Source organism: Paenibacillus sp. LjRoot56, assembly GCF_964253335.1.
In the GTDB taxonomy this organism is placed as follows: domain Bacteria; phylum Bacillota; class Bacilli; order Paenibacillales; family NBRC-103111; genus Paenibacillus_E; species Paenibacillus_E allorhizoplanae.
In genome coordinates this window covers 1,268,775-1,326,445 of the sequence record NZ_CAXURV020000002.1, presented here as the reverse complement: position 1 = coordinate 1,326,445, position 57,671 = coordinate 1,268,775, and the positions used below count along the sequence as shown (strand labels likewise).

The 57,671-nt window shown below is 41.4% G+C and carries 60 protein-coding genes (2 of these 60 cut by a window edge); 1 reads left to right on the top strand and 59 read right to left on the bottom strand.

All coding sequences use genetic code 11. The features are described 5' to 3' along the window. The 56 genes from ACSQ8O_RS18445 to ACSQ8O_RS18170 form a co-directional block, all read right to left on the bottom strand. A protein-coding gene (locus tag ACSQ8O_RS18445) for a PolC-type DNA polymerase III (protein WP_436242806.1) crosses the window boundary here: on the bottom strand, positions 1–4,066 show its 5' portion. It extends 245 nt beyond the left edge of the window; 4,066 of the gene's 4,311 nt are visible here — the first part of the coding sequence; its start codon is at positions 4,064–4,066; the stop codon falls past the left edge of the window. 66 nt (positions 4,067–4,132) lie between these two features. After that, on the bottom strand, positions 4,133–5,581 hold the full coding sequence (gene proS / locus ACSQ8O_RS18440; RefSeq protein WP_236287153.1) for a proline--tRNA ligase: 1,449 nt from the start codon (positions 5,579–5,581) through the stop codon (positions 4,133–4,135). A gap of 21 nt (positions 5,582–5,602) precedes the next feature. Then, positions 5,603–6,862: an RIP metalloprotease RseP gene (gene rseP / locus ACSQ8O_RS18435; protein WP_436242805.1), complete on the bottom strand. Its 1,260-nt coding sequence runs from the start codon at positions 6,860–6,862 to the stop codon at positions 5,603–5,605. Positions 6,863–7,135: 273 nt separating this feature from the next. Continuing rightward, positions 7,136–8,281 (bottom strand): 1-deoxy-D-xylulose-5-phosphate reductoisomerase, encoded by a 1,146-nt coding sequence (locus ACSQ8O_RS18430; RefSeq protein WP_436242804.1) that lies wholly within the window; start codon positions 8,279–8,281, stop codon positions 7,136–7,138. A gap of 23 nt (positions 8,282–8,304) precedes the next feature. Then, positions 8,305–9,099 carry a phosphatidate cytidylyltransferase gene (locus ACSQ8O_RS18425; RefSeq protein ID WP_056625020.1) on the bottom strand — a complete coding sequence of 265 codons (795 nt, stop codon included), beginning with the start codon at positions 9,097–9,099 and terminating at the stop codon, positions 8,305–8,307. Between the two features lie 75 nt (positions 9,100–9,174). Further along, the gene (locus ACSQ8O_RS18420) at positions 9,175–9,948 is read right to left on the bottom strand and encodes an isoprenyl transferase (RefSeq protein WP_436242803.1); all 774 of its coding nucleotides are present in this window, start codon (positions 9,946–9,948) and stop codon (positions 9,175–9,177) included. A 68-nt stretch (positions 9,949–10,016) separates the two neighbouring features. Beyond that, a complete protein-coding gene (gene frr, locus ACSQ8O_RS18415) occupies positions 10,017–10,571 on the bottom strand; it encodes a ribosome recycling factor (protein WP_056625017.1) in 555 nt (184 codons plus the stop codon). Positions 10,572–10,574: 3 nt separating this feature from the next. Next, positions 10,575–11,300 carry a UMP kinase gene (pyrH, locus tag ACSQ8O_RS18410; RefSeq protein ID WP_056625013.1) on the bottom strand — a complete coding sequence of 242 codons (726 nt, stop codon included), beginning with the start codon at positions 11,298–11,300 and terminating at the stop codon, positions 10,575–10,577. A 91-nt stretch (positions 11,301–11,391) separates the two neighbouring features. Continuing rightward, positions 11,392–12,042 carry a translation elongation factor Ts gene (gene tsf / locus ACSQ8O_RS18405; protein WP_057315674.1) on the bottom strand — a complete coding sequence of 217 codons (651 nt, stop codon included), beginning with the start codon at positions 12,040–12,042 and terminating at the stop codon, positions 11,392–11,394. Between the two features lie 117 nt (positions 12,043–12,159). Then, positions 12,160–12,858 (bottom strand): 30S ribosomal protein S2, encoded by a 699-nt coding sequence (gene rpsB / locus ACSQ8O_RS18400; protein WP_056625008.1) that lies wholly within the window; start codon positions 12,856–12,858, stop codon positions 12,160–12,162. A 248-nt stretch (positions 12,859–13,106) separates the two neighbouring features. Next, on the bottom strand, positions 13,107–13,628 hold the full coding sequence (locus ACSQ8O_RS18395; RefSeq protein ID WP_436242802.1) for a hypothetical protein: 522 nt from the start codon (positions 13,626–13,628) through the stop codon (positions 13,107–13,109). Further along, positions 13,621–14,202, bottom strand: coding sequence for a hypothetical protein (locus ACSQ8O_RS18390; RefSeq protein ID WP_436242801.1), 582 nt, complete (start codon positions 14,200–14,202; stop codon positions 13,621–13,623). The genes ACSQ8O_RS18395 and ACSQ8O_RS18390 overlap by 8 nt, the downstream gene beginning before the upstream one ends. A gap of 25 nt (positions 14,203–14,227) precedes the next feature. After that, complete coding sequence (locus ACSQ8O_RS18385; RefSeq protein ID WP_436242800.1) at positions 14,228–14,548, bottom strand: hypothetical protein; 321 nt, start codon at positions 14,546–14,548, stop codon at positions 14,228–14,230. Positions 14,549–14,567: 19 nt separating this feature from the next. Then, positions 14,568–15,983, bottom strand: coding sequence for a DUF342 domain-containing protein (locus tag ACSQ8O_RS18380; protein WP_436242799.1), 1,416 nt, complete (start codon positions 15,981–15,983; stop codon positions 14,568–14,570). A gap of 28 nt (positions 15,984–16,011) precedes the next feature. Beyond that, a complete protein-coding gene (locus ACSQ8O_RS18375) occupies positions 16,012–16,800 on the bottom strand; it encodes a FliA/WhiG family RNA polymerase sigma factor (RefSeq protein ID WP_436242798.1) in 789 nt (262 codons plus the stop codon). 19 nt (positions 16,801–16,819) lie between these two features. Next, on the bottom strand, positions 16,820–17,251 hold the full coding sequence (locus ACSQ8O_RS18370) for a hypothetical protein (RefSeq protein WP_436242797.1): 432 nt from the start codon (positions 17,249–17,251) through the stop codon (positions 16,820–16,822). Beyond that, a complete protein-coding gene (locus tag ACSQ8O_RS18365) occupies positions 17,251–17,745 on the bottom strand; it encodes a chemotaxis protein CheD (RefSeq protein WP_171635822.1) in 495 nt (164 codons plus the stop codon). Before ACSQ8O_RS18365 ends, ACSQ8O_RS18370 begins: the two co-directional genes overlap by 1 nt. Next, positions 17,742–18,362 (bottom strand): chemotaxis protein CheC, encoded by a 621-nt coding sequence (locus tag ACSQ8O_RS18360; protein ID WP_056624989.1) that lies wholly within the window; start codon positions 18,360–18,362, stop codon positions 17,742–17,744. The genes ACSQ8O_RS18365 and ACSQ8O_RS18360 overlap by 4 nt, the downstream gene beginning before the upstream one ends. A gap of 3 nt (positions 18,363–18,365) precedes the next feature. Continuing rightward, a complete protein-coding gene (locus ACSQ8O_RS18355) occupies positions 18,366–18,827 on the bottom strand; it encodes a chemotaxis protein CheW (protein WP_056624986.1) in 462 nt (153 codons plus the stop codon). A 27-nt stretch (positions 18,828–18,854) separates the two neighbouring features. Then, positions 18,855–20,927 carry a chemotaxis protein CheW gene (locus tag ACSQ8O_RS18350; protein ID WP_436242796.1) on the bottom strand — a complete coding sequence of 691 codons (2,073 nt, stop codon included), beginning with the start codon at positions 20,925–20,927 and terminating at the stop codon, positions 18,855–18,857. A 44-nt stretch (positions 20,928–20,971) separates the two neighbouring features. After that, complete coding sequence (locus ACSQ8O_RS18345; RefSeq protein ID WP_436242963.1) at positions 20,972–22,054, bottom strand: protein-glutamate methylesterase/protein-glutamine glutaminase; 1,083 nt, start codon at positions 22,052–22,054, stop codon at positions 20,972–20,974. A gap of 89 nt (positions 22,055–22,143) precedes the next feature. Continuing rightward, positions 22,144–23,013: a MinD/ParA family protein gene (locus tag ACSQ8O_RS18340; protein ID WP_436242795.1), complete on the bottom strand. Its 870-nt coding sequence runs from the start codon at positions 23,011–23,013 to the stop codon at positions 22,144–22,146. Next, positions 23,010–24,314 carry a flagellar biosynthesis protein FlhF gene (gene flhF / locus ACSQ8O_RS18335; RefSeq protein WP_436242794.1) on the bottom strand — a complete coding sequence of 435 codons (1,305 nt, stop codon included), beginning with the start codon at positions 24,312–24,314 and terminating at the stop codon, positions 23,010–23,012. The genes ACSQ8O_RS18340 and flhF overlap by 4 nt, the downstream gene beginning before the upstream one ends. After that, positions 24,311–26,344: a flagellar biosynthesis protein FlhA gene (flhA, locus tag ACSQ8O_RS18330; protein ID WP_056624971.1), complete on the bottom strand. Its 2,034-nt coding sequence runs from the start codon at positions 26,342–26,344 to the stop codon at positions 24,311–24,313. The genes flhF and flhA overlap by 4 nt, the downstream gene beginning before the upstream one ends. 21 nt (positions 26,345–26,365) lie before the next feature. Further along, positions 26,366–27,460 (bottom strand): flagellar biosynthesis protein FlhB, encoded by a 1,095-nt coding sequence (gene flhB / locus ACSQ8O_RS18325; protein WP_436242793.1) that lies wholly within the window; start codon positions 27,458–27,460, stop codon positions 26,366–26,368. 10 nt (positions 27,461–27,470) lie between these two features. After that, on the bottom strand, positions 27,471–28,271 hold the full coding sequence (gene fliR, locus ACSQ8O_RS18320; protein WP_436242792.1) for a flagellar biosynthetic protein FliR: 801 nt from the start codon (positions 28,269–28,271) through the stop codon (positions 27,471–27,473). Positions 28,272–28,283: 12 nt separating this feature from the next. Further along, entirely contained in the window at positions 28,284–28,553 is a 270-nt protein-coding gene (fliQ, locus tag ACSQ8O_RS18315; RefSeq protein ID WP_028558285.1) for a flagellar biosynthesis protein FliQ, read from the bottom strand. A 27-nt stretch (positions 28,554–28,580) separates the two neighbouring features. Beyond that, positions 28,581–29,354 carry a flagellar type III secretion system pore protein FliP gene (gene fliP / locus ACSQ8O_RS18310; RefSeq protein ID WP_173108382.1) on the bottom strand — a complete coding sequence of 258 codons (774 nt, stop codon included), beginning with the start codon at positions 29,352–29,354 and terminating at the stop codon, positions 28,581–28,583. After that, on the bottom strand, positions 29,351–29,983 hold the full coding sequence (locus tag ACSQ8O_RS18305; RefSeq protein ID WP_436242791.1) for a flagellar biosynthetic protein FliO: 633 nt from the start codon (positions 29,981–29,983) through the stop codon (positions 29,351–29,353). Before ACSQ8O_RS18305 ends, fliP begins: the two co-directional genes overlap by 4 nt. Before the next feature lie 48 nt (positions 29,984–30,031). After that, positions 30,032–30,394 (bottom strand): response regulator, encoded by a 363-nt coding sequence (locus ACSQ8O_RS18300; protein WP_028558282.1) that lies wholly within the window; start codon positions 30,392–30,394, stop codon positions 30,032–30,034. 24 nt (positions 30,395–30,418) lie between these two features. Beyond that, on the bottom strand, positions 30,419–31,687 hold the full coding sequence (gene fliY, locus ACSQ8O_RS18295; protein WP_056625531.1) for a flagellar motor switch phosphatase FliY: 1,269 nt from the start codon (positions 31,685–31,687) through the stop codon (positions 30,419–30,421). Beyond that, on the bottom strand, positions 31,680–32,678 hold the full coding sequence (fliM, locus tag ACSQ8O_RS18290; RefSeq protein WP_056624958.1) for a flagellar motor switch protein FliM: 999 nt from the start codon (positions 32,676–32,678) through the stop codon (positions 31,680–31,682). The genes fliY and fliM overlap by 8 nt, the downstream gene beginning before the upstream one ends. A gap of 35 nt (positions 32,679–32,713) precedes the next feature. Further along, complete coding sequence (locus ACSQ8O_RS18285) at positions 32,714–33,199, bottom strand: flagellar basal body-associated FliL family protein (RefSeq protein ID WP_056624955.1); 486 nt, start codon at positions 33,197–33,199, stop codon at positions 32,714–32,716. Next, complete coding sequence (locus ACSQ8O_RS18280; RefSeq protein WP_436242790.1) at positions 33,200–33,421, bottom strand: flagellar FlbD family protein; 222 nt, start codon at positions 33,419–33,421, stop codon at positions 33,200–33,202. 63 nt (positions 33,422–33,484) lie between these two features. Further along, positions 33,485–34,306 carry a flagellar basal body rod protein FlgG gene (flgG, locus tag ACSQ8O_RS18275; protein ID WP_436242789.1) on the bottom strand — a complete coding sequence of 274 codons (822 nt, stop codon included), beginning with the start codon at positions 34,304–34,306 and terminating at the stop codon, positions 33,485–33,487. Between the two features lie 95 nt (positions 34,307–34,401). Beyond that, entirely contained in the window at positions 34,402–34,785 is a 384-nt protein-coding gene (locus tag ACSQ8O_RS18270; protein WP_436242788.1) for a TIGR02530 family flagellar biosynthesis protein, read from the bottom strand. After that, complete coding sequence (locus tag ACSQ8O_RS18265) at positions 34,782–35,225, bottom strand: flagellar hook capping FlgD N-terminal domain-containing protein (RefSeq protein ID WP_173108387.1); 444 nt, start codon at positions 35,223–35,225, stop codon at positions 34,782–34,784. Before ACSQ8O_RS18265 ends, ACSQ8O_RS18270 begins: the two co-directional genes overlap by 4 nt. 32 nt (positions 35,226–35,257) lie before the next feature. After that, positions 35,258–36,700 carry a flagellar hook-length control protein FliK gene (locus ACSQ8O_RS18260; RefSeq protein ID WP_436242787.1) on the bottom strand — a complete coding sequence of 481 codons (1,443 nt, stop codon included), beginning with the start codon at positions 36,698–36,700 and terminating at the stop codon, positions 35,258–35,260. Positions 36,701–36,734: 34 nt separating this feature from the next. Continuing rightward, on the bottom strand, positions 36,735–37,652 hold the full coding sequence (locus ACSQ8O_RS18255) for a MotE family protein (RefSeq protein WP_436242786.1): 918 nt from the start codon (positions 37,650–37,652) through the stop codon (positions 36,735–36,737). Positions 37,653–37,675: 23 nt separating this feature from the next. Further along, positions 37,676–38,119, bottom strand: coding sequence for a flagellar export protein FliJ (gene fliJ, locus ACSQ8O_RS18250; RefSeq protein WP_436242785.1), 444 nt, complete (start codon positions 38,117–38,119; stop codon positions 37,676–37,678). 9 nt (positions 38,120–38,128) lie between these two features. Then, positions 38,129–39,457 (bottom strand): flagellar protein export ATPase FliI, encoded by a 1,329-nt coding sequence (fliI, locus tag ACSQ8O_RS18245; RefSeq protein WP_056624929.1) that lies wholly within the window; start codon positions 39,455–39,457, stop codon positions 38,129–38,131. After that, the gene (locus ACSQ8O_RS18240) at positions 39,457–40,302 is read right to left on the bottom strand and encodes a FliH/SctL family protein (RefSeq protein WP_436242784.1); all 846 of its coding nucleotides are present in this window, start codon (positions 40,300–40,302) and stop codon (positions 39,457–39,459) included. Before ACSQ8O_RS18240 ends, fliI begins: the two co-directional genes overlap by 1 nt. Continuing rightward, entirely contained in the window at positions 40,274–41,290 is a 1,017-nt protein-coding gene (fliG, locus tag ACSQ8O_RS18235) for a flagellar motor switch protein FliG (protein WP_068662580.1), read from the bottom strand. The genes ACSQ8O_RS18240 and fliG overlap by 29 nt, the downstream gene beginning before the upstream one ends. Positions 41,291–41,302: 12 nt before the next feature. Then, positions 41,303–42,874 carry a flagellar basal-body MS-ring/collar protein FliF gene (gene fliF, locus ACSQ8O_RS18230; RefSeq protein WP_436242783.1) on the bottom strand — a complete coding sequence of 524 codons (1,572 nt, stop codon included), beginning with the start codon at positions 42,872–42,874 and terminating at the stop codon, positions 41,303–41,305. Positions 42,875–42,915: 41 nt separating this feature from the next. After that, positions 42,916–43,224 (bottom strand): flagellar hook-basal body complex protein FliE, encoded by a 309-nt coding sequence (fliE, locus tag ACSQ8O_RS18225; protein ID WP_056624917.1) that lies wholly within the window; start codon positions 43,222–43,224, stop codon positions 42,916–42,918. Positions 43,225–43,235: 11 nt separating this feature from the next. Further along, positions 43,236–43,685, bottom strand: a complete 450-nt coding sequence (gene flgC, locus ACSQ8O_RS18220) for a flagellar basal body rod protein FlgC (RefSeq protein ID WP_056624912.1) — start codon at positions 43,683–43,685, stop codon at positions 43,236–43,238. Between the two features lie 6 nt (positions 43,686–43,691). Then, positions 43,692–44,099, bottom strand: a complete 408-nt coding sequence (flgB, locus tag ACSQ8O_RS18215; protein ID WP_056624910.1) for a flagellar basal body rod protein FlgB — start codon at positions 44,097–44,099, stop codon at positions 43,692–43,694. Between the two features lie 225 nt (positions 44,100–44,324). Next, positions 44,325–45,110, bottom strand: a complete 786-nt coding sequence (gene codY, locus ACSQ8O_RS18210; RefSeq protein WP_056624907.1) for a GTP-sensing pleiotropic transcriptional regulator CodY — start codon at positions 45,108–45,110, stop codon at positions 44,325–44,327. A 36-nt stretch (positions 45,111–45,146) separates the two neighbouring features. Next, a complete protein-coding gene (gene hslU / locus ACSQ8O_RS18205; RefSeq protein ID WP_056624904.1) occupies positions 45,147–46,544 on the bottom strand; it encodes an ATP-dependent protease ATPase subunit HslU in 1,398 nt (465 codons plus the stop codon). Between the two features lie 87 nt (positions 46,545–46,631). Next, complete coding sequence (gene hslV, locus ACSQ8O_RS18200) at positions 46,632–47,186, bottom strand: ATP-dependent protease subunit HslV (RefSeq protein WP_436242782.1); 555 nt, start codon at positions 47,184–47,186, stop codon at positions 46,632–46,634. Between the two features lie 196 nt (positions 47,187–47,382). Beyond that, the gene (trmFO, locus tag ACSQ8O_RS18195) at positions 47,383–48,699 is read right to left on the bottom strand and encodes an FADH(2)-oxidizing methylenetetrahydrofolate--tRNA-(uracil(54)-C(5))-methyltransferase TrmFO (protein WP_056624898.1); all 1,317 of its coding nucleotides are present in this window, start codon (positions 48,697–48,699) and stop codon (positions 47,383–47,385) included. Between the two features lie 12 nt (positions 48,700–48,711). Beyond that, positions 48,712–50,820 (bottom strand): type I DNA topoisomerase, encoded by a 2,109-nt coding sequence (topA, locus tag ACSQ8O_RS18190; protein ID WP_436242781.1) that lies wholly within the window; start codon positions 50,818–50,820, stop codon positions 48,712–48,714. A 70-nt stretch (positions 50,821–50,890) separates the two neighbouring features. Continuing rightward, on the bottom strand, positions 50,891–51,982 hold the full coding sequence (gene dprA / locus ACSQ8O_RS18185; RefSeq protein ID WP_436242780.1) for a DNA-processing protein DprA: 1,092 nt from the start codon (positions 51,980–51,982) through the stop codon (positions 50,891–50,893). Positions 51,983–52,097: 115 nt separating this feature from the next. Continuing rightward, positions 52,098–53,030 (bottom strand): succinate--CoA ligase subunit alpha, encoded by a 933-nt coding sequence (sucD, locus tag ACSQ8O_RS18180; protein ID WP_056624890.1) that lies wholly within the window; start codon positions 53,028–53,030, stop codon positions 52,098–52,100. Between the two features lie 50 nt (positions 53,031–53,080). Then, complete coding sequence (sucC, locus tag ACSQ8O_RS18175; RefSeq protein ID WP_056624886.1) at positions 53,081–54,241, bottom strand: ADP-forming succinate--CoA ligase subunit beta; 1,161 nt, start codon at positions 54,239–54,241, stop codon at positions 53,081–53,083. A gap of 292 nt (positions 54,242–54,533) precedes the next feature. Continuing rightward, positions 54,534–54,791 carry a hypothetical protein gene (locus ACSQ8O_RS18170; protein ID WP_436242779.1) on the bottom strand — a complete coding sequence of 86 codons (258 nt, stop codon included), beginning with the start codon at positions 54,789–54,791 and terminating at the stop codon, positions 54,534–54,536. A 194-nt stretch (positions 54,792–54,985) separates the two neighbouring features. Between ACSQ8O_RS18170 and ACSQ8O_RS18165 the strand changes: the two genes are divergently transcribed. Next, entirely contained in the window at positions 54,986–56,557 is a 1,572-nt protein-coding gene (locus ACSQ8O_RS18165; protein ID WP_436242962.1) for a YifB family Mg chelatase-like AAA ATPase, read from the top strand. A gap of 68 nt (positions 56,558–56,625) precedes the next feature. Here the strand turns inward: ACSQ8O_RS18165 and ACSQ8O_RS18160 are convergent, their stop codons facing one another. The 3 genes in view from ACSQ8O_RS18160 to ACSQ8O_RS18150 are tightly spaced (each overlapping or abutting the next) and all read right to left on the bottom strand, a layout consistent with a single transcriptional unit that may run on beyond the window. Next, positions 56,626–57,003, bottom strand: coding sequence for a YraN family protein (locus ACSQ8O_RS18160; protein WP_436242778.1), 378 nt, complete (start codon positions 57,001–57,003; stop codon positions 56,626–56,628). Further along, positions 57,003–57,320, bottom strand: coding sequence for an EscU/YscU/HrcU family type III secretion system export apparatus switch protein (locus tag ACSQ8O_RS18155; RefSeq protein ID WP_436242777.1), 318 nt, complete (start codon positions 57,318–57,320; stop codon positions 57,003–57,005). The genes ACSQ8O_RS18160 and ACSQ8O_RS18155 overlap by 1 nt, the downstream gene beginning before the upstream one ends. After that, positions 57,317–57,671 carry the final stretch of a hypothetical protein gene (locus ACSQ8O_RS18150; protein ID WP_436242776.1) on the bottom strand. The gene runs 1,493 nt beyond the window's last position, so the window shows 355 of its 1,848 coding nt (coding positions 1,494–1,848); its start codon lies beyond the right edge, outside the window; the stop codon is at positions 57,317–57,319. The genes ACSQ8O_RS18155 and ACSQ8O_RS18150 overlap by 4 nt, the downstream gene beginning before the upstream one ends.

The window sequence follows — 57,671 nt, the reverse complement described above, 5'->3', positions numbered from 1 at the left end:
TATCAATCGGCTTGAAACTAAAGCCGCGTGACGTCATTTCCAGTGACATTTCAAGAATTGAAACCATGGCTTTCTCTTTCGGCAGTGCTTGGAAACCTTTTGCTTCAATCTCAATTAATACTTTGAGAATCGCATCATAGCCTTGGCAGAGCAATTCCAGATCAAAGTCCGCTGCACGTACACTAAAGTAAGTCGCATAGTAAGCGATCGGGTGATACACCTTGAAGTAAGCGGTACGAACAGCAGAGATAACGTAAGCAGCAGCATGCGCTTTTGGAAACATGTATTCAATCCGTTCGCAGGATTCAATATACCAAGCTGGCACATTACAGCGTTTCATTTCTTCTTTCCATTCGTCCGTGAGGCCTTTTCCTTTACGCACACTCTCCGTAATTTTAAATGCAAGACCTGCATCCATCCCCGCTTTATAGATCAAATAGAGCATGATATCATCCCGACAGCCAATAACCGTCTTAATGTTACAAATCCCTTTTTTGATCAGTTCTTGTGCATTACCTAACCAAACACCCGTTCCGTGTGACAACCCCGAAATTTGAAGTAAATCGGCGAAAGATGACGGTTGTGTTTCTTGAAGCATTTGACGAACGAATTTCGTCCCCATTTCGGGAACCCCATACGTTGCAACAGGCGAACGAATCTGATCTGGTCTAACGCCTAGCGCTTCCGTTGAATTGAAAATACTCATCGCTTTCGCATCATTCATTGGAATCGTTGTTGGATCGACGCCAGTCAAGTCCTGTAGCATCCTCATCATCGTCGGGTCGTCGTGTCCCAGAATATCTAGTTTAAGCAAGTTCGCATCGAAGGCATGGTAGTCAAAATGAGTCGTCATCCATTCCGAGTTTTTATCATCGGCAGGGAATTGAACCGGCGTGATATCATCGACCTCAATATAATCTGGCACAACGACAATACCGCCTGGATGCTGCCCTGTACTTCTTTTTACCCCAGTACAGCCTGAAGCTAATCGAGCAATTTCAGCCCCGCGCCATTTCTGGCCTTGTTCTTCTTCGTATTTCTTGACGAATCCGAAAGCCGTTTTCTCCGCAACAGTACCGATTGTCCCTGCCCGGAATACATTCTTAGGTCCAAAGATCTCCTTCGTGAAGTTATGCGCAACCGGCTGATAAACCCCTGAGAAGTTCAAATCGATATCGGGAACTTTGTCTCCTTTAAATCCTAAGAAAGTTTCGAACGGAATGTCATGCCCATCCCCTTTTAAATCCCCGCCGCAGGAAGGACATACTTTGTTCGGCAAATCGAAACCACTCGGAACACTACCGTCAAGGAACCATTCGCTGTGCCTGCAGGAAAGGCATATATAGTGAGGTGGCAATGGGTTAACTTCTGAAATTCCCAACATCATGGCAACGACAGAGGAACCAACGGATCCCCGAGAACCTACCAGGTAGCCATCCGCATTCGATTTCTTTACGAGACGTTCCGAAATCAAATAGTTGGCAGAGAATCCGAATTTAATGATCGGAACTAGCTCTTTCTCTAACCGAGCAATAATGACTTCGGGCAGCTCTTCCCCATACATACTTTTCGCCGTATCATAACAAGTCGTACGAATTTCTTCGTCTGCACCTTCGATAATAGGTGTGAATAGCTTGTCTGGGAAAAGCTCGATAGATTCAAACCGATCTGCAAGCTCATTCGTACTGCGAATGACAACTTCAATCGCCTTCTCTTCACCCAAAAACTTAAACTCTTCGAGCATCTCTTTCGTAGTACGGAAATGTGCGTCAGGCTTCTTCATTGCTTTCAGCGGACTAAAGCCTGTAATCCCATTGATCGTAATATCCCGACATACTTTCTCACGTGGATTCAGATAATGAACGTTCCCTGTCGCGATGACCGGCTTACCCGTTTTATAACCAATTTCACAAACACGCCGAACAGCATCCTCTAGATCTTCTTTAGAACCAACCAAGCCTTTTTCTACGAGATGCATATTATAGCTAACGGGTTGAATTTCGAGAATGTCATAAAACTCTGAAACTTGCTCAGCTTCTTCAATTGATTTGTTCAGTACAGCTTCGAAAAATTCACCCTTTTCACAACCAGAGGTGACCAAGAGTCCCTCTCTGTGCTCAACTAACACACTCTTGGGAATCGTCGCAGCTCGCTGCAAGTAAGTGGTATGAGACAGCGAAATCAGTTTAAATAGATTTTTCTTACCAACTGGGTTTAATGCGTATATACAGCAATGAAATGGACGTTGATTGGATAAATCTTTACCTACATAATCATTCAATTTCGCTAGGCTCGTTATCTGACGATCATTAGCCTCATTAATTAAATGATAGAGCACATAACCTAGCGCAATGGAGTCATCAATCGCACGGTGATGATTATCGAGACCTACTTTAAATTTATCAGACAACGTATTTAATCGATGATTTTTCATAGATGGGAAGAGAAATCTCGCAAGCTCTAATGTATCAACTACCGAATTTGTAACCTCAGGCAAGCCCATGCGCTTTAAATTCGTTTGAAGGAAGCCCATATCGAAACGCGCGTTATGCGCTACTAGCACGCAATCTCCAATAAACTCTATAAACTTAGGAAGTTCGTCCTCAATATCTGGAGCATCCTTCACCATGTCATCATTAATATTCGTTAACTGCTGGATGTTATAAGGAATTTTCTCGTGCGGATTAATGAATGTGGCGAAACGATCAATCTCTTTGCCATCTTGCATTTTCACGCCTGCAAGCTCAATAATTCGATTATTAATAACAGAAAGTCCTGTCGTCTCCACGTCGAAAATAACATAAGTCGCTTGCTTTAAATCGAGATCTCGACCATTCATAACGATAGGGACAGAATCATTCACGACATTCGCTTCAACGCCGTATATAACTTTGATGCCATGCTTTTTAGCAGCTTTCCCGGCGTCAGGGAAACATTGAATATTACTATGATCGGTAACAGCGATCGCTTTATGTCCCCATTTGGCCGCCATTTTCACATATTGATCTATCGGTGTCAGTGCGTCCATCGTACTCATGGTTGTGTGCAAATGAAACTCTACTCGCTTCTCAGCAGCGTCATCCATACGATCCCTTGGAGCCATCACTTCGTATAAATCATTTGGAATCATCACAAGCTCAGGAATTTGCATGAAACGATCATACTCAACTTTTCCTCTTGCTCTAATCCAAGTACCATTAGCAAGAAGACTCATGATCTTCACGTCGTCTTTGGTCTTCGCAAAAACCTTCATAGCTAATGAATCACTGAAATCCGTAATATTGAAAGTAAATAACGTATTACCATTTCTTAATTCTTTGACATCCAAGCCAAATACGGTACCTTGAACTGTAATTTTCTTCTCTTCTTCTTGGATATCCTTAAGTGGCGTAGGAACTTCTTTTATATCAATGCCCATGACTAGCTTTAGATCACCCTCTGGTAAAGAAGATTCTTCTTCCTCCATATCGATGGACATCATAATTTCTTGTGTATATGATTTTTCACCTTGTTCTCGTTGCTTTGCAAACTTCTCATATTCTGCAACGATTTCCGTAGTGTCACTTATTGCATACTTGACAGATAGTTCAGTTTGAAAAAAATTATGGAAAAAATTCCGAATAAACATATCGATATTCTTTTTCTTCGCTAATTCTAGACCTATAGCATCTAACATAATCAACGATAGGGCATTTCCTTGTACTTCGAACCTAGCTTTTGACATCCAACCATTGACAGAGGGAACTTCCCGCTGTAACCATTCCATAAATAAGCCCCAATACTCCTCAACGAGAGCAGCAGGTTCTGCTTGTTCATATTTCCAAATAAACCGAATTTTTGCGATCTGTGCAAACTTCTCTTGAATCATTTTACAAAATGAACGATAAATATTCAGAGGCACAAGGTCATTTTTCACCAAATAGAACGTCCAGTCACGATTTTTCCGACTAATCTCTACTTGATCAATGTAGCCCTCTGTAAAATATGACCGTACAACATCGGCTGGAATCTCGGCTTGCTGCATCAAAAGCTCAAAGCGATTCCGTTTATCAGCCAAATTACTCATGAACAGCCTCCCCATAAAACATACCAAGGGCAATGGAGTTAGACCTCCATATGCCCTTGATTGTAATTAATAGCTTCGACCAAAGACAACTGTATGCTTGGCAGGATCGCCACACACAAGACAAGTCGATTTGGTTTCGGATGGTGTGAACGGGATATTACGACTTGTTGCTCCTGTTTCTTCCTTCACTTGCGATTCACAAGCGTTAGATCCACACCAGCCAGCCAAGGCAAATCCGCGTTTCGTCTCCAAGAATGTCTTAAACTCATCGATCGTATCTACCGCAATATAATGCTCGTCACGGAATTGCTTCGCTTTATCATACATCTGCTGATGAATCTCAGCAAGTAAATTTTGAACTTCTTGCACAAAGTCAGACTGTTGAACAATTTTCTTTTCTCCACTAACACGAGAAACAAGAACGACTACGCCATTTTCCATGTCGCGAGGACCTAACTCTACGCGAATTGGAACGCCGCGCATCTCGTACTCGTTAAATTTCCAACCTGGGCTTTGATCAGCACGATCATCCACTTTAACGCGAACGCCAGCTTTCTTCAGATCCGCAAACAACTCGTCAACCCGCCCAATTACTTGTTCACGCGTTTTCGGTGGTCCAATTGGAATCATGATAACTTGCGTAGGAGCAACCTTCGGTGGTAACACTAATCCCCGATCATCCCCATGAACCATAATAAGTGCGCCAATTAAACGTGTACTAACTCCCCATGAAGTTGTATGTGCAAATTGGTGTTGATTTTCACGATCTAGGAATTTGATATCAAAGGCAACAGCGAAATTCGTTCCAAGGTAATGAGAAGTCCCGGCTTGAACAGCTTTGCCATCCTTCATCATGGCTTCGATTGAAAAAGTATCAATGGCACCAGCAAACTTCTCTGAAGGCGTTTTTTGACCTACAATTACTGGGATCGCTAGGAAATCTTCCGCAAATTGACGATAGACATCCAGCATTTGCATCGTTTCGCGGCGAGCATCTTGCTCATCTTCATGCGCAGTATGACCTTCCTGCCACAAAAACTCAGTTGTACGGAGGAACGGCAACGTGCGTTTCTCCCAACGAACTACGTTTGCCCATTGGTTGATTAACAAAGGTAGATCACGATAGGAGTTAATCCACTCGGCGTACATATGCCCGATCATCGTTTCAGATGTAGGACGGATAGCCAAACGCTCTTCTAACTTCTCTCCACCCGCCTCAGTAACCCAAGGAAGTTCTGGATTAAAGCCCTCGACATGTTCTTTTTCCTTTTGGAAAAAGCTTTCTGGGATAAACAATGGGAAGTACGCATTACGATGACCCGTTTCTTTAAACTTGCTATCCAACTCACGTTGAATATTTTCCCAGATTTCATAACCATCCGGTTTAAATACGATACACCCACGAACCGGGGAGTAGCTCATTAAATCTGCTTTCTTAATAACATCTATATACCATCGGGAGAAATCTTCTCCTTGTGGTGTAATTTCTTTAACAAATTGCTTATCGTTTGACATAAACCCTCCCACAGATTAGGACTACCCCTTAATCAATCGTAAAATATCATTGTATGTAACAGCTACCATCAACAGCATCAGAAGTGCAAATCCAACAAAATGAACCATACTCTCTCGGTTCGGGTCTATCGGTTTACCTCTCAATGCTTCTAAACCCATGAACAGCAGACGACTTCCGTCTAGCGCAGGGATAGGTAATAAATTAAAAATACCTAGATATAAACTTAATGTGGCAGCCCAAGAAATTAAGTATGTCAGTCCCATTTTAGCAAACTCAGCAGATACTTGAGCAGTTCTCACAGGCCCACCAAGATCATCTAATTTGAATTGAAGCATAACTAATTTTTGCAGACCAGTCACGATTCCAATGGTAGTACCTACTACCTGATCATAGGTTCCTGTAAATACTTCACCCAATGTTGCACTTCTCCGGTCACCGCTTATGACAACACCTAGCTTCCCAGCTCCTGCTTCCATTTCTGGTGTTACTTGAAGTGTAATTGGATTACCTGCGCGATCGATCACCCATGTCATTGGCTTCCCAGCAGAAGATTGTATCGAGGTAACTAGTTTCTCCCGATCATCCCCAATAGGCTGCTTATCAATGGACATAATGATGTCGCCTTTCTGAAGACCTGACTTCTCACCAGCTTTACCAGCAAGAACAGAATCCAGCTTCACATTCGTGAACACACCAGACATAATCACCACGATGAAGAACAAGACAATCGCCAAGATAAAATTCATTACTGGTCCCATAACGATAGCAATGGCACGCTTCCCTACGGATTTCGAGCCGAATTGACGATCATATGGAGCTATTTGGGTTTCTGTTCCCTTCGTCACCATCATGGCTTGTGGATCAATCGGGTAAGTCACTTTCTCACCGTCAACATCGAGGGATAAACGAAGTGCTCTCTCTAAATCAATTTGTTCCACGACACCCATGATGACGTTAGAACGACGATCTAATTGATCTAGATATAAAAATGTAACTTCGTTCTGTTTATTTAATTTAATTGCAACCGTCTGTCCAGGATTAACTTGAACGATTTCCGGGTCTTCACCTGCCATGCGAACGAATCCACCAATTGGTAAAATCCGTAACGTATATCGGGTCTCCCCTTTTTTATATGAAAAAATTTTGGGACCGAAGCCAATCGCAAATTCACGAACTAAAATACCTGCACGTTTTGCAAAGTAAAAATGACCCCATTCATGAATCGTAACAAGAACGAAAAACAGCAGAATAACCTTTAACCCAACTTCAATAGCCGACAAGTCGTATTTCCTCCTTCGGGTTTTCTTCAGAAAACTACCATATGTAGCAATGACCCGACGCTTACGGTAAATGTGTCTACCTTCTAAGCATCTACTTCAGATCAGCTGTTCTTGTTCTTAGATTACCACTATTGAACGGCTGAATACAAGCTATGCCCGTACAGGTCATTATACGAACTAAGTGAAATATATAGACTTTACTTTACAACCTTGGTGTCGGAAATTGAAAAGAAGAGCTGAGCCATGCAAGCTGACCTCATCTCTTCCTGACATTTAGAAACGGATAGACGCTGCAAACGATCTAGCCCATTGATCCTGTTCGTGAATAATCTCAATTGTAGGATTAGCATATGACTCATGTTTTTGCAATGAAGCTTCGATAATATCTTCAATTTGTAGAAATGAAATGTCACCCTTAAGGAAACGAGCCACCGCAATCTCATTAGCAGCATTATACACAGTAGGGGTAATTCCACCTTGTTTACCACTTTCAAATGCCATGCGTAAACAAGGAAATCGTGTATAATCCATCTCACGGAAATGAAGTTTACCGATTGCGGCTAAGTCTAATCTTGTTGTTGGCGTTGAAAAGCGATCTGGATACGTTAACGCATACTGTATGGGAACCCTCATATCTGGATTACCTAACTGAGCGATGACACTATGATCAACAAATTCAACGTAAGAGTGGATGACACTTTCCGGATGAAGCAACACTTTGATATCCTCATAAGCTAACCCGAAAAGCCAGTGTGCTTCCATTACTTCAAGACCTTTATTGACCATTGTCGCAGAATCAATCGTAATTTTGGCGCCCATCGACCAATTCGGATGCCTTAGTGCATCCTCCACGGTTACACCTACGAGTTGCTCACGCGTACGATCACGGAAAGAGCCACCTGAAGCCGTAATCGTGATTTGGGCAATTTGAGAACGCTTCTCACCATTTAAACATTGAAAAATTGCAGAGTGCTCGCTATCTATTGGTAATAAGGCAACACCTTTACGAGCTACAGCTTCAGTTACAATGTGACCCGCACTCACTAAGGTCTCCTTGTTGGCTAATCCAATATCTTTTCCTGCTTCAATTGCGGCTAAAGTTGGTCTTAATCCTTGACTCCCAACCAATGCGCTTACAAGCAAATCCGCATCTGTCGCAGCTGCGACCTCCAACAATCCGGCTTCACCATAAAGAACTTTAATGTTTGATGGTATTTGCCTAGCAACAGTTTCAGCTAATTCCTTCGTAGCAACAGAAACGAGCTTAGGTCGAAATTGGTTAGCCTGCTCAATGACAAGATCACTGTTGTACCCTGCTGATATCGCCTCGACCTGAAACTTTTCTGGCGAATGCTGTACAAGATCCAAGGTTTGAGTTCCAATGGATCCTGTCGATCCTAAGATGGCAATTTTCTTCATATGTTCAACCCCGCTCATGAGAATTAGTTAGGAATCAAATTGAGCAGATAGATAAAGGGGAAAACAATTAACCAACTATCCATCCGATCGAGTACACCACCATGACCTGGCAGCAAAGTTCCCGTGTCTTTAATTCCTTTAACACGCTTATAAGCGGATTGAATTAAATCACCAATTTGTCCTACTACTGCAATAACAAATCCTAATAAGAGTGATTTACCTACACTTAAGAGATCCGGTGCGTACAATGCAAAGCATACGGCCAATATCATCGCAATAACTACTCCGCCAAGTGCTCCTTCAATCGACTTCTTAGGGCTTATTTGTGGCCATAAAGGATGCTTACCTAACTTCGAACCGACAAAATATGCGCCTGCATCTGATGCCCATATACAAACGAACACCATGATCGTCCAAAACAATCCATTATCCGCCAAGCGAGCCTCGATCATATAGTTAAAGCCAAATCCAATGTAAACGACACCTAGTAATATCACAGATACTTGGTCAATCGTTATTTTGTTCTTGGATGCAACTGTTATGAAAAGCAACAAAAACATGGCAAACCAAATAACGGCTGTAAATGAAATGGTCCATGTTATACCTAACAACCCCCAAGGGATCGTTAAACATAAAAGTGCTATGAGGCCAGCAACAGCAGTGAGTTTAAAAGGCATATACCCATTCATTTGTAAGTACTCGCGATATCCGATAATTGAAACGAGTACGATTAATCCTGCATACCACAAATCACCAAGAACTAGAAGAGTAATAAATGCTAGACCCGCTATAACGCCTGTTATGATCCTTTGTTTCAAGTTGAATCCCCCTAGATGAACAACGTTTATCTCTAAGACTTCCTTTTTAGTGAAAAACGATTACACAATCAGATGTTAAATACCACCGTATCTTCTTGCGCGGCGCTGATATTCAGCAATGGCTTGCATAAATAAGTCCTCTGTGAATTCTGGCCAATAGGCATCTGTGAACCATAATTCCGAATAAGCTAATTGCCATAGTAAAAAGTTGCTCAATCGCAATTCTCCACTTGTACGAATCAACAAATCGGGGTCAGGTAAATCTGACGTTAACATATAGGATGAAAAGAGTGATTCATTCAACTCATCCGGGTTCAAGTTTCCGTTTTGCAGATCCTTCATCATATCTTGGACACCTGCAATGATTTCCTTACGTCCGCCGTAATTTAAAGCAAAATTCAAAATAAGACCCGTGTTATCTTTCGTACGCTCGATCGCACCTTCTATAGCTTTCAGCGTATAGTCAGGTAGACCATCTTTCCAACCCGTCATTCGAATACGCACATTGTTCTGAATTAATTCTTCAATTTCCAAAGGAAAAAACTCTTGAGGAAGCTTCATTAGAAACTCGACTTCTTCTTTGGGGCGTTTCCAATTTTCCGTTGAAAAAGCATACATGGTTAGTACTTTGACACCAATATCATTGGCTGCCATTGTAATCTTCTTTACATTTTTCATGCCCGAATGATGACCTGCTACGCGAGGCAAGCCTCTTTGTTTGGCCCATCGACCATTTCCATCCATAATTATCGCAACGTGCGCAGGTACTTTGTCCAGCTCTATATCCGCTGCTGTTGCATTTGCTGGCTTGCGTGTTGGATTTAACCATTTCTTAAATAGCTTGAGCACAGTTGTTCCTCCCAACTAGGGAAAGATGAAAAACCCCCAGCAAATGAATACCCGGGGGCATATCTATCTTATACTTCCATGATTTCTTTTTCTTTAGCAGCCAAAACTTTTTCAACTTCAGCTACGAATTTATCAGTAAATTTCTGAATGTCCTCTTGATGCTTACGGGATTCATCCTCAGAAATACCTGCTTTCTCAAGCTTTTTAATTTCGTCATTCGCATCACGGCGAATATTACGAATTGCAATTTTGGCTTCTTCGCCAAATTTCTTCGTCATTTTCACCAAGTCACTACGACGCTCTTCAGTTAATGCAGGAATAACAATACGAATAACGATTCCATCATTGGATGGAGTTAAACCCAAATCGGACTTCATAATTGCCTTCTCAATAGAAGACATAGAGCTCTTATCCCATGGTTGAATGAGAAGAGTACGTGAATCTGGTGTTGTCAAATTAGCTAATTGATTAACAGGCGTCATTGCGCCATAGTATTCCACTTGAATACGATCTAATAATGATGGTGTTGCACGTCCCGCACGAAGAGAAGTCAAATCTCTTCTTAGTGCTCCAATTGCTTTGTCCATCCGATCTTCTGCGTTCTTCTTCACTGATTGAGGCATGGTTTATACGCTCCCTTTAACTGTAGTCCCAATTTTATCGCCAAGGACCACTCGTTTGATATTCCCTTTTTCCGTGATATTAAATACAACCAACGGAATGTTGTTATCCATACAAAGGGAAGATGCAGTGGAGTCCATGACACCAAGGTTATTGCTTATAACTTCCATATAGGTTAACGTTTCGAATTTCTTCGCTGTTGGATCTTTGAATGGATCAGCTGAATAGACGCCATCCACTTTATTTTTGGCCATAAGAATAACTTCTGCTTCAATCTCTGCAGCTCTCAAGGCAGCCGTCGTATCCGTCGAGAAATAAGGATTACCTGTTCCCGCGGCGAAAATAACTACTCTACCCTTTTCAAGATGGCGCATAGCTCTCCTACGTATGTAAGGTTCAGCAACTTGCTGCATAGTAATGGAGGACTGGACTCTTGTTGGCACCTCTAGGTTTTCCAATGCATCCTGCAAAGCAAGTGAATTCATGACGGTTGCTAGCATCCCCATGTAATCCGCTGTCGCACGATCCATCCCTTTCTCACTACCCGCGATTCCGCGCCAGATATTCCCACCGCCAACGACGATAGCAACTTCAACATTTAACTCTACAACATCCTTCACTTGTTGAGCAATGGAAGTAATCACTTCTGAATCAATGCCATATCCCTGCTGTCCGGCTAAAGCTTCGCCGCTCAATTTAAGCACTATTCTTTTATAAAAAGGTTGACCCAACTTGTATGACCTCCGTTTCCATGCGTAACTCCATGTCTTTAAGGGCTAAAAAAGAAGGAACACCAAGTGTTCCATCTTTTTTGAATGCCTATTATAGTTTAACTTGGGACATAACTTCTTCCGCAAAGTTTTCTTGTTTTTTCTCAAGACCTTCACCAAGTCCGAAACGAACGAAACGACGAATGGAGATGTTCTCACCGATTGCAGCGATTTTCTCATTCAACAATTGGTCGATAGTTTTGTCTGGATCTTTAATGAATGCTTGCTCCATTAAGCAGAACTCTTCGTAGTATTTACCAATACGGCCTTCAACCATTTTGTCGATGATTTTCTCTGGTTTACCTTCGTTTAAAGCTTGGTTACGAAGAATTTCTTTTTCTTTTTCCAAAGCTTCTGTTGGAACTTCTTCACGACGAACATACGATGGGTTTGCTGCAGCGATGTGCATAGCAATGTCTCTGCAGAACGTTCTGAATTGCTCTGTTTTACCAACGAAGTCAGTTTCACAGTTGATCTCAACAAGAACGCCAACTTTACCACCAGCGTGGATGTAAGATTCTACAGCGCCTTCTGTAGCAATACGTCCAGCTTTATTAGCTGCTGCAGAAAGACCTTTCTCACGAAGAAGTTCTCCTGCTTTAGTGATATCGCCGTTTGCTTCTTCAAGTGCTTTCTTGCAATCTAACATACCTGCACCTGTTTTTTCACGTAACTCTTTTACTTGTGCTGCTGTAACTGCCATTAGAAGAAACCTCCTGTTAAATGTTTATTGTTTATATGTAACACTAGTTTATTCTTTAAAAAAAGGGTGGTGACAGGCTGTTACACCTTCCAACCACCCTTTTCACATTGCTATAATTTAAGCTGTTGTTTGCTCGCCTTGGTGTGCTTCGATAACTGCATCAGCAATTTTCGCTGTTAACAATTTAACTGCGCGAATCGCATCATCGTTACCTGGAATCACGTAATCAATCTCGTCTGGATCGCAGTTTGTATCAACGATACCAACGATTGGGATACCCAATTTACGAGCTTCTGCTACAGCAATACGCTCTTTGCGAGGATCGATAATGAAAAGTGCACTTGGCAAACCTTTCATGTTCTTGATTCCGCCTAGGAATTTCTCAAGACGCTCTTTCTCTTTGCGAAGAATGATAACTTCTTTCTTAGGAAGAACTTCGAAAGTGCCATCCTCTTCCCATCTTTCAAGAGTTTTCAAGCGATCGATACGTTTTTGAATTGTTTGGAAGTTAGTCAATGTACCACCCAACCAACGTTGGTTGATGAAGTACATGCCACAACGTTCTGCTTCTTCAGCAACGGAATCTTGGGCTTGTTTCTTAGTTCCTACGAAAAGAATTGTACCATTGTCTTCGGATACGGATTTAACAAAGTTATAAGCTTCCTCAACTTTTTTAACCGTTTTTTGAAGATCGATGATGTAAATACCGTTTCTTTCAGTAAAGATATACTTGTCCATTTTCGGGTTCCAACGACGTGTTTGGTGACCGAAATGTACGCCAGCTTCTAAAAGCTGTTTCATGGAGATAACTGCCATCCCCAATCCCTCCTCTAAATGGTTTATTTGGTATCCGCCGCCCCTCGCATCTTTGCATAAAACCTACCGAAGTAAGCACCATTATGCAAATTGACGGGCGTGAGTTTTTAACACCGTGAATAAATATACCACAACTGAAAACAAGGTGCAACCTTTTATCCTGAATGTCATTCTTCCCTTGAATTGGATAGTTTATGTATAAGCAAACAAAAAAAGATCTCTCTAAGAAGATCCTTTAGTCTGAAATTCTATTGCGAAGTAATAAGGTTCGTCACCACTGTCTGCGTGTCCATAAAACCTTCAAATACATGATAGCCAACTTGAATCTTCGTGTTTCCGCCTCGCTTATCGAGTTCGGTTACAAACGCCGTGCGATCTGTAATTACACCGGACTTCACAAGAAGCTCAGCAACTGCCGTTGCATCTAAATTAGGTTGGACATAGATGACGATCTTTGAAGATGTGACTGCCGCGGGAGCAGTCGCTTTAGGCGTTTCTTGCGGCTTCGTCGAAACTAGCTTATCAGCTTCCTCTTTGACTTTCTTCTGCACAGCAGCATCTAATTCGGCTTGGGTATACATTTTCACATTTTTCTCAAGTACTAAATAGTATTTAGAGGCCTCTTCCTTGAGCTTCTGAGGATCCATCTCCTCCAACGATATACCTGACTTGCTCGGGCTACTTGGACGAATCAGCATCACTTGAAGAAGAATAGCGCCAACAATAATACCTACCCCAATACCAGTAACTAAGGCTCTATTTTTAAACACGGGTCCTTTCCTCCTGTCTTGAAAGTTGAAGGATCAAACTGACCTCGCCTTTATTCATACTAAGCTTTTTGGCAATAGCCTCCACGCTTTTCCCTTGATCATGTAAAGTAAACAATTCAGAATATCTGCTCTTCATACTTAAACCCACATAGACTGGCTCCTCAGGAAGAAGATCAGGAGCAATCTCGATTACGTTTACAGAAGCAGGATTATCATGATTGGGTGTGTTCAGAGCACTAAGCATTTCCGCAGGAGAAAGAACTGGCGGTTGATTCACATGAAGAGTCGTAAGCTCTTTGGACAGCTCGTGCTTTTGACGCTCCAAGGTTTCCAATCGGCCAGCTAACTTAGCAAGCTCCACTTCATAATCTTGTTTTGTCTTTGAAAAGAGATCAAGCATCGCTTGATTTTGTTCATCCATCTCAGCGGCGAAATGTTCTATCGTATCTTCGATTTCCTGCACGACCGTAGCATTTGCGGATGAAGCCGTCGTTTGTTCCTTAGGTATAAATCTCGCATAAACAATCATTACAAGACCAAGAAGGATGACATAGAGCACCGGCTGCATAACCATAAAGTTCACCTTTTCCTATAGCAAGTTAGAGGGAGAAGTCAATATGATGACCTTTATAGGGATGGTCCGGTTGGTGTTCCGGATCCGTAGAAAGATTATTTAATTGCCCTCTTGTCTTACCTTTACCTATTTGCGTTTTTTTCTGTTCACGACGATCTAAGATATCAGCGCGTCCACTCTCTTCTAGTTTGCTTGTCCGTCCTCTATCACGTTCCGTTGATTGTATAGCTTGATTTTCTAGAATCGTTCCATCTTGCCGCGGCTTCTGCATCAATTGATTCTGCTTTATACCAGCCTCATCGTTCTTGTGTACAGCGAATTGTAAATCGATGGCTTTGAAACTCATCGTCTACTCCCTCCCACACTTACACATTTGCACTCATGACAATATCGCCTTCACTTAATCGGAAAGTCATTCGGTTCGTTGGATCTTTAATAAATTTCGTGTAACGACCGATGACAATTTTGGTACCACCATAAATCGTCGAAATGACTTGAACCTTTGCATTCTCAGAATCCTCTAGAGATTTCTCGATTTCCAAAATGCGTTCCTTGATCGATACTTGTTCATCCACCGACTGCTTCTTCGTATTATTAAGTTTGATACGCATGGCAAGCTTATCAGGACTGAGCTGACCCGCTGCAGCTAATTGATCCAACAAAGTAAGCGCTTTACTCGTCTTCTCCATATTCTCACTTAGTATTCTCAGTTGATTACGAAGTTGAATCATTTCATTACGTAATTCTGGCAAAACACCTACCTCAACAACAGTTGCAGTAGACATTGAATTCCCAATTGTTCGAGCCGTAACGCGTTCTCCAGCTTGAATGGTACCGCCTACGATTAAACCTTTTGCACCCACACAGTTGACACTTCTACCCGCTCTCACTGTCGAATGCATGATACTTTGGGAAACGTTTAGATCACCAGAAACTTCAATCGTGGCATCTTGGATGAAAGAACTCTTCACATTCTTACCAGCTTTGATCAAAGCTTTATTTTGCCCTACAATACCTGCCGAGATTTCAATCGATCCTTCTGCTTCAAGCTCCGCGGCTTCAACACCACCGGTCACACGAATGTCTCCAGCTGCTCGAATCTTGAACCCAGGTAGAACATTCCCTCTAACAACAACTGTACCGATGAAATCAATGTTACCAATATTATAATCGACATCCCCATTAATCTCGTACACAGGGAATACGTTTATTTTATCCCGATCCGTCCGGACTACCATGCCATCAATTGTTGCGTATAGCCCCATCTGCTCCGCATCAGTTACAACATTTTTACCTACTTTGAATCTAGCTTCTTTACCTGACTTTGAAAAGAGCGTTTCGCCAGTAACTGCACGACCAGGTGTACCGGCTGTAGCTAAAAAGCGCTGACCAATCAATTGCCCTTTTCTAACATTATGAATGGATACAACTTCTTTATAATTGACCCGGCCGTCTTCCAGCTCCAAAGGTTTTTTTTCGTTGTCATCGAAGTCAAAAGATAATTTAATATATCCATTTTGACCATCTACCTGTTTAGTTCCCGTGGCAATTAATGTCTTTTTAAGAGAAAATGATTTAGGATTAGCTGCAATTTCTGCAAGCACTACTTGATTTACTCCATGAATAATACGATTTTTTTGAACCAGGTCTAATAATTGCCCAATTGAGACTTTAAACGCATCTTCAGTATTACTGATAAGTAAATGAGCAGATAACTTGTCATCTGACACAGTAATACTTATGAAGAAATCCAAAGGCATGTTCCCTTCACTCACGGACATACCACCTTTCCATACTTTCAGAATAAGTTTAATTATCTTGAAAAAGTTGATTTTTAAATCGTCCGAGTACACCTTTAAGTCTTAAGATCGCTTTAGAATGCAATTGAGAAATGCGAGATGGTGATAAACACATGACCTCAGCAATTTCACTTAATGATAACTCTTCGAAATAAAATAGTGATACAACGGTTCTTTCTTTTTCTGTCAAACGATCTATTGCTTTCGCCAATGATTCTTTCAAATAAAACTCGTTTACTTGAGACTCTGGGTTCTTGGCTTTCTCATCTACGATAAGGGATAATCTAGTCTCTGACTCTTCTTCGCGTATAGGATCATCAATTGAACAAATCGTCGTAACAGAAATATCCTGTAACATTTGTTGAAAATCTTGCTCACTTATTTGTAAAAAAGTGCTTATCTCCGAATCTGTAACTGATCGTAGATATTGTTGTTCGAGCTTTTGATAAGCGTCTTCTACTTTTTTAGCTTTTTCTCTAACTGACCTTGGAACCCAATCCCCTTGACGTAAGCCATCAATGATTGACCCGCGAATTCTCCAAGAAGCATAGGTTTCAAATTGTAAACCCCTTGCATAATCAAACTTCTCAATAGCATCAATTAATCCCATAACTCCAAAGCTAGATAAGTCATCTTTGGATACACTTTTGGGAAGACCAATGGCTAACCTGCCTGAGACATACTCCACTAAGGGTAAGTAGTTCTCTATTAGAGCTTGTCTAGCCGCAATAATACCTTGTTCTTTCCACTGTTTCCATAAATCAATATTTGCAAGCTGAACTTGCTTTTGATCAATCATGATTAATGATACACCATCCTTAATCTTCAGACATTCGCCTCAAGGCACCCGCCAGTTGTTCAGGGTCCAAATTATTCTTGGTGACTAGCTTAGGTGGATTCAATGGTGAAAATTGCATATCATTAGATTGTGCATCTTTTGTCTGATTCGTGTGGTTCGACTTCATTAATTGACGTGTTTCTTCATCCTCATCGGGTGTGCTTAGATCTAAGTTCTGACCAACCGCGGATGAGGAGTTCTCGAGCATAGAATCCTCCAGTGAAGAAACAGGTCCAATTAATAACCCTAATACCCATCTAAATCCAAATGTGACAACGAATAAAATGAGAAAGCTATATCCTGCTTTAAGACAAGATGATAAAAATAGATTATTGCCTATCGATAAGGCAAACGTAAAAATTCCAGCTAACAAAGCTACGATGAGATTAATTCGAATAGTACCAATCATCATTAAATTTCCTTTACTCCTAATTGAACACTACGAATCTGGAGGATCCCTGTCGCACTAAAGAACTCAATCGTACGACCATAATTAGCTCCTGTATCCTCTGCCAGAATAGGAATCTTGTAACGATTCAACATTTCTTTACAAGATTCTACATTCCTCGGTCCAATTCTCATCGTATCATTATTTCCGGCAAATGCAAACATTTGAGCACCACCAGCTAGCTTGGCTTCAAGCTTACTTATATTGGCTCCTAGCTTTTCCATTCTCGAAATTAGCTCTGGAATAGCTGTATCTGCATACTTCGCTATGTTCAATGAACCTTCTCGCGCTATTTCAGATGAAGGCAGCATGACGTGAGCCATTCCTGCTACTTTTGATCGGCTGTCGTATAGGGTAACACCTACACATGAACCCAATCCTGTTGTCTTCAAAACTCCAATTTGATGAGCAACATTCAAGTCAGCCATACCTACTTTAATTAAGTTTTCTAGCGTCATGGAGAGACTACCCCTAATGCCGAAAAGATTTTACCAAACGATTCCGGATCAGGGATTAAGAAAAAGTGTCCTTGCACTTCATTCTCCCCTTCCAAGAATTTAGTATCAATGAGAAGAGCCTGGTCTCCCATTTGACCAAATTGCAATAAACCATAGCTTAAAATTGCACCAGCCATGTCGATCGCCAGCGCTGGAACCGTCGGCTGCATATTTAAATTCGTAAAATCAGCAAGCGAGGATAAATAAGAACCGGCAAGGATGTTTCCAATTTCATTCAGTGCTGATAATTCTAACTCTGAATATTCTTCTTGATCAGTAATGGATAAACCAACCAAATCATGGAGCATGTTTTTGGCAGCATCCAAGTCAAGAATGAAAAACATATTTCCCGGGGCATCCCCTTCTACACGTAAGAAGATGGCTAGTACGACGGTCTCAGCCCCGCCGACGCTTTCGCAAATTTCTTCGAAAGGCAACATTCTTACTTTTGGAACCAACATATCGATCGGCTTATCCAGTAAGGTAGAAAGCGCAGTCGCTGCATGCCCTGCACCAATATTACCTACTTCCTTAAGCACATCTAATTGAAAATCCTCTAATTGGCTAAAAACGTCCACAAGCTATTCCTCAAATCTTTCTAACTGTTGAATTTCACTGCGATTCAAAACTTGCTCTAGGTTTAGAAGAACTAATAATCGACTCTCGCCTACACGAGCGATTCCATCCAAGTATTTCGCTTTAATGCCACCAACTACTTCTGGCGGCGTATTAATATTATCTGTATCGACATCAATGACATCATTAGCCGAATCAACAATCAAACCTACTTCAAATTCAGCCGCAGAAACGATAATAATACGAGTTGCATCCGTACTAGCAACCTCTTCAAGGCCAAATCTAGCGCGTAGATCAATAATTGGGATAACGACACCACGCAAATTAATAACACCTTTAATAAATTCAGGTGCTTTAGGTACGCGTGTCATAGGTTGCATTCTTTCGATCGTTCTAACCTTTTCTACTTCTACACCATACTCTTCCGATCCAAGTGCGAAGACAATTACTTTCTTTTCTTCTCCCATTGTCAAATCCTCCTTAACGAATATGGTTTATTTAATCAATGCATTAGGATCAATGATCAAAGCAACTTGTCCATCCCCAAGGATGGTTGCTCCTGAAATTGCGAAAATCCCTGTTAAATATTTACCTAGTGTTTTTAACACGATTTCTTGTTGACCAATAAATTCGTCCACCATAAGTGCTACTTGCTTATCGCCCTTGCGAACAACAACGATTTCTGTTTCTTCTTCCAAATCCTCGTTAAAATCAGGAACTTGAAATAAAGTGCTCAGGGACAATAATGGGATAACCGTTTTGCGATAATCGATCATTTTAGTACCTTGGATGTTCCGGATTTGCGATTTCTGAATGGCTGACGTTTCCACAATTGAGGATAAAGGAATCGCATATTTCTCACTACCCAAACGTACTAACATCGCCGAGATAATGGAAAGTGTCAGTGGCAGTTGGACGGAAAATTTACTTCCAAAGCCTGGTTTAGAATCAACTTGAACATGTCCGCCAAGCATCTGAATTTTTGTCTTCACGACATCTAAGCCCACACCACGTCCAGATATATCTGAAATTTTCTCCGCCGTACTAAACCCTGATGCGAAGAGCAAGTTATACACTTCATGATCTGTTAATTTTGCTGCTTGTTCTGCTGTAACGAGACCATTTTTCAATGCAGTTTTCAAAACTTTATCTCTGTAAATCCCTTTACCATCTTCTTCGATTTCAATAAATACGTGATTCCCGCTGTGAAATGCACGAAGTTGAATCGTACCTTGCTCAGGTTTACCAACCGCTACACGCTCACTGATCGATTCAATACCGTGATCAACTGCATTTCGCAATAAATGGACTAACGGATCCCCAATTTCATCAATAACAGTTCGATCTAATTCAGTATCAGCACCTGTAATCACTAGATCTACTTTTTTGTCTAAAGATTTGGCAAGATCTCTGATCATACGAGGGAATCTATTGAATACCGAATCTACAGGAACCATGCGAAGCTTCAGAACGATATTTTGCAAATCACTGCTGACACGGGACATATGTTCTACTGTCTCAGTCAAATCATTCCGTTTCACTTCACTTGCCAATTGTTCGAGTCGAACACGATCAATCAACAGCTCACTGAATAAATTCATCAGTGTATCTAGACGCTCAATATCTACACGAATCGTACGGCTTGCAACTGGAGCTCCACCTGCGGCTGGTTTAGCAGCACCGGCATTCGTAGCTGATTCAGAAGCTTTAGTCGTAGCTACATCAACTGTAGGCACAGTAACCGCAACTGCAGCAGCGATTTCTTGACGAGCTGTTTCAATCTCTGCAATCGGTCGGGATAATTCTACAAGAGATTCTGTATCAACGGTTATAATAACAGCAGAAGCAATTTCAGAAACATTTAGAATTTCTTTCTCAAGCGTTGCTTGATCAACTTTGGAGATAAAGTACAATGAGAACGAGCGATCAAACTTCTCTTGCTCAATTTCTTGAACGGAAGGCGTCGACTTAATAATTTCGCCCATTCTCTCCATAGCATCGAATACCATGTAAGCACGTGCAGCTTTTAACACACAGTTTTCATTGACACTAACTTCGATATAGAAAACTAGAAATCCTGAATCGATCGACTGTTGAAGAATTGAGTATTGAAACTCATCCACTTCAATGCCTTTGGCTGGTTCTTTTACTGCAACTGTAGTTGTAATAGCTGGGCCTTTTTTGTAGTCGCCTGTCACGATGGATCTTAGAGAGGTAACGATTGGACTTACATCCGCTTTACCTGTCCCACCTTGAATGATATCTTCAACCATAGATTCCAAGGAATCCAAACTTTTAAAAATACAATCAAATATGTAAGGGTCCATATCAAGTTTACTATTACGGACAAGGTCAAGCACATTCTCCATGTCATGGGTAAGTGCTGCGATGTCCTCAAACCCCATCGTTGCTGACATCCCTTTTAACGTATGAGCTGAACGAAAAATGTTATGTACAATACTTATATCTTTCGGATTACTTTCTAAATTAAGAAGATTTTCATTCAATGATTGCAAATGCTCTTTTGATTCATCGATAAACATCGATAGATATTGACTAAGTTCCACTACCACACACCTCCAATAGAATCATCCAGTACTCCATGTTTGCTTCAATTCATTTCATTCTGTACACACCTAGTTAAACGAACCGCAATTTCCTGCTGAGGTAATACATGCATTGCAGCTTGATTTTCTACAGCGGCTCTTGGCATCCCATATACGACACAAGTTTCTTCCGCTTCAGCAATAGTTGTGGTTGCCCCCGATTGTTTCAAGGAAAGCATCCCTTTGGCTCCATCACTTCCCATTCCTGTCATCAAAACGACATGTCGTTTTAACTCATTCATGCTTAGTAACGATTCAAACATCACATCTACTGAGGGTCGATGACCTGAGACAGGTTCATCTTTGGTTAATCGAATTTTGTACGTTCGGTTCGAATCTTTGTGAATAACCATATGCCATCCACCCGGGGCTACATAAGCAGTCGCCGTTTGTAGGACTTCTCCATCAGCAGCTTCAACAACCCTAATTTGAGAAATATCATTCAATCGTTGAGCTAATGATTTGGTGAAGTTAGGCGGCATATGTTGAACAATTAAAATTGGTGCTGGAAATCCTGCAGGAATATTGGATATAACTTGATGTAATGCTCTTGGACCACCAGTTGAAGTCCCTATGGCAACTACATGATTAAAATGTGTCGTAGTTGGGATAGTCTGAGCAGCTGAGTCTGATTGTTTTAAATTGTCTTTCAGCATCTTGGATCTCAAAGACAAGGGATTAACCTTTACTACAAGTGATTGTACGCTTGCTGGTTGGTTGACACTCATTTTCGAACGTACTGCCATGAGTAGTTTCTCATGCAGCAACAGCTTAACTTTATACAAATCCAGAGATATGGAACCCGATGGCTTTCGAATAAAGTCTACTGCCCCCAACTCCAATGCTCGAATCGTCTCAGAAGCGCCTTCTTGCGTTAAGGAGCTCAGCATGATAACGGGAGTTGGCTGCTCTTCCATGATGTGTTTAAGCGCATCCAATCCATTCATAACGGGCATTTCGATATCCATTGTAACAGCATCCGGTCGAAGCAGCTTAACTTGTTCAATTGCTTCTTGACCATTCTTTGCAGTACCAATGACTTTAAATTGCGGATTCTCTGAAATTAAATCACTTACTATTTTTCGCATAAAGACGGAGTCATCTACGACAAGAATGTTATAAAATGCCAAGCTGCTTCCCTCCTCTATCTGCTTATTCGACACGTTTTTCAAAATTCCTATTTCAAAAGTTTCAACATTTTATTTAAAAAGCTCTTGACACCCGTTGAAGGCGTTTCAATAACGCGATATCCCTTAATATAATTGTCGGTAAGCGTTTTGATGCTCTTAGTTGCCATTGAATATGGAAATGCGATTGAGAAAGGAATTTGCCTTTTCACTGCTTTAGAAACAACTGGATCATCATCAACAAACCCTAAGGTTGGAATATGAATATTTAGAAATTGTTTAGCTACTAAAGAAATTTTGTCAGCTGTCTGTTTGCCTTCTCGCGCATCTGTAACACGATTAATAACTAATTTAAATGAAACGTCGTGGCCCATTGAATTCACCATTTTAATGATGGCATAGGCATCTGTAATGGATGTTGGCTCAGGAGTCGTAACCACGATGGCTTCTTCGGCCGCAAGAATGAATTTTAACGTTTCTTTGGATAGGCCTGCACCTGTATCGAAAATAATAAAATCTACGTAGCCGTTCAGTTGCATAACTTGTTCCGCAAAATAATCTAATTCTTCTTCCGTTAATCGCAATAGGTCATTAAAACCGGATCCACCTGCAATAAACTCCAAATCATTCGATCCTTTTTGGATGATTTCCCAAATCGTCTTATCCTTCTTTAAAAGGTGATATAGACTATAAGTTGAAGATACGCCCATTAATACATCAATGTTCGCGAGTCCTATATCTGCATCGAATACAAGCACCTTGTAACCCAAAGACTGCAGTGATAAAGCGAAGTTTAGCGTAAAATTGGATTTACCTACACCACCTTTTCCACTGGTTACGGTAATAATCCTGGTTGTTCTTGTGCCTTTATCACCTTGTGTTTGAACCAGATTCCGCAACCCTTCTGCTTGATCCTTCATGTTCTAGGCTCCTCCAATAACAAATCAATGATTTGCCACTCGTTCATTTCCGCAATATCATCGGGTACACTTTGCCCAGTTGTCACATACGAAAGCTTGAGAGAAAACTCATGAACAACATTCAAAATGGCGCCATAGGAATCCGTTTCATCCATTTTGGTAAAGAGTACTTTGTCCAATTTGAATTTACTAAAATTATTCGTAATCGCACGTAGATCTCGATATTTGGTCGTTAAGCTTAATACGAGTATCGTTTCACTGTTCCCTTGTGTCTTCAGTAAAGAATTCAATTCTGAAACATACATTTCGTTACGGAAATTTCGTCCAGCCGTATCCATGAAAATAATGTCACATTCTGCTAGATTTTGAAATGCCTTCGTCAAATCCTGCGGTGAAAATACAACTTCAAGTGGCACATTTAAAATGGTTGCATATGTTTTCAACTGCTCAATCGCAGCAATCCGATAAGTGTCTGAAGTAATGAACCCAACTTTACGATGGTATTTCAATACTTGCTCCGCGGCCAACTTCGCTATCGTTGTCGTTTTACCAACGCCAGTAGGGCCAACGAAATGAACAACACGTGTTTGTGTAGATATATGCTTACTATGATCCGTTTGTAGAATCTCTCCTAATTTCGAACGAACAAGTTGATGAGCTGTTTCTTCAGTAACAGGTTCATCTGCAAGTTGAAAATCTGCCATAACCTCATCCATGATCTGTCGCACAAGCGTTGGATTCACTTCATGATCATAGAGTCTTTGCTCAAGTTTTTGCAACGGCTCAGGTAGTTTATCCCCATCGGTCACTTGTGTAAGCTTCTTCATCATTTCTTTCATTTGTTTGAGTTCATCCATTACTTGATCATCTTTAACCGGCGCCCTCGCTGCTGAATGAACAGAAGAAGGTGAGTAGGCTTGATGCCCGGCAGGATTCATAACTCTCTCTGGTTGAGGAACGGCACTTACCGCCACAGGCTCGCTCTTCATTGCCACTGGTGCTAATACATCAGGTACATCCGGAAAATCTGATTGAAAACTAGGTTTAATGGGAGCTACCTGACTATTCACCTTTGGTTGAGGTGGCATCTGAGTTGCTACTCGTTGGGGAGCAGGCGCAGGTTTCGCATTAGCAGCATCAATTGCAGCAATGACTTCTATTTTCTTCTTCCCAAACATACCAAGAAAACCGCCAGTCCGAATTTCTTTCGTATTCAGAATAACCGCATCCTTGCCAAGATCCGTACGAATTTTTTGCAAAGCATCTGGCATGGAATCAACAACATATCTTTTTACTCTCATAAATTGACTACCCCCATGCTTTGGATTTCAACGCTAGGCTCTAATTCGCTATAAGAAAGTACCGGTATATCTTGCAGTGTTCGTTCTAAAAGCTGTCTTACATACATCCGAATCGTTGGTGAAGTTAAAATGACAGGTTGCTGTCCTGATTGGATTAATTTCGTAACTTGCTCCGTTACACGATGATAAATAATTTGTGATGATGAAGGATCTAACGCCAAATAGCTGCCTTGATCTGATTGTTGCACAGAATCTGCGATTTTCTTCTCCACCGAAGGGCCTACCGTAATTACTTTGAGTGAATCTCCATGTGAAGTAAACTGCTGTGTGATTTGTCGTGATAGTGACTGCCTCACATATTCAGTTAAAATCTCAGGATCTTTCGTGTACGTACCATAATCCGCAAGTGTTTCTAAGATTGTAACCAAGTCACGAACAGATATTTTCTCACGTAATAGTTTGGATAGAACTTTCTGAATATCTCCAACAGCAAGTACGGAAGGAATTAAATCATCAACAAGCGCAGGATACGATTCTCTTACATTTTCGATAAGCGCCTTCGTTTCCTGACGACCCAGTAGCTCATGAATATGTTTCTTAATAATTTCAGTTAGATGCGTCGCTACAACAGAAGGCGGATCTACGACTGTATAACCGGATAGCTCTGCTCGCTCTTTGTTTACTTCATCTATCCAAATTGCTGGTAAACCGAATGCTGGTTCCGTAGTTTCAATACCTGATATCGAATCATCATCAAAACCTGGACTCATGGCCAGATAGTGATTTAAAAGTAGTTCGCCGCGTGCAACCGTATTGCCTTTAATTTTGATGATATACTCATTGGGTCTTAATTGGATATTATCGCGAATTCGAATGACAGGAACTACGACTCCTAGCTCCAATGCACATTGACGACGTATGAGAATAATTCGATCTAATAAATCACCGCCCTGCTGCGTATCTGCAAGTGGGATTAGTCCATAGCCAAACTCAAACTCGATCGGATCAACTTGTAGTAACGAAATAACACTTTCTGGACTTCGTACTTCCTCAATCTGCTGCTCTTCAACCAATTGTTCTTCTTTAATTGCTTCACGTTCCAAATTCTTTTGCATTTTAAATGCGGCATACACCAATAAGCCAGCTATCGGATATGTTGTAAACCAATGGATCGGAGTAAAAGTACCTAATACAACTAATGTACCGGCAACGATATACAACAATTTAGGTTGAGCCGTTAATTGTTTTGTAATATCATGACCTAAATTACCCTCAGATGATGCGCGAGTAACAATGATACCTGCTGCAGTTGAAATTAATAATGCAGGGATTTGGCTGACCAAACCGTCACCAATTGTTAAGATCGAGAAAGTTTGCAGTGCCTCTTGAAAATCCATCCCCTTCATGGTCATCCCAATGATAAATCCACCAATTAGATTGATAACAAGGATAATAATCCCGGCAATTGCATCACCTTTGACAAATTTACTGGCACCATCCATAGCTCCATAGAAATCTGCCTCACGCTCAATCTTTTGTCGTCTTTCTCTTGCTTGAACCTCATTGATTAGACCAGCATTTAAATCGGCATCAATACTCATTTGCTTGCCGGGCATTGCGTCTAAGGTAAACCTTGCCGCTACTTCGGCAACGCGCTCAGAACCTTTGGTAATAACAATGAATTGCACTAAGACAAGGATGAGAAACACAACGAATCCCACGACGATATTGCCCTGTGCAACAAATGAACCAAAAGTTCTGACCACGTCGCCTGCTTCAGCATGCGCCAAAATATTACGAGTTGTTGACACGTTTAATGCCAATCGAAAGAGTGTCGTAATCAATAACAAAGAAGGGAAAATCGAGAACTGTAGTGCTTCTTGTGTATTCATAGCAACCAAGATGATCATTAGTGCTATGGAAATGTTAATAATAAGTAAAAAGTCCAGCAAAGGGATAGGAACAGGTACAATCATCATCAACACGATGCCAATAATACCGACTAAAACTAATAAATCCTTGATTTTCATCAGATTGCACCTCCCTCTACGTTAATTCGTCTTACCCTTCATCTTATATACATACGCTAGTACTTCTGCCACAGCTTGGAATAGATCTGCTGGAATGGCATCACCGATTTCCACCTGTGCAAAAATCGCTCGAGCAAGCGGCTTATTTTCCATCGTCATGACGCCATTCTGTTTGGCGACTTCCTTAATTTTTAATGCAACATAATCTGCCCCTTTTGCAATTACTGTAGGAGCTTGCATATTTTTAGCATCATATTTCAGGGCAACTGCGAAGTGAGTTGGGTTGGTAATAATAACATCGGCCTTAGGAACTTCCTGCATCATGCGTTGCATGGCCATTTGACGTTGTTTGGCACGGATCTTCCCTTTGATGAGAGGATCGCCTTCACTTTTCTTATACTCATCCTTAATATCCTGTTTAGACATTTTGAGACTTTTCTCATGTTCGTATTTTTGATAAATAAAATCAAAAATAGCTAGTACAATCAGAATAGCACCGATTTTTATTCCCAAACTTAGCGTAACCGAAGCAATAAATGAAAATGTACTCTCCAATGGTGTGTGGCCTAGCCCCAACAACTTTGCTTTTTGCCCCATCAACGTGGTATAAACCGCATAACCGATGATCAACATTTTCAAAGTCGATTTTAGAAAGTCCACCACTGTTCGCATCGAAAAAATCCGTTTAAAACCACTGATCGGATTAATCTTGTCAAACTTCATCATCAAGGGCTCACCGATAAACATAAAACCAATTTGCGCGTAGTTCGCTATAAAAGCGATCAGAACTACCAGTAGAAAGATTGGAGCTACAATGACCAAGCCTTGTACCGTTAAATCCGTGAATAACACTTGTACGTTTCCTACGGTTAAATCCATACCTAATTGATTCTCATATACATCTCGAAAGATATGAATAATCCTACCTTTCATAAAAGAACCAAACATTAGAAAAGCCACGAATGAAAACAGTAAAATGGAAGCCGCGGGCAAGTCCATACTTTTAGCAACTTGACCCTTTTTTCTGGCATCCTGTCTTTTCTTGGCAGTAGCAGGCTCCGTTTTTTCCCCAGCAAACCATTGTAAATCAAGCTGTAAACGAAGTTGTTGGGACACGGTTCTCCTCCTACTTAGGTGTTGTCTGCGGCGAACCGCCCATAATATGTAGCATTTGCTCCATATAGTCAAACATAGTTCCAAACAATTGTTGAAATTGTGAAATTAACTCTGGGAATACAATAACTAGCAGGAAAAACCCAAGAATCATTTTAAGAGGTGCGCCGATTACAAAAATATTGAATTGCGGTGCAACCCTTGTCAGGAGTCCTAAGCCTAAATCTGTTAGAAATAGTGCTGCTACTATGGGAGCAGCGAGTTGGAATGACAGGTAAAACATCTTGGAGAGCGATTTAAATAAAAAGTCAGAGATTTGTCCGTCGTATATGCGGCTAAATAATGCGTTATCAATTGGCACCCATTTGTAACTGTCAATGATCGCTCTGATCAAGTAATGATGACCGTCAAACGACAAAAACAATAGGACAGCAATCATATATTTCAAGTTACCGAGCATCGGTGTTGAAGCACCTGATAAAGGATCAATAACGCTCGCCATACTGAATCCAATTTGCATATCCATAAATGATCCTGCCGTTTGGACAACGGTGAAAAACAGATACGCAAGAAAACCTAAAATGATACCTATTAGCATCTCACGAATAATCAACAGTACATATACACCATCAATCGGTATGGACTTCTCCATCCCTAATGTCGCGAAAATAATCAATGATATAAATACGGAGAGTCCCACTTTGAACATCATTGGAATATTTCTGGAAGAAAGAATTGGTACCACGACAAAAAATGATGTAATTCGACAAAAAATAAGCAGAAAAATAGGGATAGCTTGAATAATTGTTGGCATTTCACTCACAACCTAACCAACGAATTTGTAAAGATTGTTGAGTAGATTAAATGTAAAATCAACTAATGTATTCATAATCCATGATCCAAAAATAAGGATGGAAAGCAATACAGCAACAATTTTCGGAACAAAGGCAAGTGTTTGCTCTTGAATCTGTGTCGTTGCTTGAAAAATACTAATAGCCAAACCAACGATTAATCCAATAAGCAGCATTGGCGCACTAGCCTTAAGAACGGTATATACAGCCTCGCCAGCAATTCGTATTACAAATTCCGAACCCATCTAGATTACCTCCGATATCTTGGTATTTTAACCGTAGCTTAAGAGTAACGATCTCACCACAAGATACCAACCATCTACAAGAATAAAAAGAAGGATTTTGAATGGAAGTGAAATCATCACGGGCGGGAGCATCATCATCCCCATCGCCATTAATGTACTAGATACAACCATATCTATAACCAAAAATGGAATAAATATCATGAATCCCATTTGGAATGCAGATTTTAATTCACTGATGGCATAGGCAGGTACTAGTGAAGTGAGAGGTATGTCTTCAACACCAGTCGGCGCTTTAGCTTTGGAATAGTCGAGAAACAGCTTCAAATCTTTCTGACGCGTATGCTTAAACATAAACTTCTTCATGGGCAATGATGCCGTCTGAAAAGCCTGCGTTTGATTGATTTCACCTTTTAAGTACGGTTGAAGTGCTGTTTGGTTAACTTCCCCTAAAGTTGGAGACATAATAAAAAAGGTTAAAAACAGAGCGAGTCCGATTAAAACCTGATTAGGTGGCATTTGTTGAGTTCCTAATGACGTTCGAACAAAACCCAATACAATAACAATGCGTGTGAAACTCGTCATTAAAATAAGAATTGAAGGAGCTAGACTTAATACCGTTAGCAACAAAAGGAGTGTAACCGTATTCGAAGAGCCCCCCGTTGCCGTGCTCGTCCCGATATTAACGTTTAAACCCGGAATAGGATTCGTAAGATCAGTTTCGGCAGCAGAAGCAGTTAATGACAGTAGGAACATGGATATCACAGTGAGCAGTAATAAGCCAATTAATTTATTTCTTTTCATTCTTCATTCAACCGATCTGTTTGTTTTTGATCAGACAACCATTCTTCTACATGCTTATTGCGATCTGTTACACGCTTTAATTTATCTTGAAATACTTGTTGAAACGAAGAAGTAATCTCTACTTCCTCTTCTATATCGTTCTTCTTTCGCGGTATCTTGTTGATCCACTTGCTTATTGTACTAAAACCCATTCGATCATCCTGTGAGGATTGTAAGAGCTCTGAGATATAAGCCACTTCATCGGCGTCCATGATTTTATCCAATAATTGAATGTTCTCACCGACGCCAACAACGAAGAGGGAATGCCCGATCTCCACAATTTGTATGGATTTGTTTTGGCCTAGGGGAACTCCACCTAAAGAGCGAATCGAGTTCCCAAACATTGTACCTTTATTTTTCTTTGCCACATATCGCATCAGTACATAAAAAAGAATAATAATAAATGCAAGAACTAAAATCACCTTAACAACCATCAAAAGTGAGTCCCCAGAGCCCAATGAACCTGGATAGTCAGTTATTGGATCAACTTTATTTGGTTCAGTTTCAGCATGTACGACTTTACTTGTGTAGAGCATGGCCATAAAACTGAGAATCGTTAAGTATGCTTTATTCGATTGAAGTCTTTTCATAAGAACAACCCTTTCGGTTTATGTAAGACTCAACCGAATCCGGACGGTTTAACCTAGAGTCTTTTTGATAGCTTCGATTACACGGTCAGCTTGGAATGGTTTAACAATGAAATCTTTCGCGCCGGCTTGAATGGCATCAATAACCATGGCTTGTTGACCCATCGCAGAACACATAATTACTTTCGCGTTTGGTTCAATTTTCTTGATTTCTTTCAAAGCTTGAATACCATCCATTTCAGGCATTGTGATATCCATTGTAATTAGATCTGGTTTCAATTCTTTATATTTTTCGATAGCTTGTGCACCATCATTCGCTTCGCCACATACTTCATACCCATTTTTAGATAAAATATCACGAATCATCATTCTCATAAAAGCTGCATCATCCACAATTAGAATACGGTTAGCCATTGAAAATATCCCCCTAAAATTAAATTATTGTAATTTTTGAATTCGTTCCCATTGATTAACAATGTCAGTTACACGAACCCCAAAATTCTCATCGATAACTACAACTTCACCTTTGGCAATCAACTTATTATTCACCAAAATGTCTACCGGTTCACCAGCAAGCTTGTCCAATTCAATGATAGACCCTTGAGACAGTTCTAAGATGTCTTTAATCACCTTATTCGTTCTGCCCAACTCTACGGTTACCTTAAGTGGTATATCGAGAAGTAAATTCAGGTTTGTATCATCCGCTTGCGTGTAAGAGCCTGATTGCAAATTACCAAACTGGACAGGCTGAACATTCACATTACGATTAGGCATACCACCAAACGCAGCTGGAGGCTGTTGTTGATACATTGGCTGCTGCGGTGGATACATCGGTTGTTGTGGTGGATACATCGGCTGACCCATAGGAGGCTGCTGATACATCGGCTGCTCATACATCGGTTGTTGGTAAACAGGTTGCTCATACACTGGTGCTGGTTGCGATTTAGGAGCTTCTTGTACAGGTGGAGCTACTACTGGTGGTGCTTGTGCCGCCGGTGCAGCTTCCATTGCTGATTCAGTATCACCACCACCCATTAAGATCGATACCATTTCTTTGGCAAAAGGAACAGGCAATAACTGCATAATATTGGAATCAATAAGATCGCCAATGGCAAGTCGGAACGATATCTTTATAAATACGTCCTCGTCAGGCAGTTTTCCTTCTCCTTTCGACAAATTTAATATGTCGATTCCTGGTGGAGAGATATTGACAAATCGATTAAAGATCGTAGACATGGATGTAGCTGATGAACCCATCATCTGATTCATGGCTTCTTGCACTGCACTGATATGAATTTCACTTAGGTTTTCATCACCGCCTGTGCCGTCTCCACCCATCATAAGATCGGCGATAACTTGTGCATCTTTGGTTTGAATAACAAGTAAGTTAATTCCATCGAAACCATCAACATAGTTCACATGTACGGCTACATGAGGTCTTGGAAACTGTTCTTCCAATTCTTCTTTACCGATAACAGACACCTTAGGTGTCGTAATATCTACTTTTTTGCCCAGTAACGTCGATAACGCTGTCGCCGCGCTGCCGAACGTAATGTTACCAATTTCCCCAAGCGCATCTTGCTCGAGCGGGGATAAAAAATCTTCTACTTGCGGAGGCCCATGAAATGAAGAGACAGAACTTTCTTCAGATGATTGTCTCAATAAAGCGTCGATCTCTTCCTGCGACAAATAATCTCTGTTATTCATCATATTCTTCTTCTCCTTCATTCACGATTTCTGTAATTTGTACAGCCATCTTCCCTTTTACGGTACCAGGGCTTCCGAGATATTTCAGCTTCTCGCCCACTTTGACTTGAAGCGAATCTTCGACGGATTTATGCAGAGGGATTACATCGCCTATTGTTAAACCTAAGAAATCTTGGATAGAAATTTCAGACGATCCCAATTCTGCAATGAGAGGTAGCTTGGTTTTCTCCAAGCGTGATTGAAGTGCTTCCACTTCTTCAGGTGCTCTCGTTTTCTTCTGGGAAACAAACCAGTGATGTACAGAAAGCCGAGGCATAATAGGTTCAATAACAACATGAGGAATACATAAGTTGATCATACCTGTTGTGTCCCCAATTTTGGTGCTCAGCGATATTAATGCAATCGTTTCATTAGGAGAAACAATTTGCATAAACTGCGGATTCGTTTCTAGTGCCTCTAAGCGAGGTTGAATATCAATAACGGTCTTCCATGCTTCTTGCAAGCTATCAAATGCTCGACTGAAAATGCGCTCCATAACGATCGTTTCAATCTCGGTTAAAGCATTAATTTTGGTTGGCGTCGTACCTGCTCCGCCTAGTAATCGATCCAACATAGCAAAGGCAACATTGGGATGTACCTCAAGTACCATTCGACCCTCTAAAGGCTCTGCTTCAAAGATGTTCAAAATGGTCATTTTCGGGATCGAACGAATAAATTCATCATAGGGCAATTGTTCAACCTGAACTACACTGATTTGCACGAAAGTACGCAGCTGCGCTGAAAAATATGTCGTTAAAAAACGCGCGAAATTTTCATGAATCCGAGTTAAGCTACGAATATGGTCTTTAGAGAAACGTACTGCTCTCTTAAAATCATAAGCCCTTACCTTCTTCTGAGTATCCTCCTTCTTAAGTTCATCGGCATCCATTTCCCCAGAGGACAACGCAGCCAGCAAGGCATCGATCTCATTTTGCGATAAAACATCAACCATTCGAGTCACCTCCTTTAAGCAAAATCATTTATGAGTTACTGCAGCACTTTATCAGTTATCCAAATTTGTTTGATTTTACCTTCATGCAATAATGGGTTTAGTTTGTTCATTATTGTAGAAGTTAAACTATCTGAACCTTTGCTTCCTTCAATTTGCTCTTTCGTCATATCGCCAAGAATCTGGACAATCGTTCCCTTAACGGCAGAGTCGAGTAAACTATCGAATTCAGCTTTAGCTTTTGAATTTTCCATTTCAAACGCAAAGCTTATTTTAATGAAATTCTGACTGCCTGATAAGTTCGTTAAAATATCCTTAATGATTGAAGTATTCGCCTTAACGGTCTCCGCTGATGGTGCTTTCGTTGGTTTTACACTCGCAACAGCATCCTGAGCCTTCACAGCAGGATCTGTGGACTCATTATTCTTCTCCATAAAGTTCCACAACACGAACGCTGCAGTAAGAATTAGTGTGATAGCAATAAGGATGGAAACAATGAGAATAAATATTTTGTTCTTAAACACTTATGAACCCTCCGTATCCCTGGACTGTATTGTCGCTCGGATGGAACCAATTTCTTGCATGTAGGTCCGCACTAAGCTTACCACAACCTCTGCCTTTTCGAGAACTGTGATTTTCTTGCCTGTCGTCAACGTAATCATCGTATCCGGAGTTTCTTCGATAAGCTCAATTAGAATTGCATTCAAGATAAGCGGCCTGCCATTTAAACGAGTGAGAGAAATCATCGTTCTCCTCCTGAATCAGGGTAAGGGGAGCTTAACTCCCCCTTCTATTCATTCAATTACTCACTATTGCTTAAGATTTACAACCTCTTGCAGAATTTGATCTGAAGTTGTAATAATTCTGGAGTTCGCTTGGAAACCACGCTGAGCAATAATCATTTCTGTAAATTCACCAGTTAAGTCAACATTAGACATTTCAAGTTGCCCAGAGACGAGTGTACCCGTTCCCGTTTCTGGATCACCAGGAAAACCAACTACAACCTCAGGCTCTGGATTTGCATTTGCAGTCATTTTATATAGGTTACCACCGATTTTCTCAAGACCAGCTGGATTGATTACTTTCACAACCCCAACTCTTTGCCCTGTATTGATCGTTTCACCATCAGCATTTACGCCAATAATGTCACCATTTTGAGCAATCGAGAATGATACGATATCATCTGGAATGACAATGGGACCTGCATTTTCGGCGCCCATAACATGTAGCCCCTCAGAATTCACAAGGTTCCTGTTCGGATCCACTGTGAAGTTACCAGCTCTTGTTAAAAAAGGAACATCTACTTGATCGACAGTTCCAACTGCGAAGAAGCCATCACCATTCACACGCAAATCTGTTACAACATTTGTCGTCATTGCGCTACCAGCTGTATGTACAGTATCTATAGCAGCTATACTAACACCTAAACCAACTTGCTGTGCATTCACGCCACCTCTGTTCTCGTCTGGCGCACTTACGCCTGAAACCGTCTGACTAAGAATGTCTTTAAACATAACACGACTGCCTTTAAATCCGATGGTATTTACGTTAGCGATATTATTTCCAATAACGTCTAACTTCGTTTGAAAACCACGCATACCTGAAACGCCTGAGTACAAAGATCTTAACATGAATAGGCCTCCTAAATCGGATGTAAGTATATGAATTTGAGTTGCTTCTTTCGATCCACAACTCCAGGCTTCCTAAACGGTCGAGCCCTGTAATTTTACGATATTATCATTGCGCTATCGATCTGTGTAAACACATGATCATTCATAGCTTGGCCATCTAGCGCAGTCACTACAGTTCTATTGGGTACATTTACGATATAACCATTCCCTGCTAAGATCAGTAGTGCGTCTTTGGCACCTTTGGATGCAGCTTTATCAATCGCATTGTTCATTTTCTCAATTTGCTCTGGTTTTAGCTGAATGCCGCGTTCTTTTAACCTGACCTCAGCATGATGACTAAACTTTACAAATTGATCTTGGAATAGTTTCTGAAAAGTAGGATTTCCAGCAAGCGGTACCTGCTGCATTGGAGTTCTTCTCGTTGAACTGGGAGAAACCGCATTAGGATAAAGTTGACCTATAGATATTCGCTCTGTCATTCTGTTTCTCCAGCGTTTTCAATTTTCTTTAACTTATCAAGGGAAACTTCCACACCATTCACAGTGGCAAATTGATTCCCATCTTTAAAAGTTATCGAATCTACTACGCCAGACATCTCAGTTGTAACACCTGATGCATCTGTTCCAGTCCATGAAATTGACTTACCAATTAATCCGGACACGAAGCCTAATGATTGTCTCATCAGTTTCATCTCACTAGCCATATTCGTCAATTGCTCTACCGAAGTAAATTGAGCCATTTGAGCGATAAACTCTTTGTCTTGTAAAGGCTGTGTAGGATCCTGATTCTGAAGCTGTGTTATTAATATTTTCAGGAAATCATCCTTACCCAGGGTTGTACTGTCTTTCTCTTTGGTTTTCGCGCTAGTCCCTTTATTAATCAGATCAGCAACATTACCTACGATTGGATTTGTAGCCATACGTTCACCTCCAACAATTCATTCTACTTCAGTTAGGCAATGACATCGAAGGAATTACCGTTTGCATGATTGCGAAGCTGCGCGATTTGTTCCATATCTTCTTTAAACTCAATAGCATCCACTTCAATTTCACCCGAGCGATTCTTAGGCTGACGTTGCGATTGATTGAAGGTTTGCGGTTGTCGTTGTTCTTGGAACATGTTTGAAGACATATTTTGGCTTTGCGTAACTTCTAATTTCTCAACCTGTAAGCCTTGTGTAAGTAGCGCTTGACGTAATTGAGGCAACTGGCTTTCTAGCATTTGTTTCCCTGCCAAGGTATCTGCTGCAAACTGGGCAAATAGTTGTCCATCATGCATAGAAATTTTCACATCTACATGTCCTAAATTCTTAGGAAACAAAGATAATTTAGCTTCAGAGAATCCTTCAGACATCGTAATTTTCATGTTTTTCAAAACATGTGCCGTCATCTCATCCGTGAAGTTAGCAGCTGTTAACACCGGTACTGGCGTTTTATCTGCTGCACTCGTCACATGTTGAGATTTCTGTAGATCACCAATCGTAACGATCGTATTTGTTCCCGTAGTTGTCTCAATTGGCAGATCAACCAGTGGTCCAATTGTCGGTTCCGATGTGTCATTTGACTGCTCACTTACTACTAATGGAATGTGCTTAATTGCAAATTTATCTTGTTTTGGCTGAAGTGATTGCAGATTTACGGAAAGACTATTGTCTAGCGACGAGTCACTTTCACGATTGTTTATGTACTTATTGGAACCAATTCTGCCATTGGATGGCGTGTGTTCCTTAGTTCCAGCGACAGGCCCAATTGACTCAATTGAACTAGTTGCCATGTCACCGACAGTTAGCTTCTGACCTTTTCCTACTTCTGCCAAAATCTCTGGAATTAACGGTTGAATTGTACTTGCAAGTTCTGAATTCAAGAAATTGAGAATCGGATTGTCTGGCTGCTGCTTGGATAAAGCTGACAGTGTCAACAATGTATTCTGTGCTTTCAAACTCAGCGAATTATTCGTTGGTTGCTGCCACATTGCTAGATTTCCAACCGCGAGTGGGTTTGTCGTGTTACTTAGTGCAGCTAACAAATCCTCTGCATCATCAAACCACTTTTTCACTTTAGGATCTTGCAGTAATTTGTCAGCAAGTTCAGAATTACCATTCATTGCTTCTATAAGCAATTCAGGCAAAGTACCATCCGACGAAGTCACTTTTGAATCTTGTGCCACATCCGTTTGTATCGGCATTACCAAGCTTTGAAGCATTTGTAACATCATACTCATGGAAAGCTCAGATTCTGATGGTTGTCCTTCACCCATTGGTACTGTCTCTTGGGCGGTTTGGTCAGAAAGAAGTGCTGAAAAGCTATCCGTCGTTCCAATCCCTTTCGAAGTCCCTTTACCTGCAGAAGTTGCTCCGGGTTGCGCGACTGGTACTGAAGTCATCTGTACGTCCATTCTTTTCACCTCCCTTCCCTCATTCACCTGCATGCTATGGAACAAGCTTGGCAGCAATCGATGCTGCAATTTCTTTATTCGCATCTGACAGTGCCGACATTACTTTAGAACGTGATGAATTATCCATCCCACTTAAAATGGATAAAACTTTGGCCGGGTTGGATTTGTTCATCTCCAGTAGAACGTTTGAAGCGCTTTTTGGTGTCATATTGGCAAATGTTTGACCAAGATCCGAAGTACTTACCGTGCTTGTCGCTGCCTTGGCATCCTTCGTGTTATTCGTGGCTAATCTTTCTTGTAAGGCAGCTATTTCTTTATCACGAACTGGCACGATATCTTTTAAACCAATCGAAGCAGCGGCTGCTTTAGCAGCATCCATTTTCTCAAGGATCGCTCCTCGGTTATCTGCTTTCATCATAGAGAACACCAATACCATTTCATTTGGAGTTAATGCCTCAATGATCGGAGCAACTTTACTAGGCGTCATCTTTGCGTACATATTGGCAAGCTGTGTAATTTGATTCGTGTACTCTTCTTCCGATTGCGTTTTATCTTTTAACTTCTCCTCAAGTTCGGTAACCTTCGCTACTGCTGCTTTTAGAGATGCATCTTTATTCTCAGTCGTGGAATCCGCTTTTTGTAATGCTGCTGTCAATTCATTTACTCGGGCATTCAGCTTCGCAATTTCATCCTCTTTCAGTTTTACATTTTGCTCAGAGGATACTGTTTTACCGTCAGTTGTCACTGGTGCAGTTTCTTTTGGCGCTGGGACTATTAATCCAACGACAGGTGTGTTGTGCAATGCTTTTTGAATACTACTTTTGATATCATAATCAAAAATTGAAAGCAGCACGAAGAGTAAAACCGCCGTAAACACAAAGGGGATGACAAACCATATCAAAAATCGTTCCAGTGCACTATAAGATGCACCCTCTACGCTTGTATCGGCCATCTCTTCGTCCCTCCTTATCTAGCTTAATACGATAACCGCCTAAAGCGATTTGTAGCCATTTCATCAAGAGCATCCTGTTCTTTTTTAGCGACCATGAATTGGAATTGGTTATGTGCTTTTTCTCTTGCTTTAGTCCATACTTTTTCATCAATCATTTTCACAGACAAATGTTCTTGCTTCTCAGTTACGATATGTTTAGCTTGTTTAACATCCTGATGCTTGCGAGCAATTTGTTTGTCCACATGATTCATATAGCTCTGCATGAGCAGCATGTTCGATATCGACACAGAATGGCTAGTTGCTTGAATCATTTCATTGTGCAAGTTTTCCTTCTGCTCGAACAATCCGTTTAAGTTCGTTTCTTCATTCCTTAACTGCCCCATTGCCTCAGATAAAATCCATTCTGCTTGCGTTCGTTCATTATTCTTCAAATCGACAATTTGCTGGAAAGAGTAGCGAAAACTCATCTAGGATCCTCATCCCTTATAAAATTCTTGGATTAAACGTTCTTGAGCTTCTTCGTATGTTAACTTTTCACTTGTTCGTTGTTTCGTGAAATTCCAAATGGCTTCAATGTTATCCATCGCTATATCAATATTTGGATTAGAACCTTTTTGGTACGCCCCGATATTGATTAGATCTTCCGAATCTTTATATATAGAGAGAAGACGCTTAAGTTGATCGGCAGCTTCCATGTGTTCTGACGGTACAATTTCTTTCATAACTCGACTTACACTTGATAAGACATCGATCGCAGGATAGTGGCCCTTGTTTGCAATACTTCGGTTCAGGACGATATGACCATCCAAGATTCCTCGGACCGCATCTGCGATAGGTTCATTCATATCATCACCATCAACAAGCACCGTGTAAAATGCAGTAATGGAACCCTTCGCACCTGTACCTGACCTTTCTAGAAGCCTAGGTAGCATAGCGAACACGGATGGTGTGTATCCCCGAGTAGCTGGAGGTTCACCAACGGCTAGTCCCACCTCACGTTGCGCCATAGCAAATCGTGTTACGGAATCCATCATCATCATGACATTTAAGCCGCGATCTCTAAAATACTCAGCAATACTTGTCGCAATCATTGCGCCTTTAATCCGAATTAATGCGGGTTGGTCGGATGTCGCAACGATGACAACGGATCTCGCCAAACCTTCTGGACCCAGATCACGCTCAATGAAATCCAACACTTCTCTGCCACGCTCTCCAATGAGAGCAATAACATTGACATCGGCAGACGTATTGCGGGCTATCATTCCCATTAAAGTACTTTTCCCAACACCTGAGCCTGCAAAAATACCAACACGTTGACCTTTACCAATTGTCAATAATCCATCTATACAACGGACACCAACAGAAATTGGATTGAGTACACGTGGGCGCGTTAACGGATTACTCGGTAAATTATTTGTCGAATACTGCGCCATCCTTGAAGGCAGATAGGAGCCATCTAACGGTTGACCTAAACCGTCTAAAACTTTTCCCAAAAGCTCATGTCCAACCTGAACTGTTAATGGTTTACCTGTGCCAACAACATCACAACCAGGTCCAATAGAATCGAGATCACCAAGCGGCATTAGAATAACTTTGTTGCTTCGAAAACCGACCACTTCCGCTTTTAATGGTTTATTCGATTTATGCGGATAGATATAACATAGATCACCAATACTGACATCAGGACCTTCAGATTCAACTGTAAGTCCAATAACTTGCGTCACTTTACCGTTTACCCTAATTGGATCAATCGTTTGTAAAACTTCTTTGTATTTATCCACCTTCGGGATCGATGTCTGTGTCATTATGATTCCTCACTTTGTAAGGCCAGTTGCTGGAGCGTTGACTTAATCTCTTTCAGCTGAGTATCAATTCTCGCGTCTATGCTTCCGTACGATGAGCGAATTACGCAACCTTGATCTTGTACAGAAGAATCCGGTATAATTTCGAGTTCGGCTTGTGAATCAATCGATGTGATCAATTCTTCTCTAGCATCCTGGATATACGCGAACTGTGAAGGCGCTACACATAAAGTAATAATTCCCTTTTCGCGTCGGCGAGCGAGTATTTTCTGAATGAACTCAATTACCCAACCAGGCTCGAGCGAAAGTTGACGAACAATAATTTTTTCTGCAATGGATGTGCTTAATTCTATTAGAAAAGGTTCTGACTCTTGGATAATTTGTTGCTTCAGCTTATAAGATAATTCAAGTATGGATCTCGCTTCAGCCAACATTTCATCGTATTCTTTTCGAAGAGCACTCTCCGCTTGAGCAGCACCTTGACGATAACCTTCATCAAATCCTACTTGCTTCGAAGCATTCGCTAGTTCTACATCTTCAGCTCGCTTACTTTCCCACCAACTCGCAATGTCGGATTCTGTTTCTTGGCGGATTAACGCACATTCTCGCTTTGCCTGTTCAATTTGGTCACTGGCAAAAGCTTCAGCATCATCCAAGATTTGCTTTTTTAATGAGGTTGCATCGTTAATCTCAATTTGCATTTCCGGTGACATGCTACTTTCAACAGCGGGAGTTTCTGGAACAGCCTCTGTTTGAGTGGCAAGCGATTCAAAAATCTTTTTACTTTCCATCGGATAATATGCGAATGATTTAATGACATTAGACAATAATATCATCTCCTCCACCACGTGCGATGATGATTTCACCCGACTCTTCTAAACGACGAATCGTAGCCACGATACGTGTTTGTGCTTCTTCCACATCACGCAATCGAACTGGCCCCATAAATTCCATTTCTTCTTTGAAAGTCTCCGCCATACGCTTGGACATGTTTTTGAATAACACATCACGAACCTCTTCACTCGCAACTTTAAGAGCAAGTTGCAAATCAGCATTTTCAATGTCACGGATAATACGTTGAATCGAACGATTGTCGATATTGACGATATCTTCGAATACGAACATCCGTTTCTTGATTTCTTCAGCAAGTTCTGGATCTTGAATTTCTAATGAGTCGAGAATCGTACGTTCCGTTCCGCGATCAACACCATTCAAGATTTGAACGATAGATGCGATACCACCAGCATTTGTGTAATCCTGTGTAACAGTCGAGGACAGCTTCTGTTCTAACACGCGTTCCACCTGTGAAATAACTTCTGGTGATGTACTGTCCATGAGTGCAATCCGTTTAGCAACATCAGCTTGTTTCTCCTGTGGGAGTGACGACAAAATGATCGATGCTTGTTCAGCTTGCAGATAAGATAAAACGAGTGCAATTGTTTGCGAATTCTCATTCTGAATGAAGTTGAGAATTTGCGCTGGGTCTGCTTTCCGTGCAAAGTCAAAAGGTCTTACTTGAAGTGTAGCTGTCAGGCGATTGATGATATCAAGCGCTTTTTGAGAACCTAGTGCCTTCTCCAAAATATCCTTGGCATAAGCGATTCCACCTTGAGAGATAAATTCTTGTGCCAAACAAATTTGGTGAAACTCGGCAAGAATTGAATCCTTTTCTAAAGTATCTACTTTACGTACATTCGCTATTTCAAGTGTTAATTGTTCAATTTCTTCTTCACGTAAATGTTTGAAAATTTGTGCTGAAACCTCAGGGCCTAAACTGATCAAAAGAATAGCTGCCTTTTGTCGTCCGGTCAACCCTTGTAAAGCGGCTCTGGCCATACAAGTGCACCTCTATTCGTCTACTAACCAAGTACGCAGCAAGTTAACAAATTCTTCCGGCCGCTTTCTTGCAAGCGTTTCGAGCTGCTTACGCACTTGATTGTCATTCGTTACATTTTCAATATCAATCGTTGGAAGCTCTGCCTTTTGAGAAGCAACATCCATTTCTTGATCAATCAGAAGTTGTTGTGCTGCTTTCTTGCGTCTTCTAATTGCAAACCCAATAAATGCTCCAATGGCTAGTGCCGCTAACGCTAATGCACCATAAGTCAAGTAAGTAGATGTCTTCGTTGCACTTGCATCGGAAGATCTTACAAATGAGTGAGCAAAAACCGTAACTTTTTTCTGCAATTCATCGTCTGTATAAGTAGTCTTATTATCAGCTAGTGCAGTTCTCACAATATTCACTAGCGCATTCTGAATGGCTGTTTTCGTTTCAGCAGTTAAAGAGTTCGGATCATCTCTTACTGGAGGCTCGATGCCGACATTAATACTTACATCCTTCACTACATACGGTGTAGAGATAATGTCATTTGTAATGCGATCCACTTCATAGTTAACTGTCTTACTGTTTTTCTCTGATGTTGAGTTCCCATTGTTTGCAGTCCCTGGATAACCAGGTACATCCGTTGCGCCGGTACCAGGAACACCGCCTGTTTCCGTGCCTTTATTTTGATACGACTCATTCGCTTCTTGGAGGGAGATTTCAATTCCTTTTTGATCAACTTGGTTCGGTGCCCTTACAAGTTGTTCTTTGGTTTTCTTCTGATCAAAATTCATCGTTGTAAATACACTGACACTCACTTTATCGCGTCCAAACATCGTACCCAACATCGAGTTGATGTTCTTCTGTAAATCATTTCGGAACTGGGTATTAATATCTGTATCTCTCGGTGTGCTATTAGCTTCGCCACTGAACTTATACGAGAGTAAATTTTGATCAGAAATGGAAATGTTCTCAATCGGTAGATTCTTAATACTATGAGATACTAAATTGTAAATCGTATCTACTTTGGGTTGATCTAAGGAATAACCCTGCTTGATTTGTAAAACAACAGATGCTGTTGCTTTCTCCGCCTGCTGCTGTAGGAATGGACCTTCCTCTGGAAGAGAAATGTTTACCTTAGAGCTTGAAATGGCTTGATTCGCATTAATAAGTTGTTGAAGTTCACCTTGTATCGCGCTCAAGTACTTCACTTTGAATTCATTATCCGTGATACCGAATGAACTACTTCCACTAAAAACTTCAAAGCCTAGGGAACCGTTCTTATTCAACCCTTGAGATTCTACTGCAAGTTTGACATTGGCTACTTCACTTGTCGGCACTTCTATGCTTTTTCCATCAGCACTCAGATGATAAGGTATTTTCGCTGTATCTAGATAAGATTTGATATTGGCTGCATCACTGGGCTGCAATTCTGTATATGCCAACGAATAATCTGTTTTCGACAAATTAACACTTATAATGGCAGCTGTTAGAATCAATAAGAACACAGTAGCTATAAAAATAATTTTCGTCGTCCGGTTATAACGATTCCAGTATTGCTTCACCTTTTCCCAGTACTGGAGCAGGTTCTCGTTCACTCTGTCACCTCATTGACCCAAATTTAGCAGCATCTCTATAGTTACAGCTGCATTCTCATGATTTCTTGGTACGCCTCGAGCACTTTATTTCTGACCTGAACAGTAAGTTCGAGTCCTAATGAAGCTTTCTCCGAGGCAATTGTCAATTGATGTACATCTGAAAGTTCCCCTTTAATGAAGCTTTCGTTCAACTGATCGACTTGCTTTTGCTGTGCACTCAAATTGGTCATCGCCTCGTTCAGAAATGAGCCGAATTTCTTACCTAAATCATCTGCTCCCTCACCCGCGTTATCCTTCGGACTAATAGAACTCATTATATTTATCGGACTGTAACTAATTTTGTCAATCATCACGTATCCTCCTATCTACCAATTTCCAAAGCTTTAGTAATCATCGCTTTACTTGCATTTAATGCTGTTACATTGGCTTCATAAGATCTCGTTGCTGAAATCATATCCACCATTTCTTTGGTAATATCCACGTTCGGCATGTAGACGAATCCATTGGTATCTGCATCAGGATGCGAAGGATTGTACACTTGTTTTAATGGTGATTTGTCTTCAAATATCTTATTCACTCGAACTCCCTCACCCGTTCCATCCGCCATCGCTGAATTCAGTGACTGGGCGAAACTAGGCTGAGATTTCGTCTCGAATGAAACTAACTTTCTCGTGTAAGGCATCCATTTTCCATCAACAAACCTTGCTCTTGTCGTATCCGCGTTGGCAATATTGGACGAAACAACATCCATACGCAGGCGCTGCGCAGTCAAAGCAGATGCACTAATGTCAAATCCGTTTGTAAGTCTCATCGTTTATTACCTGCCCCCAATGACCGTACGAAGTTTTTTGAAATCGCTATTCATCTGTTGAATCATCGTATTGTATTTAAGTTGATTTTTGGCCATCAATGACATTTCGTAATCCATGTCCACATTGTTTAAGTTGTTGTTTATTGCTGTCGAATTATCTGATTTAATTTCGGTATTTGGTAATGTTGTCGTTTTCCCAATTACAAAATGCCTTGGATCTGTACGAAAGCCATCTATTGAAGGTGTATTCGCATTCATTTGTCCTTGTAAGAGCTCTTCAAATGCAACATCGGAACGTTTAAAGTTAGGAGTATCCACATTGGCAATGTTATTCGCCGCCACTTTTTGCCTTAGCGTCGATGCATCCAGCGAACGCTCCATCATATTCCAACTAGGCTTGTCTAATAAAGACATAAACGATTCCCCTTCACTCTAAATAATATTCAGTTACTATTTCAACATTGGCAGAATTGATTCCTTCTTATTTCGACATTATTCTCAATTCTTGATACAAAATAGTTCTATATGTAGAATTTTGTAAACCTTTGACTTATACTCTTTATCATCTAAGATATTACGATAAGTTACAATAAGAAAAAAGCCCTATCTTTTTACCAGATAGGGCTTTACCATTTATTATTATAATTTTGACTTCATCTGTTCAATGCTTTGCATCAGTTGTTCATTTAATATACGGATATAAGTGCCTTTCATTCCTAGTGATCGCGTTTCAATCACGCCAGCACTTTCCAGTTTACGCAGCGCATTTACAATAACAGAACGAGTTATACCCACTCGGTCTGCAATTTTACTCGCCACCAACAATCCTTCCTTGCCATCCAGTTCCTCAAAAATATGTTCAACAGCTTCCATTTCACTGAAAGACAATGAGCCAATTGCAACTTGAACAACTGCTTTGCTGCGGGCTTCTTCTTCAATCTCTTCCGCGCGCTCTCGCAATATTTCCATTGCAATAACCGTTGAACCATATTCTGCGAGAACCAGATCATCATCAATAAAGTGACCTTCGCTTCGACTTAGAATCAAGGTGCCCAAACGATCGCCACCACCAATAATTGGCACTAAAGTTGTATGCGTCGCTGGAAACATATCCTTCATCTGGTCTGTATAATAAAAATACGGACTGTCTGGCTCCGATGTAGATGAAGTCTCTTCGATTTTTAGCAATAAATTGTTAGATTCAATCGGGAACCTGCGTTCGATTAGAATCGTTTGATTCATTTCAGGAGACACAGGATCATTCGTAACCGCATAGCCTAAAATTTTACCTTTACGGCTAACCACATAAATATTTGCGATGACGACATCTCTAAGTACTTCTGCCATATCCATAAAGCTAACCGCATTGCCCGCTTCTTTTTGGAGCAAACGATTCAGCCTTCTTGTTTTATTTAATAAACTCATGTAACTGCCTCCTACTAACTGCAACCTGCTTATTTCTTATAAGATATACTGACTTAAATCTCTATTTTGAACAATACTGCTTAGTTTCTCACGTACATAAGCTGGATTGATCACTAGTGACTCTAATGTAATTTCGGGTGCTTCAAAAGATAAATCTTCCAACAATTTTTCTAAAATTGTATGTAAACGACGAGCTCCAATATTTTCTGTTTGTTGATTTACTTCAACGGCAATACGAGCAATTTCATGAATAGCTTCCTCTGCAAATTCAATCGTTATACCTTCCGTTTGCAACAAAGCTGTATATTGTTTAGTCAAAGCATTCTTAGGCTCCGTTAAAATCGAAACGAAGTCTTCTAATGTTAAATCGCTTAGTTCGACTCGAATTGGGAATCTGCCCTGCAGTTCTGGAATGAGATCAGATGGCTTGGCAATATGAAAAGCTCCTGCCCCAATAAATAACACATAATCTGTTTTAACAGAACCGTACTTAGTTACAACCGTAGAACCCTCTACAATAGGTAAGATATCTCTTTGAACACCCTCACGCGAAATATCCGGTCCACTTCCACCGCGGCTGCTGCTTGCTATTTTATCAATTTCATCTATAAAAATAATTCCACTTTGCTCCGCACGGTTGATCGATTCCTGGATCACATCGTCCATATCAATTAATTTCTGTGCTTCTTCTTGTGTTAGAACTTTTCTAGCTTCTTTCACAAGCAGTTTCCGTTTTTTCATCTTTTTGGGCAGCAGACTCCCGAACATTTCTTGCATATTCATCCCTGCTTGTTCATTACCTTGACCACCAAGCATATCAAGCATGGAAGGCGTTGCGTCTTCCACTTCAATTTCTACATGATCGTTTTCTAATTTACCATTGGATAATTGTTCGGCAACTTGAGCTCTTTTAGAAGCCAGATTTGAATCAGGCGGCGTCTCATCTTGCTCATCTTTATTTTGCCCGCCAAACAACATCTCAAGCGGGTTACGTTGTGTTTTGGCACGGGTAGGACTCGGAGCAAGTAAAGTAACTAATCGCTCATTAGCGAGCTTCTCAGCACGATCCTTGACCTTTTCCATACGTTCAGCTTTGACCATACGTACTGATGTCTCAACCAAGTCACGTACCATCGATTCTACATCACGGCCCACGTAGCCCACTTCAGTGAATTTCGTCGCTTCAACTTTAATAAAAGGTGCGCCAACCAGCTTCGCAAGTCTCCGTGCAATTTCTGTTTTCCCAACACCAGTAGGTCCAATCATGAGGATGTTTTTCGGTACAATTTCATCTCTCATGCTTTCGTCAACCAAATTTCTCCGATATCGATTTCGCAGTGCGATCGCAACGGATTTCTTCGCTTTTTTCTGCCCCACAATGTATCGATCCAGTTCTTGGACAATTTGTTTAGGGGTAAGAGAGCTGTTTGCCATATGTGATACCCTCCTTAAATGTAGGCTAAAGTTAATTGATCAATTGAGAGCGTGTGCTAATTCCGCTTAAGAAACATACGTTCTAGTCTATTCAATCTCTTCAACAATAATATTATGGTTGGTAAACACACAAATTTCAGCTGCTGTCGTCAACGACGCGTGGGCAATTTCTTTCGCACTAAGCTGAGGTGCATGTCGGTGCAGCGCTCTACCTGCCGCGAGTGCAAAGCTCCCGCCAGAACCAATAGCCAAAATGCCATCATCGGGTTCAATTACTTCTCCATTACCGGACAGCAGTAAAAGTCCTGAAGCATCCATGACGATCATCATAGCTTCCAGTCTCCGCAGCACACGATCTTGACGCCAATCCTTCGTTAGCTCAACTGCAGCACGTTGAAGATTACCATGGTGTTCTTCCAGCTTGCCTTCAAACTTCTCAAAAAGCGTTATCGCATCAGCAACGGAACCGGCGAAACCAGCAATGACTTTCCCTCTATGTAAACGCCGTACTTTTTTGGCCGTGCTCTTCATGATCATACTATTGCCAAATGTCACTTGCCCGTCACCGGCTATAGCTCCCTTACCTTGATGACGAATTGCAAATATCGTTGTCGCATGAAACGTTGCTTGATTGGGTTCCATTTCGATTCACCCCTCTATAAAAATCAATTCCGTTAAGAGACCTCTCCATTGTCTATGGGTCGCAAAAATGAGAGAAACCTCTAGCGAGGTCTAAAGGTTGAGTAGACCGCATCTAGAGGTAAATGTATGATCAAACGAATGAAAAATGCAATAAAACATTAATTTATAGTAACACAGTGGATCATCACATGACAACTTATTCAGCGATTGTTTTCTCAAAATTCTGAATACTCTCTAATGCGCGGTTTGCCAGCTTTTCGTATTTTTCTTTTTTGTTCCGAATACGTTCTGGCAGTGCAGGAAGTAAACCAAAATTAGCATTCATCGGCTGGAAATGTTTGAAGTCTGCAGTTGTAATATACTGTGCCATGCTCCCTAATGTCGTTTCAGCTGGCAAGACAACACAGTCTTGTCCTTTCGCCATTCGACCTGCATTCAGTCCAGCAATCAAGCCAGAAGCAGCCGATTCCACATACCCCTCAACACCTGTCATTTGACCTGCAAAGAATAGATTCTCACGACGTTTGTATTGATAAGTAGGTTCTAGCAGCTTCGGTGAGTTAATGAACGTATTGCGATGCATAACACCATAACGGACGAACTCTGCTTGCTCTAGACCAGGGATAAGCTGAAGGACACGTTTCTGCTCCCCCCATTTCAAATGCGTTTGGAAACCTACCAGGTTGTATAAGGTACCCGCTGCATTATCTTGACGAAGCTGCACAACTGCATGTGGCATTTTACCCGTGTGCGGATTGATTAGCCCAACAGGCTTCATAGGTCCGAACAACACAGTTTGTTTACCGCGTTTCGCCATTACTTCTAAAGGCATACAGCCTTCAAAATAAATTTCTTTCTCAAATTCCTTTAATTCTGCTACTTCAGCTGTAATTAGAGCCTCGTAGAACACATTGAACTCTTCTTCCGTCATCGGACAGTTCAAGTATGCCGCTTCCCCTTTATCGTAACGAGAAGCCAAGTACACCTTATTCATATCGATTGAATCTTTCTCAACAATAGGTGCTGCAGCATCATAAAAGTATAAATACTCTTCACCCATTAATGCTTTGAGTTCTGCAGCTAAATCTGGAGATGTCAGTGGCCCCGTGGCAACTACTGTGATTCCCTCAGGGAGTGTTTGAAGTTCTTCATTACGAACCTCAATCAACGGGTGATTACGTAATGTGTTAGTTACTGCTTGAGAGAATCCATCGCGGTCAACCGCTAAAGCGCCTCCAGCAGGTACTGCATGCTCGTCAGCACAAGCAAGAATGAGAGAGTCCATTCGTCTCATCTCTTCTTTTAGAACACCTACTGCATTCGTTAGACCATTGGAGCGTAGAGAGTTGCTGCATACAAGTTCAGCGAACTGATCCGTTATATGAGCAGGAGTTTTCCTTACATTACGCATTTCATATAAAGTAACAGGCACGCCTTGACGGGCAATTTGCCATGCGGCTTCACTGCCTGCCAATCCTGCGCCGATGACTGTTACTCTTTGATTTTCTGGCAAAATCAGACACCTCTAATCTTTCATATCATCTGTGTGATCGGATTCGTCAACTGCTTCTTCCTTATGATCACATTGTGTACATTGAATCATAACCCCGTTCTTGCTTCGCTTCTCAATCATCATTGAGCTGCACGCTGGGCATGGACGATTAACTGGTTTATCCCAGGAAACGAAATCACAGGTTGGATATTGATCACAGCCGTAGAATACGCGACCTTTCTTGCTTCTGCGCTCAACTATTTTACCTGTGTGGCAAGTTGGGCAAGTAACGCCGATATCCTTAATGATCGGCTTCGTATTCCGGCAGTCAGGGAAACCTGAACATGCTAGGAATTTACCGAAGCGTCCCATTTTATAAACAAGATGCTTTCCGCATTTCTCACATATTTCATCCGAAACTTCATCTTGAATCTCAATTTCTTTCATTTCTTCTTCTGCAAACTCTAAACGCTTTTCAAAGGAACTATAGAAAGTATCAAGTACTCGAACCCAATCCTCTTTCCCTTCCTCGACAAAGTCCAACTCTTCTTCCATATGAGCAGTGAACTCAATATCTAGAATTTCCGGGAAAAACTCTTGCATTAATTGGATCACAAGCTCGCCTAGCTCCGTCGGTACGAATTTCTTCTCTTCGATCGCTACGTAGCCACGTTTCTGTATCGTTTCTAGTGTAGGTGCGTAAGTACTTGGTCGCCCGATCCCCATTTCCTCAAGAGCACGAACTAAACGTGCCTCTGTATACCTTGGAGGTGGTTGTGTAAAGTGCTGCTTCGGTTCTACACTTTGCTTCGGCAAGGAATCGCCTTTTGACAGAGGAGGCAGCAATTTATCTTCTTCTGTCGTTCCGTCATCATTGCTTTCTACGTATACTTTCATGAACCCAGCGAATTTCATTTTGGATCCGTTCGCTCTAAATACGGTCTCTCCTGCGTTTAAATCAATCGTCATTGTATCCAAGATTGCGGACGCCATTTGGCTTGCAACAAAGCGATCCCACACGAGCTTGTACAAACGGTACTGATCTTTACTCAAGAACGCTTTCATATGCTCAGGTTCACGAAGTACGGAAGTTGGTCGAATCCCTTCATGCGCATCTTGTGCATTCGCATTTTTCTTCAAATACTGACGAGGCGTTTCAGGGTAAAAAGTTGGGCCATATTTCGTCATAATAAAGTCTTTGGCTTCTTCTTGGGCAATCGGAGAAATCCGCGTAGAATCCGTACGCATATAGGTAATTAAACCGACGGTACCTTCTTTGCCTAAATCGATACCTTCATATAATTGCTGCGCCACAGACATCGTCTTGGAAGCACGGAAATTCAATTTACGCGCCGCTTCTTGTTGCATAGAGCTTGTAATAAAAGGCGGAGAAGGGTTACGTTGACGTTCTTTCTCTTTCACTTCTTTCACAATAAACGCTTCATTACCCATAGCAGCAAGAATCAAATCGACATCTTCTTGTGAGTGCAGTTCTTTTTTCTCACCCTTATGACTATGATACTTAGCCTCAAATACCGTTTTGCCCGCATCAAGAACTGCCGTAATCGACCAGTACTCTTCAGGCTCAAATGCTTTAATTTCATTCTCACGGTCTTGAATTAACTTAACCGCTACGGATTGCACCCGGCCAGCCGACAGCCCTTTCTTCACTTTTTTCCAAAGCAAAGGACTGATTTTGTAACCAACAAGTCGATCTAAAATCCGACGTGCTTGCTGAGCATTCACCAAATCTTGATTAATCTTGCGAGGCGTTTTAAACGCGTCCTTAACGGCTTCCTTCGTAATCTCATTAAACACAACACGACAAAGTTCATCTGGACCCACGTCGAGATAATGAGCTAAATGCCAAGCAATCGCTTCACCTTCGCGATCCGGATCCGCCGCTAGATATATTTTTTTCACTTTTTTGCTTGCGTCTTTGAGTTCTTTAAGGATTGAACCCTTTCCACGAATCGTTATGTATTTAGGCTCAAAGTTACGATCGACTTCTACGCCAATTTGGCTTTTCGGAAGGTCGCGAATATGACCCATCGATGCTTTCACGATGAACTTACTGCCTAAATATTTGCCGATGGTTTTGGCTTTTGCTGGTGACTCTACAATGACTAACGAATCTGCCATGGTTCGTCCTTCCTCCCCTCTTGGTTTCAAGGTAAGTTTACTTGGCGAGAAGCAAAACTTCGTGATTAGCCTATGCTCGAATGTATGTTGAACCCGGAAGCTGTTTAATCGCCTTTTTCAATACCAAAGATAACAGAACTCCATGCAAATGTCCAAACGTAAATTGCGTCTCTTCTAATAGAGTGTCAATTGAGACTGGATCATCTGACAGCTTTCGTACAATTTCGACCTCATCTTCAGTCAAAATGAAAGTCGTTTTTTGCTGTAAAGCAACATTTATTTCATCTACATTTATAATGTGTTTATACTCTTCGACAATCTCTTCCACGCAGGTGACTAATTTCGCGCCATCCTTCAAAAGCTTGTGAACTCCGCTGCTTTGTCGTGAGTTAATTGGACCCGGGACCGCGAAAACATCCCGTGAAGCATCTAATGCACATTCAACTGTGATCAATGATCCACTGTCTTCTGCTGCCTCTACAACCGTAACCCCCAAAGATAATCCAGCAATAATTCGATTTCTCTGCGGAAACATGCCTGGCCTCATCCCCGTACCTATTGGGTATTCCGATATAATCACGCCTTCCTGCTCTATGTTACGGAATAACAGAGCATTCTCTCGTGGATAGATCGCGTTGATCGCACATCCAAGCACGGCCACCGTCTTCGCTTTCCCTTGCAGCGCACCAATATGCGCCTTACTGTCTATTCCTCTTGCTAACCCGCTTACAATCCCAAATCCTGCTCTCGAAAGTGAAGCTGCCCACTCTTCAGCAATTTTCTTCCCATACAGTGTAGGGGTTCGGGTACCTACAATACCAAGCAAGCGACCATGTAAGATCGAGGGATCGCCTTTCACATATAAGATCCATGGTGGTTGTGCAATTTCTTGCAGGATTGACGGATAATCCTCATCGAAACGTGTCATGATTCGAATGGCTTGACTTTTATATTGGTGTATCTTTTGTTCAACAAACGCAGGGGTCAATCGTGTCGCAATGGTTTCTGCTATCGTCCTCCGGATTCCACATGAGGCGATCTCACCTGCTGTCAGCCCGGTTAAAACACTTAGTTCAGGGAAACGGCTTAAGAGTTGGTGAATCGATTTCCACCCAATCCCCTCAAGCTCGTGCAAGCCAATTAAACAGTTGCGATTATCCATTAGTATATACACTCCTTCCATGAATGACAAATCTATGCATCTTACTGAAAATAAAAAAACCTCCCAATTCCCAAATAAGGGAAATGGAAGGTTGCTTACCTTCGTGAAACGAAGCTTATTTTTTTGTGATAACTTTATCAAGCATTCCTTTTTCTTCAAGTACGCTAACAAGTGTTGAACCCATTTCAGATGGTGTAGCCGCTACGCGAATACCGCATCTTTCCATAGTTGCAACTTTCTCTGCCGCCGTACCTTTACCACCAGAAATGATGGCACCAGCATGGCCCATACGTTTTCCTGGAGGAGCTGTTTTACCGCCGATGAAACCAACGACAGGTTTTGTCATGTTTGCCGCAACCCACTCCGCTGCTTCTTCTTCAGCCGTTCCACCGATTTCACCGATCATGATAACAGCGTACGTATCTGGATCTTCGTTAAAACGTTTAAGAATGTCGATAAACTCGGATCCTTTAACTGGATCTCCACCGATACCAACTGCGGAGGATTGTCCAATTCCACGAGTTGTCAATTGGTGAACAGCCTCGTAAGTCAATGTTCCGGAACGCGAAACAACACCTACGTGACCTGGTGTATGAATGTATCCTGGCATAATACCGATTTTGCACTCGCCTGGTGTAATAACACCTGGGCAGTTTGGTCCGATAAGAACGGTATTTTTACCTTCTAGGTAACGCTTAACGCGTACCATGTCAAGTACAGGAATACCTTCTGTGATACAGATAACCAATTCAAGCTCAGCTTCAATCGCTTCGATGATGGATTCTGCTGCGAATGCTGGTGGTACATAAATAACGGATGCTGTTGCACCTGTTGCGTTTTTTGCTTCTACAACGGAGTTGAAAACTGGCAGCTTTACAAGCTCACCATTTTCCAAAGTAATATCTACTGTTGTGCCGCCTTTACCAGGAGTTACGCCACCCACCATTTGCGTGCCGTAGTCCAGACCGCCTTTGGTATGAAACAAACCCGTAGCGCCGGTAATCCCTTGAGTAATGACTTTAGTATCTTTATTGACCAAAATACTCATGATCGATTGTTCACATCCCTTATATATTTTCCAAACCGCTCAGGTTTGATTTATTTAACAAGTGCAACGATTTTTTGCGCGCCATCCGCCATGGAATCAGCAGCAACAATGTTCAAGCCGGATTCGTTAAGAAGCTTTTTGCCAAGCTCCACGTTAGTTCCTTCAAGACGAACTACGAGTGGACGCGAAAGTCCTAGCTCTCTTGCAGCAGCTACAACACCTTCAGCGATAACGTCACAACGCATGATACCACCGAAAATGTTAACGAAAATCCCTTTAACTTGCTCATCGGAAAGAATGATTTTGAAAGCTTCAGTAACTTTCTCTTTCGTAGCACCGCCCCCTACGTCTAGGAAGTTAGCAGGGTCTCCGCCGTAGTGCTTGATAATGTCCATAGTGGCCATAGCAAGTCCTGCACCGTTAACCATACAACCGATGTTTCCATCAAGAGCGATGTAGCTTAGGTCATATTTGGAAGCTTGGATTTCTTTCGCATCTTCTTCTTCAAGGTCACGAAGCTCAACGATGTCTTTGTGACGGAAAAGAGCGTTAGAATCAAAGTTTAATTTCGCATCAAGTGCCATAACGTCGCCAGAGCCAGTTACAACCAATGGGTTGATTTCAGCAATGGAAGCGTCTTTCTCAACGAATGCTTTGTAAAGAGCAAGCATGAACTTAACTGCTTTGTTTACAAGCTCATTCGGGATGTTGATTGCATAAGCAAGTCTGCGTGCTTGGAAAGATTGAAGACCGATTGCTGGGTCAACCACTTCTTTGAAAATTTTCTCAGGAGAGTGCTCAGCTACTTCTTCAATTTCTGTACCGCCTTCTTCGGAAGCCATCAAAACGACGCTGCCCGTTGCACGGTCAACAACAACACCTACGTAATATTCTTTCTTAATGTCACAGCCCTCTTCAATCAAAAGGCGTTTAACTTCTTTACCTTCTGGACCTGTTTGGTGAGTGACAAGTACTTTACCTAGAATTTCGCTAGCATATGTACGAACTTCATCGAGGCTTTTGGCTACCTTTACGCCGCCTGCTTTACCGCGACCACCGGCATGAATTTGTGCCTTTACAACGACAACGGACGTTCCAAGTTCTTTTGCTGCTTCAACTGCCTCATCAACAGTAAATGCAACCTTTCCGTTAGGAACGCTGACTCCGTACTGTCTCAGGACTTCTTTGCCTTGATACTCATGGATATTCATTTCCTAAATCCTCCTATCAGTATGGACTTTCTATACGTGCTATACAGGGAAAAGTGTAATTTCCAATTGACGTTGTGCACGAGAAACTATCTTGCTACCGGAATTAGTATCACACTTCTTCGCAAGCCCTAACCATTGTATCACATTATTTTCGACAGTTTCTTTATTTTTTTCGTGAATCCCTTCAAATTTTCCTTTCACACTGAAAAAATTTAACTATCACGTCACAAATAATTACAAATAAAAAAACGTATTTCTCATGTACTGAAAAATACGTCATGCTTCAACTTGATTAATAGAACGATGTTGGTGTTGAATTTACCCGAGGTTCACGCTCTGCTTGCTTGATAAAACGCATCTCATTCGCTGAAAAGTTACAGATTAAGCACTGAATCGTTGGCTCAGGCTCTGGAATGACGCCAGGATCATGGAATTCAGTAATATTCCCGGAAAGTGCATCCTTTAGAAAAGACTGCGAATAGCTCGTGATTACATTAAATTTAATGCGATTTGAACGGCAATTGGGACAAAAATATGGTTTTTCCTGCATATCATCACCTCATCTTCCAGTATGTGCATGTCGCACATTTTTAAAACGTGAAAGTTCATCGACAATATTTGCGTAATTTTACCAATTGCGATTATAATAAAAGAAATTAATCGGATCAATGAGGAAGCACCTTTTATCCAATTCGAAACTCAGTTCTTGTGACTGTGAATTCCGTGGAGAAGAAGGTGTTTTTTATGTATGGCAAAGTGATGAGTGCTTGTTTACAAGGAATTGAAGGTAGAACGATCGAAGTAGAAGTCGATATTTCGAGCGGCTTACCGCAGATCAACCTAGTTGGACTTCCTGATTCAGCGATTCGTGAGTCCGTGGAACGCGTACGTTCATCGATCAAAAATTGTGGTTTTACCTTCCCTATGGACCGAATTACGGTAAACCTCGCTCCAGCAGACTTGCGCAAAGAAGGCTCGTCTTTCGATCTTGCGATTGCTGTTGGTATTCTCATTACGACAGGCCAAGTGCATGTTGAAGGCTTCGCTTCCACCTTATTTCTAGGAGAACTAGCGCTAGATGGCTCTCTTCGTCCTATTCCCGGTGTCCTATCTATGGTCCATGCAGCCAAGAAAACGGGGATTAAGCGAGTTTGTCTATCAACTGCGAATGCGCAAGAAGCTGCTTTAATCGAGGGTGTTGAGGTTTGTGTCATTACGAATCTATCGGATTTCAAAAATTGGAACAAATGTTCTCACATCGAATTTATTTATCAAGCCCCTGAGCATGAATCTAACGAGTTTTCTAAATCAGCTATTAGTCCTCCTGGATATGTTGAAGATTACGCTGACGTTAATGGACAACACCAGGTAAAGCGCGCCATGATGATCGCTGCCGCTGGCATGCACAATTTACTTCTCCTTGGTCCTCCAGGTACGGGAAAAACGATGCTTATCAAACGTTTGCCTTCCATACTTCCGCCTTTAACAGACAAGGAAGCACTCGAAGTTACGAAGATTTACAGTGCTTCTGGCAAATTGACAGACCGTTCCACACTGATGCGTGCAAGATCGTTCCGCGCCCCACACCACTCCATCTCAGCTGCAGGACTCGTCGGTGGTGGAACGATCCCCAAACCCGGCGAAGTAAGTTTATCTCACCGTGGTATTCTCTTCTTAGACGAGCTTCCGGAATTTACACGAAATGCACTCGAGGTACTCAGGCAGCCCCTTGAAGATCGCTACGTCATGATTGCTAGAGCAAGAGCCGTCTACAGCTTTCCTTCCCATTTTATATTAGCCGCAGCAATGAACCCTTGCCCGTGTGGCTATTATGGTGCTGAAACAGAAGCTAATGCTTGCATTTGCAGTCCCGCTAAAATCGTTCACTATCGCTCCAAAATTTCTGGTCCGCTTCTCGATCGCATTGATCTCCATGTTGAAGTTCCAAAACCCAGCTATGCCCAACTGAAAGACAACGTTTCTAATTTGTCGTCTGGTGAAATGCGAGCTACAGTCATGCAGGCCCATATACGACAGCAGCAACGTTATGCCGGAACAGAGATTCAGCATAATAATGAATTGAGTGGAAGACTAATGCGGGAAATTTGTCAATTAACACCTGAATGCGATCAGCTACTGCGTACTTCATTTGACGCATTGGGCTTAAGTGCACGCGCGCATGATCGAATTTTACGGCTTGCTCTCACGATATCGGATCTTGACGGTTGTGATCGCATTCTCCCCGCTCATCTTGCAGAAGCTATTCAATATCGGAATTTAGATAAAAACCAACGCATTGATGAAATTGTGATCTAAGCTAATTTAAATGAATAGTCGCATTCACTGAGAAAAGCCCTTTGACTTGTCATAAGGCTAACTGACTGTCAAAAGGCTTCTTGTATATGTATGATTTGCGGTTCCGAGTTACTTTCTGACATTTCAACTGCGATGACATCGAATTGAATTGATTGCTCATATTTATGAAAGCGATGCATATAAACTTGTGCAATTTCACGAACCTTCGCCTGCTTGCGATAGTCTACCGATTCTTTGGCAGTACCGAATCGGTTAGACGGACGTCTAGTTCGCACCTCAATAAAAATGAGCTTATTCGACTTTTCTGCAATGATATCGATCTCACCAGAACGACAGCGCCAATTCCTCTCAACAATCTGATACTCCTGCTCTAGGAGATAATTGAACGCAAGTTCCTCACCTTTTTTTCCCAACATTTTGCGATCATCTTTATAAAGTTTGTTCATCAATCTAGACCTCGCGAAGGTTTCATACGCTGATCGGATCGATAAATAAAACTTAGTACTTCAGCTACTAATTGATACAGTTCTGGCGGTATTTCTTGATCTAAATCAAGTTTGGATAGCACTTCAACTAACGATTTATCCTCTTGAATCGGAATACCGCTTTCTTTCGCCTTTTGCAAAATAGCTTCAGCCACATGCCCTTTCCCTTTAGCAATGAGGGTTGGGGCTTTCTGTGCCTCTGGTGAATAGCGCAGCGCTACTGCCTTTTTGATCGGGGTAAGCTGTGATTCTTCGAGCGTTTTTTTTGGGGGACTCATGCGCGTACATCAACCCCTTTATAGGTCATAGGGCGATAAAGTTCACTTAAATCTACGCGACCGTCCAAAGATCCTATTTTAGTTACCTCTTCCTTACCTTCTTGCATTTCAGGAGGCTTTGGGTATGGCGAACATTTTAACGAAATAAACTGATAACCCACACTATTCATGGCAGTGGCTATCTCATCTTTGGATGACTCCATCAAACCAGCTAGAGCCGGATGATCATTGTGAATATTCAATGAAACAATTTTGTTCACTACTTGAACATCGAGTAACGTATTTCCCATCACCTTCATCTGAAGATCAAACAAAAGACGACAGTTGCTTGCATCTACCTCCCCACGACTT

What these genes read in the sequence shown, in the direction of transcription:
- ACSQ8O_RS18160 (WP_436242778.1), bottom strand. Translation starts at nt 57,003, where the DNA reads ATGAACAAACTTTATAAAGATGATCGCAAAATGTTGGGAAAAAAAGGT.
- ACSQ8O_RS18340 (WP_436242795.1), bottom strand. Translation starts at nt 23,013, where the DNA reads ATGAAGGATCAAGCAGAAGGGTTGCGGAATCTGGTTCAAACACAAGGT.
- flhA (WP_056624971.1), bottom strand. Translation starts at nt 26,344, where the DNA reads ATGAAAATCAAGGATTTATTAGTTTTAGTCGGTATTATTGGCATCGTG.
- flgC (WP_056624912.1), bottom strand. Translation starts at nt 43,685, where the DNA reads ATGAGACTTACAAACGGATTTGACATTAGTGCATCTGCTTTGACTGCG.
- ACSQ8O_RS18260 (WP_436242787.1), bottom strand. Translation starts at nt 36,700, where the DNA reads ATGGACGTACAGATGACTTCAGTACCAGTCGCGCAACCCGGAGCAACT.
- ACSQ8O_RS18255 (WP_436242786.1), bottom strand. Translation starts at nt 37,652, where the DNA reads ATGGCCGATACAAGCGTAGAGGGTGCATCTTATAGTGCACTGGAACGA.
- tsf (WP_057315674.1), bottom strand. Translation starts at nt 12,042, where the DNA reads ATGGCAGTTACAGCAGCACAAGTAAAAGAGTTACGTGAAAAAACAGGT.
- sucD (WP_056624890.1), bottom strand. Translation starts at nt 53,030, where the DNA reads ATGAGTATTTTGGTCAATAAAGATACTAAAGTCATTACTCAAGGGATT.
- ACSQ8O_RS18265 (WP_173108387.1), bottom strand. Translation starts at nt 35,225, where the DNA reads ATGGCTACAAATCCAATCGTAGGTAATGTTGCTGATCTGATTAATAAA.
- fliR (WP_436242792.1), bottom strand. Translation starts at nt 28,271, where the DNA reads ATGCCAACAATTATTCAAGCTATCCCTATTTTTCTGCTTATTTTTTGT.
- ACSQ8O_RS18155 (WP_436242777.1), bottom strand. Translation starts at nt 57,320, where the DNA reads ATGAGTCCCCCAAAAAAAACGCTCGAAGAATCACAGCTTACCCCGATC.
- fliE (WP_056624917.1), bottom strand. Translation starts at nt 43,224, where the DNA reads ATGATTGACAAAATTAGTTACAGTCCGATAAATATAATGAGTTCTATT.
- fliP (WP_173108382.1), bottom strand. Translation starts at nt 29,354, where the DNA reads ATGAAAAGAAATAAATTAATTGGCTTATTACTGCTCACTGTGATATCC.
- fliY (WP_056625531.1), bottom strand. Translation starts at nt 31,687, where the DNA reads ATGAATAACAGAGATTATTTGTCGCAGGAAGAGATCGACGCTTTATTG.
- rpsB (WP_056625008.1), bottom strand. Translation starts at nt 12,858, where the DNA reads ATGGCAGTTATCTCCATGAAACAGCTTTTAGAAGCTGGCGTACATTTC.
- frr (WP_056625017.1), bottom strand. Translation starts at nt 10,571, where the DNA reads ATGCCTCAATCAGTGAAGAAGAACGCAGAAGATCGGATGGACAAAGCA.
- ACSQ8O_RS18170 (WP_436242779.1), bottom strand. Translation starts at nt 54,791, where the DNA reads ATGCAGGAAAAACCATATTTTTGTCCCAATTGCCGTTCAAATCGCATT.
- ACSQ8O_RS18380 (WP_436242799.1), bottom strand. Translation starts at nt 15,983, where the DNA reads ATGTCCGTGAGTGAAGGGAACATGCCTTTGGATTTCTTCATAAGTATT.
- ACSQ8O_RS18165 (WP_436242962.1), top strand. Translation starts at nt 54,986, where the DNA reads ATGTATGGCAAAGTGATGAGTGCTTGTTTACAAGGAATTGAAGGTAGA.
- fliJ (WP_436242785.1), bottom strand. Translation starts at nt 38,119, where the DNA reads ATGAGTTTTCGCTACTCTTTCCAGCAAATTGTCGATTTGAAGAATAAT.
- fliQ (WP_028558285.1), bottom strand. Translation starts at nt 28,553, where the DNA reads ATGGGTTCGGAATTTGTAATACGAATTGCTGGCGAGGCTGTATATACC.
- topA (WP_436242781.1), bottom strand. Translation starts at nt 50,820, where the DNA reads ATGGCAGATTCGTTAGTCATTGTAGAGTCACCAGCAAAAGCCAAAACC.
- sucC (WP_056624886.1), bottom strand. Translation starts at nt 54,241, where the DNA reads ATGAATATCCATGAGTATCAAGGCAAAGAAGTCCTGAGACAGTACGGA.
- ACSQ8O_RS18365 (WP_171635822.1), bottom strand. Translation starts at nt 17,745, where the DNA reads ATGACGCTAGAAAACTTAATTAAAGTAGGTATGGCTGACTTGAATGTT.
- ACSQ8O_RS18280 (WP_436242790.1), bottom strand. Translation starts at nt 33,421, where the DNA reads ATGATTTCTCTCACTCGTTTAAATGGCAGGCCGCTTATCTTGAATGCA.
- ACSQ8O_RS18370 (WP_436242797.1), bottom strand. Translation starts at nt 17,251, where the DNA reads ATGATGATTGGTACTATTCGAATTAATCTCATCGTAGCTTTGTTAGCT.
- ACSQ8O_RS18390 (WP_436242801.1), bottom strand. Translation starts at nt 14,202, where the DNA reads ATGGTTATGCAGCCGGTGCTCTATGTCATCCTTCTTGGTCTTGTAATG.
- ACSQ8O_RS18385 (WP_436242800.1), bottom strand. Translation starts at nt 14,548, where the DNA reads ATGAGTTTCAAAGCCATCGATTTACAATTCGCTGTACACAAGAACGAT.
- ACSQ8O_RS18300 (WP_028558282.1), bottom strand. Translation starts at nt 30,394, where the DNA reads ATGGCTAACCGTATTCTAATTGTGGATGATGCAGCTTTTATGAGAATG.
- hslV (WP_436242782.1), bottom strand. Translation starts at nt 47,186, where the DNA reads ATGGAACCCAATCAAGCAACGTTTCATGCGACAACGATATTTGCAATT.
- codY (WP_056624907.1), bottom strand. Translation starts at nt 45,110, where the DNA reads ATGAGTTTATTAAATAAAACAAGAAGGCTGAATCGTTTGCTCCAAAAA.
- ACSQ8O_RS18355 (WP_056624986.1), bottom strand. Translation starts at nt 18,827, where the DNA reads ATGGGAGAAGAAAAGAAAGTAATTGTCTTCGCACTTGGATCGGAAGAG.
- ACSQ8O_RS18375 (WP_436242798.1), bottom strand. Translation starts at nt 16,800, where the DNA reads ATGATTGATCAAAAGCAAGTTCAGCTTGCAAATATTGATTTATGGAAA.
- dprA (WP_436242780.1), bottom strand. Translation starts at nt 51,982, where the DNA reads ATGGATAATCGCAACTGTTTAATTGGCTTGCACGAGCTTGAGGGGATT.
- fliM (WP_056624958.1), bottom strand. Translation starts at nt 32,678, where the DNA reads ATGGTTGATGTTTTATCGCAAAATGAGATCGATGCCTTGCTGGCTGCG.
- fliG (WP_068662580.1), bottom strand. Translation starts at nt 41,290, where the DNA reads ATGGCCAGAGCCGCTTTACAAGGGTTGACCGGACGACAAAAGGCAGCT.
- fliI (WP_056624929.1), bottom strand. Translation starts at nt 39,457, where the DNA reads ATGACACAGACATCGATCCCGAAGGTGGATAAATACAAAGAAGTTTTA.
- ACSQ8O_RS18345 (WP_436242963.1), bottom strand. Translation starts at nt 22,054, where the DNA reads ATGCGAAAAATAGTAAGTGATTTAATTTCAGAGAATCCGCAATTTAAA.
- ACSQ8O_RS18270 (WP_436242788.1), bottom strand. Translation starts at nt 34,785, where the DNA reads ATGACAGAGCGAATATCTATAGGTCAACTTTATCCTAATGCGGTTTCT.
- hslU (WP_056624904.1), bottom strand. Translation starts at nt 46,544, where the DNA reads ATGGCAAACAGCTCTCTTACCCCTAAACAAATTGTCCAAGAACTGGAT.
- proS (WP_236287153.1), bottom strand. Translation starts at nt 5,581, where the DNA reads ATGTCAAACGATAAGCAATTTGTTAAAGAAATTACACCACAAGGAGAA.
- ACSQ8O_RS18305 (WP_436242791.1), bottom strand. Translation starts at nt 29,983, where the DNA reads ATGAAAAGACTTCAATCGAATAAAGCATACTTAACGATTCTCAGTTTT.
- ACSQ8O_RS18430 (WP_436242804.1), bottom strand. Translation starts at nt 8,281, where the DNA reads ATGAAGAAAATTGCCATCTTAGGATCGACAGGATCCATTGGAACTCAA.
- flgG (WP_436242789.1), bottom strand. Translation starts at nt 34,306, where the DNA reads ATGTTAAGATCTTTGTACTCAGGCGTTTCAGGTATGCGTGGTTTTCAA.
- flhF (WP_436242794.1), bottom strand. Translation starts at nt 24,314, where the DNA reads ATGAGAGTAAAAAGATATGTTGTTGATTCCATGCCAGATGCTTTGCAA.
- flgB (WP_056624910.1), bottom strand. Translation starts at nt 44,099, where the DNA reads ATGTCTTTATTAGACAAGCCTAGTTGGAATATGATGGAGCGTTCGCTG.